General features: G+C 71.8%; 49 protein-coding genes and 1 pseudogene (1 of these 50 cut by a window edge). 18 read left to right on the top strand and 32 right to left on the bottom strand.

Annotation, left to right across the window (positions count from 1 at the left end; genetic code table 11):
- From ACZ7HQ_RS37875 to ACZ7HQ_RS37945, 15 genes are all read right to left on the bottom strand, one after another.
- Positions 1-284: flavodoxin-dependent (E)-4-hydroxy-3-methylbut-2-enyl-diphosphate synthase (locus tag ACZ7HQ_RS37875; RefSeq protein WP_470999927.1), on the bottom strand; the 284-nt coding region annotated here is incomplete at its 3' end.
- A gap of 4 nt (positions 285-288) precedes the next feature.
- Positions 289-1,311, bottom strand: coding sequence for an adenosyl-hopene transferase HpnH (gene hpnH / locus ACZ7HQ_RS37880; RefSeq protein ID WP_470999929.1), 1,023 nt, complete (start codon positions 1,309-1,311; stop codon positions 289-291).
- A 5-nt stretch (positions 1,312-1,316) separates the two neighbouring features.
- Positions 1,317-1,961, bottom strand: coding sequence for a phosphorylase family protein (locus tag ACZ7HQ_RS37885; protein ID WP_470999931.1), 645 nt, complete (start codon positions 1,959-1,961; stop codon positions 1,317-1,319).
- A 1-nt stretch (position 1,962) separates the two neighbouring features.
- A complete protein-coding gene (shc, locus tag ACZ7HQ_RS37890; RefSeq protein WP_470999933.1) occupies positions 1,963-3,987 on the bottom strand; it encodes a squalene--hopene cyclase in 2,025 nt (674 codons plus the stop codon).
- Positions 3,988-4,105: 118 nt separating this feature from the next.
- Positions 4,106-5,242 carry a polyprenyl synthetase family protein gene (locus ACZ7HQ_RS37895; protein ID WP_470999935.1) on the bottom strand — a complete coding sequence of 379 codons (1,137 nt, stop codon included), beginning with the start codon at positions 5,240-5,242 and terminating at the stop codon, positions 4,106-4,108.
- Positions 5,242-6,675 carry a hydroxysqualene dehydroxylase HpnE gene (gene hpnE / locus ACZ7HQ_RS37900; protein WP_470999937.1) on the bottom strand — a complete coding sequence of 478 codons (1,434 nt, stop codon included), beginning with the start codon at positions 6,673-6,675 and terminating at the stop codon, positions 5,242-5,244. Before hpnE ends, ACZ7HQ_RS37895 begins: the two co-directional genes overlap by 1 nt.
- Positions 6,676-6,868: 193 nt before the next feature.
- Entirely contained in the window at positions 6,869-7,831 is a 963-nt protein-coding gene (gene hpnD, locus ACZ7HQ_RS37905) for a presqualene diphosphate synthase HpnD (protein WP_470999939.1), read from the bottom strand.
- Entirely contained in the window at positions 7,828-8,724 is an 897-nt protein-coding gene (gene hpnC, locus ACZ7HQ_RS37910; RefSeq protein WP_470999941.1) for a squalene synthase HpnC, read from the bottom strand. Before hpnC ends, hpnD begins: the two co-directional genes overlap by 4 nt.
- A 360-nt stretch (positions 8,725-9,084) precedes the next feature.
- Positions 9,085-9,831: an ABC transporter ATP-binding protein gene (locus ACZ7HQ_RS37915; protein WP_471000043.1), complete on the bottom strand. Its 747-nt coding sequence runs from the start codon at positions 9,829-9,831 to the stop codon at positions 9,085-9,087.
- Between the two features lie 79 nt (positions 9,832-9,910).
- Positions 9,911-10,840, bottom strand: a complete 930-nt coding sequence (locus ACZ7HQ_RS37920; protein WP_470999943.1) for an ABC transporter permease — start codon at positions 10,838-10,840, stop codon at positions 9,911-9,913.
- Between the two features lie 92 nt (positions 10,841-10,932).
- On the bottom strand, positions 10,933-11,805 hold the full coding sequence (locus tag ACZ7HQ_RS37925) for a glycosyltransferase family 2 protein (RefSeq protein WP_471000045.1): 873 nt from the start codon (positions 11,803-11,805) through the stop codon (positions 10,933-10,935).
- A gap of 5 nt (positions 11,806-11,810) precedes the next feature.
- Positions 11,811-12,590: a CDP-alcohol phosphatidyltransferase family protein gene (locus ACZ7HQ_RS37930; protein ID WP_470999945.1), complete on the bottom strand. Its 780-nt coding sequence runs from the start codon at positions 12,588-12,590 to the stop codon at positions 11,811-11,813.
- Entirely contained in the window at positions 12,568-13,629 is a 1,062-nt protein-coding gene (locus ACZ7HQ_RS37935; RefSeq protein ID WP_470999947.1) for an iron-containing alcohol dehydrogenase family protein, read from the bottom strand. Before ACZ7HQ_RS37935 ends, ACZ7HQ_RS37930 begins: the two co-directional genes overlap by 23 nt.
- A complete protein-coding gene (locus ACZ7HQ_RS37940; protein ID WP_470999949.1) occupies positions 13,617-14,369 on the bottom strand; it encodes a phosphocholine cytidylyltransferase family protein in 753 nt (250 codons plus the stop codon). Before ACZ7HQ_RS37940 ends, ACZ7HQ_RS37935 begins: the two co-directional genes overlap by 13 nt.
- Positions 14,366-16,144: a DUF5941 domain-containing protein gene (locus ACZ7HQ_RS37945; RefSeq protein ID WP_470999951.1), complete on the bottom strand. Its 1,779-nt coding sequence runs from the start codon at positions 16,142-16,144 to the stop codon at positions 14,366-14,368. Before ACZ7HQ_RS37945 ends, ACZ7HQ_RS37940 begins: the two co-directional genes overlap by 4 nt.
- 379 nt (positions 16,145-16,523) lie before the next feature.
- Between ACZ7HQ_RS37945 and galE the strand changes: the two genes are divergently transcribed.
- The 3 genes from galE to idi all read left to right on the top strand — a co-directional run bounded on the left by galE (position 16,524) and on the right by idi (position 19,392).
- Positions 16,524-17,495 (top strand): UDP-glucose 4-epimerase GalE, encoded by a 972-nt coding sequence (gene galE / locus ACZ7HQ_RS37950; protein ID WP_470999953.1) that lies wholly within the window; start codon positions 16,524-16,526, stop codon positions 17,493-17,495.
- A gap of 153 nt (positions 17,496-17,648) precedes the next feature.
- Complete coding sequence (locus ACZ7HQ_RS37955) at positions 17,649-18,590, top strand: cation diffusion facilitator family transporter (protein ID WP_470999955.1); 942 nt, start codon at positions 17,649-17,651, stop codon at positions 18,588-18,590.
- A 208-nt stretch (positions 18,591-18,798) separates the two neighbouring features.
- Positions 18,799-19,392 (top strand): isopentenyl-diphosphate Delta-isomerase, encoded by a 594-nt coding sequence (gene idi / locus ACZ7HQ_RS37960; protein ID WP_470999957.1) that lies wholly within the window; start codon positions 18,799-18,801, stop codon positions 19,390-19,392.
- Between the two features lie 229 nt (positions 19,393-19,621).
- Here the strand turns inward: idi and ACZ7HQ_RS37965 are convergent, their stop codons facing one another.
- The gene (locus tag ACZ7HQ_RS37965; RefSeq protein WP_471000047.1) at positions 19,622-20,110 is read right to left on the bottom strand and encodes an ATP-binding protein; all 489 of its coding nucleotides are present in this window, start codon (positions 20,108-20,110) and stop codon (positions 19,622-19,624) included.
- A gap of 204 nt (positions 20,111-20,314) precedes the next feature.
- Positions 20,315-20,890 carry an HdeD family acid-resistance protein gene (locus ACZ7HQ_RS37970; protein ID WP_470999959.1) on the bottom strand — a complete coding sequence of 192 codons (576 nt, stop codon included), beginning with the start codon at positions 20,888-20,890 and terminating at the stop codon, positions 20,315-20,317.
- Positions 20,891-21,012: 122 nt separating this feature from the next.
- On the opposite strand from ACZ7HQ_RS37970, the gene ACZ7HQ_RS37975 reads away from it, so the two are divergent.
- On the top strand, positions 21,013-21,768 hold the full coding sequence (locus ACZ7HQ_RS37975) for an enoyl-CoA hydratase/isomerase family protein (protein WP_470999961.1): 756 nt from the start codon (positions 21,013-21,015) through the stop codon (positions 21,766-21,768).
- Here the strand turns inward: ACZ7HQ_RS37975 and ACZ7HQ_RS37980 are convergent.
- Both ACZ7HQ_RS37980 and ACZ7HQ_RS37985 read right to left on the bottom strand, forming a co-directional pair.
- Positions 21,740-22,390, bottom strand: coding sequence for a DJ-1/PfpI family protein (locus ACZ7HQ_RS37980; RefSeq protein WP_470999963.1), 651 nt, complete (start codon positions 22,388-22,390; stop codon positions 21,740-21,742). The genes ACZ7HQ_RS37975 and ACZ7HQ_RS37980 overlap by 29 nt on opposite strands.
- 12 nt (positions 22,391-22,402) lie before the next feature.
- The gene (locus tag ACZ7HQ_RS37985) at positions 22,403-23,362 is read right to left on the bottom strand and encodes a GlxA family transcriptional regulator (protein ID WP_470999965.1); all 960 of its coding nucleotides are present in this window, start codon (positions 23,360-23,362) and stop codon (positions 22,403-22,405) included.
- A 186-nt stretch (positions 23,363-23,548) separates the two neighbouring features.
- Between ACZ7HQ_RS37985 and ACZ7HQ_RS37990 the strand changes: the two genes are divergently transcribed.
- The 3 genes from ACZ7HQ_RS37990 to ACZ7HQ_RS38000 all read left to right on the top strand — a co-directional run bounded on the left by ACZ7HQ_RS37990 (position 23,549) and on the right by ACZ7HQ_RS38000 (position 27,471).
- Positions 23,549-25,936 carry a Tex family protein gene (locus tag ACZ7HQ_RS37990; protein WP_470999967.1) on the top strand — a complete coding sequence of 796 codons (2,388 nt, stop codon included), beginning with the start codon at positions 23,549-23,551 and terminating at the stop codon, positions 25,934-25,936.
- Between the two features lie 73 nt (positions 25,937-26,009).
- Positions 26,010-26,585, top strand: coding sequence for a DinB family protein (locus ACZ7HQ_RS37995; protein WP_470999969.1), 576 nt, complete (start codon positions 26,010-26,012; stop codon positions 26,583-26,585).
- A 97-nt stretch (positions 26,586-26,682) separates the two neighbouring features.
- Positions 26,683-27,471 carry a calcium-binding protein gene (locus ACZ7HQ_RS38000; protein ID WP_470999971.1) on the top strand — a complete coding sequence of 263 codons (789 nt, stop codon included), beginning with the start codon at positions 26,683-26,685 and terminating at the stop codon, positions 27,469-27,471.
- An 11-nt stretch (positions 27,472-27,482) separates the two neighbouring features.
- Here ACZ7HQ_RS38000 and ACZ7HQ_RS38005 read toward each other — a convergent pair whose 3' ends face one another.
- The gene (locus ACZ7HQ_RS38005; protein WP_470999973.1) at positions 27,483-29,123 is read right to left on the bottom strand and encodes an ABC-F family ATP-binding cassette domain-containing protein; all 1,641 of its coding nucleotides are present in this window, start codon (positions 29,121-29,123) and stop codon (positions 27,483-27,485) included.
- Positions 29,124-29,158: 35 nt separating this feature from the next.
- Entirely contained in the window at positions 29,159-30,190 is a 1,032-nt protein-coding gene (locus ACZ7HQ_RS38010; protein WP_470999975.1) for an oxidoreductase, read from the bottom strand.
- 101 nt (positions 30,191-30,291) lie between these two features.
- Between ACZ7HQ_RS38010 and ACZ7HQ_RS38015 the strand changes: the two are divergent.
- Positions 30,292-31,206: pseudogene (locus tag ACZ7HQ_RS38015) on the top strand (FAD-dependent oxidoreductase).
- 51 nt (positions 31,207-31,257) lie between these two features.
- Here ACZ7HQ_RS38015 and ACZ7HQ_RS38020 read toward each other — a convergent pair.
- Positions 31,258-33,213, bottom strand: a complete 1,956-nt coding sequence (locus ACZ7HQ_RS38020) for a Xaa-Pro dipeptidyl-peptidase (protein WP_470999977.1) — start codon at positions 33,211-33,213, stop codon at positions 31,258-31,260.
- 186 nt (positions 33,214-33,399) lie between these two features.
- Here ACZ7HQ_RS38020 and ACZ7HQ_RS38025 point away from each other — a divergent pair, with 186 nt between their 5' ends.
- A complete protein-coding gene (locus ACZ7HQ_RS38025; RefSeq protein WP_470999979.1) occupies positions 33,400-34,893 on the top strand; it encodes a M1 family metallopeptidase in 1,494 nt (497 codons plus the stop codon).
- A 160-nt stretch (positions 34,894-35,053) separates the two neighbouring features.
- On the opposite strand, the gene ACZ7HQ_RS38030 is transcribed toward ACZ7HQ_RS38025, so the two are convergent.
- Positions 35,054-36,529: an amino acid permease gene (locus ACZ7HQ_RS38030; protein WP_470999981.1), complete on the bottom strand. Its 1,476-nt coding sequence runs from the start codon at positions 36,527-36,529 to the stop codon at positions 35,054-35,056.
- A 236-nt stretch (positions 36,530-36,765) separates the two neighbouring features.
- On the opposite strand from ACZ7HQ_RS38030, the gene ACZ7HQ_RS38035 reads away from it, so the two are divergent.
- Positions 36,766-37,473 (top strand): MerR family transcriptional regulator, encoded by a 708-nt coding sequence (locus tag ACZ7HQ_RS38035; RefSeq protein WP_470999983.1) that lies wholly within the window; start codon positions 36,766-36,768, stop codon positions 37,471-37,473.
- Here ACZ7HQ_RS38035 and ACZ7HQ_RS38040 read toward each other — a convergent pair.
- Genes ACZ7HQ_RS38040 through ACZ7HQ_RS38050 form a run of 3 tightly spaced genes read right to left on the bottom strand, consistent with a single transcriptional unit; the run spans position 37,459 to position 42,102 of the window.
- Positions 37,459-39,642: a 3-hydroxyacyl-CoA dehydrogenase NAD-binding domain-containing protein gene (locus ACZ7HQ_RS38040; RefSeq protein ID WP_470999985.1), complete on the bottom strand. Its 2,184-nt coding sequence runs from the start codon at positions 39,640-39,642 to the stop codon at positions 37,459-37,461. The genes ACZ7HQ_RS38035 and ACZ7HQ_RS38040 overlap by 15 nt on opposite strands.
- A 41-nt stretch (positions 39,643-39,683) precedes the next feature.
- On the bottom strand, positions 39,684-40,898 hold the full coding sequence (locus ACZ7HQ_RS38045) for an acetyl-CoA C-acetyltransferase (protein ID WP_470999987.1): 1,215 nt from the start codon (positions 40,896-40,898) through the stop codon (positions 39,684-39,686).
- 43 nt (positions 40,899-40,941) lie between these two features.
- Complete coding sequence (locus ACZ7HQ_RS38050; protein WP_470999989.1) at positions 40,942-42,102, bottom strand: CaiB/BaiF CoA transferase family protein; 1,161 nt, start codon at positions 42,100-42,102, stop codon at positions 40,942-40,944.
- A gap of 308 nt (positions 42,103-42,410) precedes the next feature.
- Between ACZ7HQ_RS38050 and ACZ7HQ_RS38055 the strand changes: the two genes are divergently transcribed.
- The gene (locus tag ACZ7HQ_RS38055; protein WP_470999991.1) at positions 42,411-43,658 is read left to right on the top strand and encodes a saccharopine dehydrogenase family protein; all 1,248 of its coding nucleotides are present in this window, start codon (positions 42,411-42,413) and stop codon (positions 43,656-43,658) included.
- A 76-nt stretch (positions 43,659-43,734) separates the two neighbouring features.
- Here ACZ7HQ_RS38055 and ACZ7HQ_RS38060 read toward each other — a convergent pair whose 3' ends face one another.
- Complete coding sequence (locus ACZ7HQ_RS38060; protein WP_470999993.1) at positions 43,735-44,466, bottom strand: endonuclease V; 732 nt, start codon at positions 44,464-44,466, stop codon at positions 43,735-43,737.
- A gap of 61 nt (positions 44,467-44,527) precedes the next feature.
- Here ACZ7HQ_RS38060 and ACZ7HQ_RS38065 point away from each other — a divergent pair, with 61 nt between their 5' ends.
- Positions 44,528-44,824, top strand: coding sequence for a YciI family protein (locus ACZ7HQ_RS38065; RefSeq protein WP_470999995.1), 297 nt, complete (start codon positions 44,528-44,530; stop codon positions 44,822-44,824).
- 10 nt (positions 44,825-44,834) lie between these two features.
- On the opposite strand, the gene ACZ7HQ_RS38070 is transcribed toward ACZ7HQ_RS38065, so the two are convergent.
- Positions 44,835-45,173: a plasmid stabilization protein gene (locus ACZ7HQ_RS38070; protein ID WP_470999997.1), complete on the bottom strand. Its 339-nt coding sequence runs from the start codon at positions 45,171-45,173 to the stop codon at positions 44,835-44,837.
- 93 nt (positions 45,174-45,266) lie between these two features.
- The gene (locus ACZ7HQ_RS38075; protein WP_470999999.1) at positions 45,267-46,370 is read right to left on the bottom strand and encodes a WD40/YVTN/BNR-like repeat-containing protein; all 1,104 of its coding nucleotides are present in this window, start codon (positions 46,368-46,370) and stop codon (positions 45,267-45,269) included.
- A 213-nt stretch (positions 46,371-46,583) separates the two neighbouring features.
- Here ACZ7HQ_RS38075 and ssgD point away from each other — a divergent pair, with 213 nt between their 5' ends.
- The 5 genes from ssgD (at position 46,584) to ACZ7HQ_RS38100 (ending at position 53,338) form a co-directional block, all read left to right on the top strand.
- Positions 46,584-47,000, top strand: a complete 417-nt coding sequence (gene ssgD / locus ACZ7HQ_RS38080; RefSeq protein ID WP_471000001.1) for a spore wall synthesis regulator SsgD — start codon at positions 46,584-46,586, stop codon at positions 46,998-47,000.
- Positions 47,001-47,290: 290 nt separating this feature from the next.
- Complete coding sequence (locus tag ACZ7HQ_RS38085; RefSeq protein WP_471000003.1) at positions 47,291-48,916, top strand: ABC-F family ATP-binding cassette domain-containing protein; 1,626 nt, start codon at positions 47,291-47,293, stop codon at positions 48,914-48,916.
- Positions 48,917-48,926: 10 nt separating this feature from the next.
- Positions 48,927-51,194 (top strand): ATP-binding cassette domain-containing protein, encoded by a 2,268-nt coding sequence (locus ACZ7HQ_RS38090; protein ID WP_471000005.1) that lies wholly within the window; start codon positions 48,927-48,929, stop codon positions 51,192-51,194.
- Positions 51,195-51,327: 133 nt separating this feature from the next.
- On the top strand, positions 51,328-52,104 hold the full coding sequence (gene ddaH / locus ACZ7HQ_RS38095) for a dimethylargininase (RefSeq protein WP_471000007.1): 777 nt from the start codon (positions 51,328-51,330) through the stop codon (positions 52,102-52,104).
- Between the two features lie 259 nt (positions 52,105-52,363).
- A complete protein-coding gene (locus ACZ7HQ_RS38100) occupies positions 52,364-53,338 on the top strand; it encodes an acyl-ACP desaturase (RefSeq protein WP_471000009.1) in 975 nt (324 codons plus the stop codon).
- A 78-nt stretch (positions 53,339-53,416) separates the two neighbouring features.
- Here ACZ7HQ_RS38100 and ACZ7HQ_RS38105 read toward each other — a convergent pair whose 3' ends face one another.
- Positions 53,417-53,662 (bottom strand): WhiB family transcriptional regulator, encoded by a 246-nt coding sequence (locus tag ACZ7HQ_RS38105; RefSeq protein ID WP_471000011.1) that lies wholly within the window; start codon positions 53,660-53,662, stop codon positions 53,417-53,419.
- A 268-nt stretch (positions 53,663-53,930) separates the two neighbouring features.
- Here ACZ7HQ_RS38105 and ACZ7HQ_RS38110 point away from each other — a divergent pair, with 268 nt between their 5' ends.
- Entirely contained in the window at positions 53,931-54,722 is a 792-nt protein-coding gene (locus ACZ7HQ_RS38110) for a VOC family protein (RefSeq protein ID WP_471000049.1), read from the top strand.
- Between the two features lie 35 nt (positions 54,723-54,757).
- On the opposite strand, the gene ACZ7HQ_RS38115 is transcribed toward ACZ7HQ_RS38110, so the two are convergent.
- Positions 54,758-55,834, bottom strand: a complete 1,077-nt coding sequence (locus tag ACZ7HQ_RS38115; protein ID WP_471000013.1) for a LacI family DNA-binding transcriptional regulator — start codon at positions 55,832-55,834, stop codon at positions 54,758-54,760.
- A 111-nt stretch (positions 55,835-55,945) separates the two neighbouring features.
- Positions 55,946-56,452, bottom strand: the 3' end of a protein-coding gene (ligD, locus tag ACZ7HQ_RS38120) for a non-homologous end-joining DNA ligase (protein ID WP_471000015.1). The gene runs 513 nt beyond the window's last position; the window shows 507 of its 1,020 coding nt (coding positions 514-1,020); its start codon lies beyond the right edge, outside the window — the gene reads right to left on this strand; its stop codon occupies positions 55,946-55,948.

The following is a 56,452-nucleotide window of genomic DNA, read 5'->3' on the forward strand; positions in this document are numbered from 1 at the left end:
GCGATCACCGGGATCTGGGACTTCTTCGCGATGGTCGCGAGGGCGTCGGCGTCGTCCTGGGTGGGGCAGGCGACGCGGACGATCTGGCAGCCGGACGCGGTGAGTTCCGCGATCTGCTGCAGGGTGGCGCCGATGTCCGACGTGCGGGTCGTCGTCATCGACTGCACCGACACCGGGGCCCCGCCTCCGACTGCCACCGGCCCGACGTGGATCCGCCGCGACTGCCGCCGCGGTGCGACCGGCCGGGCCGGCACCTCGGGAACACCCAAGGGGACGGCGGTCATCGCGTCACTCCCGGTTTCCGGAGACGGTCTCGCGCATGGCCCGCAGCGACTCCTTCAGGGAGCCCATGGTGGCGAGGACGGCGGTGGGCTCGTAGCCGCAGTGCGCCATGCAGTTGGCGCAGCGCGGGTCCTTGCCGCGGCCGTACTTGTCCCAGTCGGTCTTCTCGATGAGTTCGCGGTACGTCGGCACGTACCCGTCGCTCATCAGGTAGCAGGGGCGCTGCCAGCCGAAGAGCGAGTAGTTCGGGATCGCCCACGCGGTGCACGGGAAGTCGACCTTGCCCTCGAGGAAGTCCAGGAAGAGCGGGGAGTGGTTGAGCCGCCACTTCTTGCGGTTGCCGCCCGCGAAGGCCTTCTTGAACAGCTCCCGGGTCTGCTCCACACCGAGGAAGTGCTCCTGGTCGGGGGCCTTCTCGTAGGCGTACGCGGGCGAGATCATCATCTCGTCGACCTGGAGGTCGTCGTTGAGGAAGTTGAGCACCTCGATGATCGTCTGCGGGGTGTCGGTGTTGAAGAACGTGGAGTTGGTGGTCACCCGGAAACCGCGCCGCTTGGCCTCCTTGATGGCCTCCACCGCCTCGTCGAACACACCCTCCTTCGCCACGGACTCGTCGTGCCGCTCCCGCAGCCCGTCGATGTGCACCGCGAAGGCGAAGTAGGGAGAGGGCTTGAATTTGTCGATCTTCTTACGCAACAGCATCGCGTTGGTGCACAGGAAGACGTACTTCCGCTTGGCCACCAACTGGCGCACGATCTCGTCGATCTGAGGATGCATCAGGGGTTCGCCGCCGGCGATGGAGACCATCGGCGCACCGGACTCCAGCACCGCGCCCACGGCCTGGGCGACCGGCATGCGCTGCTTGAGCACACCCGCCGGGTGCTGGATCTTGCCGCAGCCCTCGCACTTGAGGTTGCAGGCGAAGAGCGGTTCGAGCTCGACGATCAGCGGAAACTTGTCCCGCCTGCGGAGCTTCTGTTCAGCCAGGTATGTAGCGACCTTGATGGACTGACGCAACGGCATGGCCATCTGGCTCACCTCCGGGGGAGCAGCAAGGAACGGTGCCATTCGAAAAATGCGGGAAGAACGGAACGAAGAACGCGGAAAGCCGATATTCCACCGCGCACCGTCCCGATCCGGACGAGTTCATGTTCGGGAGCGTCCACGACCACCCGTACGGCCGCAACCGGCCGCTCACCGATGCGGACGGCGCTCAGCAGCGTCGCCGCCGACTCCATGTCGACCGCGATCGCGCCGGTCGCGAGCAGCTGGGACCGCTCGGGACCGCGTACGACGTGGTCGGAGCCGGTGAGCGGGCCGGTGTGGACGGTGCGTCCGGGCAGCAGACGCGCGAGTTCCTTGACGAGCAGTTCGGTGCCCACGCAGGCGACGGTGCCGCGCGGGTCACGGGTCTCCTCGGCGACCACCAGGTCGCCGGGGTGCATACCGGGGGCGAGCCCGGCGCAGAATCCGGTGGCCAGCACCGCGGCCTCGGTGAGGGCGTCTTCGGCCAGGCACCGGATGACGGACCGTTCCGCCGCACGGGGGCCCATGCCCGTGCGCACGAAGCTGACCGGCCCGCCGGCACCGCCGCCCTGGTCGCCGGTGCGCAGGGCGAGGTGCTCGATGCCGAGGGCGCAGGCGATCAGCAGCGGGGCCGGGACGGGCTGGGTGCTCACCTCAGCTCACCCGGGCCCCGGACAGCGGTTTCCTGGTGAGCAGGCCCCGCTCGAAGGGGTCGCCGTGCAGGTACCGGCCGAGCGCGGTGAGCGGGAAGACCTGCCGGTAGAGGTGGTAGTTGATGGAGAAGTCCCAGGGGAAGCCGGTACCGGTGAAGTACGGCTCGTCCCAGGTGCCGTCCTCCCGCTGGGTGCCGGCCAGCCACTGGATGCCGCGTTCGACGGCCTTGGAGTCCTTCTCCCCCGCCGCGAGCAGCGCCATCAGCGCCCACGCGGTCTGCGAGGCGGTCGAGGCGCCCCGGCCGCTCCATTCCCTGACGTACTTGTAGGAGCGCAGGTCCTCGCCCCAGCCGCCGTCGTCGTTCTGGACGCCCTCCAGCCAGGCCACGGCCCGCCGGATCGCGGGGTGCGAGCCGGGCAGCCCCGCCGCGGTGAGCGCCGGTACGACGGACCCCGTGCCGTAGACGTAGTTGACGCCCCAGCGGCCGAACCACGAACCGTCCGGCTCCTGTTCGGCCAGCAGCCAGTCGATGCCCCGGCGGGCCCGCGGGTCGTGCGCGAGTCCCTCGGCGGCGAGCATCTCCACGACGTGCGCGGTGACGTCCGCGGACGGCGGGTCGATGACCTCGCCGAAGTCGCAGAACGGCAGCCGGTTGGGGAACGCGCTGGTGTTGTCGACGTCGAAGGCGCCCCATGCGCCGTTCCTCGACTGCATCCCGAGGTTCCAGCGCACCGCGCGCCCGATGGCCTTGTCCACGCGCTCGGGGTCGTGGTGCCGGACCCGCCGCAGCGCGAGGGCGACCTCGGCGGTGTCGTCGATGTCCGGGTAGTTGTCGTTGTGGAACTCGAACGCCCAGCCGCCCGGCGGGAGTCCGGGCCGCTTCACAGCCCAGTCGCCGGGCCGGACGATCTCCTCGCCGAGCATCCAGTCGGCCGCCTTGACCAGCTGGGGGTGGTCGACGGGGAGCCCCGCGTCGACGAGCGCGATGGTGGCGAGGCAGGTGTCCCACACCGGGGACTGGCAGGCCTCGATCATCCGGGCGCCGTCCTCGCGCCACACGGCGAAACGGTCCAGCGAGGCGAGGCCCTCGCGCATCACCGGATGCTGGAGGTCGTAGCCGAGCAGGTGCAGGGCGATGACCGAGTACACGGCCGGAGGCTGGATGCCGCCCCAGCAGCCGTCGTTCTCCTGCCGCTCGATGATCCAGCGGGCGGCGGCGTTCATCGCGGCCTTGCGGAGTCTCTTCGGGGCGACCTTGCGGAACTGGTGCAGCGCCTTGTCCAGTCGCTGGAAGGCACCGTCCCAACTGGCCACCGGGGCGAGCGGCTTCGCCGGGTTCGGGTGGGCCGGGTCGGTGTGCAGCTCGTCCAGCGGGAAGGGGGCGGGGCGCACGGGGCGCACGGCCGAGACGACGGTCAGCGGCACGATGGTCTGCCGGGCCCAGCACCCGAAGTCGTAGATGTTGAGCGGCATCCAGGTGGGGAACCAGATGAGTTCCGGCGGGAGTTCGGGCAGGTCCTCCCACTTCCACCAGCCGAAAAGGGCGAGCCAGATCCGGGTGAAGACCCGGGCGGCGGCGATACCGCCGCGCTCGCGGATCCAGGCGGATGCCTTCGCCATGTGCGCCTCGTCGGGCGCGTCACCGGCCAGACGCAGGGCGACGTACGCCTCGATGGTGGTGGACAGCTCGCCGGGCCCGCCGTAGAAGGTGGCCCAGGTGCCGTCCTCGCGCTGCTCGCCGCGGATGAACCTGGCGGCGGCCCGCGTGGTGTGCTCGTCGCGGATTCCCAGGAACTGGCGGAGCAGCAGGTCCTCGGCGTCCATGGTGACGTTGGTCTCCAGGTCGCCCTTCCACCAGCCCTGGGCGTCCTGCCGCGCGAGCAGGAAGTCGGTGGCGCGCCGGGCGGCGCGAGCGGCGGCTTCTTGTACCCCGGCCGTCTCGGGGGTGGTGAGGGTGGTGTCGCTGGCCGCGGCAGCTCGGGACGGCACAGTCGCCCCGGTGCTTCCGTCGGTCGTCGCTGTCATGGCTTCCCCTTCGTGCAGTCGTGCGAGTCGTGCTGCTGTGGGTCCGCCGTCGGCCGGTGTCCGCACCATCCTGCGGCACCGGCCGGCGACTACGCGAGGTGTGTTCGACCGATAGGGATCATCTCTTTCGTACGACGACGAAGTCGGCGAGCGCCGTGAAGGAGTCACGCACCCGCGCGGGCATGTCGACGGCGTCGAGGGCCTCGATGGCGACGGTGTGCTGGCGGCGCGCTTCCTCGGCCGTCCAGGCGCGGCCGCCGGCCTCCTCGATGAGGGCCGCGCGGGCCGCGAACTCCTCCTCGGAGAAGTTCTCGAAATCGCTGCTCTTGGCGTCCGCGGCGAGGATCTCGCCGAGCCGCTCGGAGGCGGGGCCGCCGGCCGCGAGCGCGGCGACGACCGGCAGCGACTTCTTGCGCTGGCGCAGGTCGCTCCAGGTCTGCTTGCCGGTGGCCTCCGGGTCGCCCCAGATGCCGAGCAGGTCGTCGACGGCCTGGAAGGCGAGGCCGAGGTGGTAGCCGTACTTCTCCAGCGCGTCGGCGGTGGCGTCGTCCGCGCCGCCGAGAACCGCGCCGATGGAGCTGGAGGCGGCGAGCAGCGCGCCGGTCTTGTTGCCCTCCATCTCCAGGCACTCCTCGACGCTGACCCGGTCGCGGTGCTCGTAGGAGATGTCCTGCGCCTGACCGTCGATCAGGGCGCGGGTGGCGGTGGTCAGCCGGCGGGTGGCACGGCCGGCCTCCACCGTGCCGAGCTCCAGCAGGATCTCGTTGGCGAGGGCGAACAGGGCGTCGCCGACCAGGATGGCCTGGGCGGGGCCGTGCACCTTCCAGACGGTGTCGCGGTGCCGGCGCTGCTCGTCGCCGTCCATCAGGTCGTCGTGCAGCAGCGAGAAGTTGTGGACGAGTTCGACGGCCACGGCACCGGGGATGCCCACCTCCGGCGCGGCGCCGGTGACCTCGGCGGAGAGCACGGCGAGCGCGGGACGCACGGCCTTGCCGCCGTCGCCGTCGGCCGGGTTGCCGGCTGCGTCGATCCAGCCGAAGTGGTAGGCGGCGACGGTGTCCATGGGAGACGCCAGCCGGTCGACGGCCGCACGCAGGACCGGTGTGGCCAGGGTCCGCCCGCGCTCCAGGAGCGCGGTCACGTCCACCGCGGTCTCCCGAGCGGGCGTCGAGGCCGGGGGAACAGTGGGCACAGTCTCTCCTCTTGTTGCGGTGCCGGGGGTGCGGGGGCCTGCCGGGCCGTGCTGATCGAGCATCAGGCCGCCTCCTCGAACTCGAAGAGGTGGCGGGGGCGGGGCCGGCCCAGGGCGCTCAGCGCGGCATCGGCCGCGCTCACTCCACTGCGGACCGCACTCTCCATGGTCGCGGGCCACCCGGTGGCGGTCCACGCTCCGGCCAGGTACAGGCCGGGGGCCTTGGTGCGGGCGCCGGGCCGCAGCCGCCCGACGCCCGGGGTGGGGGCGAACGTGGCCGTGCGCTCCCGGGTCACGAAGAAGTCCGACACCACGGCGCCGCGGGTACCCGGGATCAGCCGCTCCAGCTCGGGCAGGTAGCGCTCGCGCAGTTCGGCGACCGGCAGGTCGATGTCCGTCTGCGCGGCCGACTGGGAGAGCGCGAGGTACTGGCCCTCGGCGAGGCCGGAGGCGTCCGTGCGGTCGAAGACCCACTGCACGGGGGTGCCGAGGGCCGCGAAGAAGGGGCGCGCGAGCACTTTGCGGTCGTAGACGACATGGACGTTGAGGATCGGCGCGGTGCCGATCCCCAGCAGCCGCTCGGGCGCGTCGAGGGCCCCGGGCGGCAGCAGGTCGTGGGCCTCGCGCTGGGGTACGGCGAGGACGACCGCGTCGGTTTCGATGCGCTCGCCGGGAACCTGAACGCTCCAGGCGCCGTTCTCGTTGGTAGAGACGGAGGTGACGCGTGTACGGACCTCGGTACGGACGCCCGCGGAGTCGAGCGCCTTGCGGGCCAGCCGGTCGTGCAGTTCGCCCAGCGGCACGTGGGCCCAGCCGATGTCGGCCGCGCCCGGGTCGGACAGCAGACCGGTCTTGAACACCATCGCGGCGAGCCCCAGCGAGGCGTCGCCCGCGACCGCGTTGAGGGTGGCGACCCCGACCAGGTCCCACAGGGCCTCGACGGCGCGCGCCGACTGGCCGTGCGTGGCCAGCCAGCTGCCGAAGTCCTGGGTGTCCAGGGCCGGATCGGCGAGGTCGAGCCCCTTCAGCGCGAGCGCGGCCCGCCCGACCGCGGCGCGCTCGGCGAGCGAGAGGTGCGGATAGGTGGCCAGGCTGCGCCCCAGGTGGAGGGGGACGGGCAGCGGGTCGCGCCGCAGCCGGCCGAGCCGTCTGCCCTCGGGCTTGGCGACGTCCACGACGGGCACGTCCAGGCGGTCCTGCAGCGGTGCCAGCGCCGTGCCCCGGATCCTCTCCAGGAACCAGCGGTAGGCGGTGCAGCAGCGCAGGTAGACGTGCTGGCCGTTGTCGACGGTCAGTTCGCCGCGCTGGAAGGAGAAGGCGAGCCCGCCCAGCCTGGGCCTGCCTTCGAGCAGGGTGACACGGACGCCCGCGTCGGCGAGCGCGAGCGCCGCGGTGATCCCGGCGAGCCCGCCGCCGACCACGACGGCGCGGCGGCCTGCGGCGCCTTCCGGCTCCGCGGTGCCGTGCGCCGGTGCGGGGCGGGAGCCGTCGCTCATGGTGCGTCCTTCCGTGCGAGCGCTCCGCGGGCCGTGCCGTGACGGGCCGTCGGTCGTCTGCGGGCCCGTCGTGGCTGATCGCGCGGTTCCCCGCGCCTGTCCGGGCCGCCTGCACGGTCGGCCGTCGCTGTCAGGGACGCCACGTCGCTGCCGAGGGTTGCCTCGCCCGTGTCTCCTCGTTCGGTGAGGTCCATCAGGCGCGCCTCCTGGCGGACCGCGGGGAGACGTGGCGGGTCACATGCCGGGTATCCAGGCCGGACAGGCCGCGTACGGCGACGTAGGCCTTCTCGCGCCCGGGCAGCGAGACCCGGCCGCGCAGCACGGCCTCCGGCTCGCGCTCGATGCGGTCCAGCAGCCGGCGGTAGATGCCGGCCATGGCGGCCACGCAGGCGCCGCTGCGCCGGTCGAGCATGGGGAGCAGCCGGTAGCCCTCGGCGAAAAGGGCGCGGGCCCGCCGCACTTCGAAGTGCACGAGGCCCGCGAAGTCGGAGCCCTCCGGTGGCGTCGGCCCGTCGAAACCGGCCGAGCAGCCGAACTTGGCGAGGTCGTCGGAGGGCAGGTAGGTACGGCCGCCGGCCGCGTCCTCGCGGACGTCCCTGAGGATGTTGGTGAGCTGCAGGGCGAGGCCGAGCGTGTCGGCGTACTCGGACGCGCGCTCGGCGCCGCGCGCTCCCGGTTCGGTGCCGAACACGCCGAGCGAGAGACGGCCGATGGCACCGGCGACACACCGGCAGTAGGCCTTCAGGTCGTCCCAGGTCTCGTAGGTCTCGCCGCGCACGTCCATCTGGACGCCGTCGATCAGTTCGTCGAGGCCGCCGAGCGGGATCGGGAAAGCGCGTGCCGCGTGGGCGAGGGCGACGGCGACCGGGTCGGTGTCGTCCTCCTCCACCCCGCCCTCCCGGACCCGGGCGAGCAGCGCCCTGGTGTCCTCGAGCCGCTTCAGCTTCACCTCGCCGGCCAGGTCGCCGTCGCCGATGTCGTCCACGCGCCGGGAGAACGCGTACAGCGCCGACATGGCGCGGCGCTTGGGCGTGGGCAGCAAGCGGATGCCGTAGGCGAAGTTGCGGGCCTGCTGCCCGGTGACGGCCTCGCAGTAGCTGTAGGCGGCGAGTACCGGTGCGGACACGTGCGACGGAGAATCCACGGTCCGGATCACCCCTCTCCTCGCAGGATCACGCCCGCCTCACGCAGCAACTGGACCTTGCCGGATCGGGGCGGGCCGGGAAGTACGTCGTATTCGGCGGCGGCGATCGCGCCGATCGCCGCCCTTCCCCCCGCCACGAACCCTGCGAGCAGCAGCTTCAGTCTGCCGTGGACGCTACCCACCAGGGGGGCGCCTTCATTCAACAGATCGCGGGCGCGTTGTGCTTCGTATGCAACCAGGGTGCGCACCGATGCGCTCGCGGTTTTCGCGGAGAGATCCGTTTCCTGGACGTGAAAGCGCTTCATGTCCGCGGCCGGGAGGTAGATCCGGTCGCGGCCGAGGTCCTCGGCGACGTCCTGGAGGTGTTCCACGATCTGCAGCGCGGTACAGATCGCGTCGGACAGCCGGATCCGCTCGGGGCTCGAGGTGCCGGTGACGGCGAGGACGAGGCGGCCGACGGGGTTGGCGGACAGTTCGCAGTAGGCGAGGAGGTCGTCGTAGGTCTCGTAGCGGGTGACGAGCTGGTCCTGGCGGTTGGCGGCGATCAGGCCGAGGAAGGGCTCGGGGGTGAGGGAGCGGCGGCGGACGGTGGGCTGCAGCCGGCGCAGCAGCGGATGGCGCGGGGTGCCGTCGAAGACCCGGCGCAGGTCGGCCTCGAACGCGTCCAGGAGGACCAGGCGGTCCTCGGCCTCGGCCGGCGACACGCCGAGCATCCGGGCGTCGGCTCCGCCCGGGGCGAGATCGCCGTCGCCGATGTCGTCGACCAGGCGTGCGAAGCCGTAGACGGCCATGAGGTCGTCGCGCCACGCCCGGGGCAGGAAGAAGGGCGCCACGGGAAAGTTCTCGCTCGTGGCCTTGCCCAGGGTGGCGCGCTCCAGGTCCGGCGCCGTCTCGGTGGCCGTCATCGGGCGCTGCCCGCGGCGGGGACGGCACATGCTGCGTTGAGCTGGGGAGTTTCCGTAGCCATTGCCGTCACATCTCCCGTTCTACACTGCCGACCCAATACACACTATTTCGGACACGCCGCCCGGCAATTAGCGGGGGCGCCCCGGCGCAGGGTGTCGCGCATTATCGCCCCACTTGCCGCTTTCCGGCACTGGTACAGCTTACGTTGTACAACGCAGCGAGGTCCGTCGGGGTGTCCTGCGCATCACAACAACACACCGATTGGTTCCAAGATTCCTTACCGCAGCCGGAGTTGACGGTTCCTTTACAGACGCGGGACCCCGCCGGACGGTTTCCGGCAGGGCCCTGTCCGAAACGGACTACTTGCCCGTGAACTTCTCGTACTCCTTCAAAACCTCTTCGGTCGGTCCGTCCATACGCAGCTCCCCTCGCTCCAGCCACAGGACGCGGTTGCAGGTGTCGCGGATCGACTTGTTGTTGTGGCTGACGAGAAAGACCGTTCCAGCCTCCTTGCGCAGTTCCCGGATGCGGTCCTCGGAGCGCTTCTGGAACTTGCGGTCACCGGTGGCGAGCGCCTCGTCGATCATGAGGACGTCGTGGTCCTTCGCGGCGGCGATGGAGAACCGCAGCCGGGCCGCCATGCCCGAGGAGTACGTGCGCATCGGCAGGGTGATGAAGTCGCCCTTCTCGTTGATGCCGGAGAAGTCGACGATGTCCTGGTAGCGCTCCTTGATCTGCTCCCGGGACATCCCCATCGCGAGACCGCCCAGGATGACGTTCCGCTCGCCGGTCAGGTCGTTCATCAGGGCCGCGTTGACGCCGAGCAGCGACGGCTGGCCGTCGGTGTAGACCCTGCCCTTCTCGGCGGGGAGCAGGCCGGCGATGGCGCGCAGCAGCGTGGACTTGCCGGAGCCGTTGGAGCCGATCAGACCGATGGCCTCGCCGCGGTAGGCGACGAAGGAGACCCCGCGCACGGCGTGCACCTTGCGTACCCCGCGTGCGTCGTCGGAGCCTCGCTTCAGGATCCGGCTCAGCGCGGCCGTGGCACTGCCCTTGCCGGTCCTGGCGCCGTTGACCCGGTAGACGATGTGCAGGTCGTCCGCGATGACGGTGGGGCGGCGCTCCCCGGCGTACTGCTCGGTGTTCTGTCCGGTGCTCTGCTCGGTGTTCCGCTCGGTGTTCTGCTCAGCCACGGCCGTACCTCTCCTCCGCCTTCCAGAAGTACACGAAGCCGCCGGCGAAGACGACCACGGCCCAGAACAGTGCGATGACCCACACGTGCGGCGGCAGGTTCGAGGCGCCGTAGCCGTCGATCAGCGCGTAGCGCATCAGGTCCATGTAGACCGCGGCCGGGTTGACCTGCAGCAGCCGGACCGCGATCTCGGAGCGGCCCTCCATCATCTTGTTGATGGAGAACATGACGCCGGAGGTGTACATCCAGGTGCGCAGGACGAACGGCATCAGCTGGGCCATGTCCGGCGTCTTGGCGCCCATGCGGGCCACGATCAGCGCGAGCCCGGTGTTGAAGAGGAACTGCAGCACCAGGACCGGCACGATCAGCAGCCAGGACGCGCTCGGGTAGCTGCCGAAGCCGATCGCCACGACGAACATCACGATCATCGAGAACAGCAGCTGCTGGAGCTGCTGCAGCGAGAAGGAGACGGGCAGCGAGGCGCGCGGGAAGTGCAGGGCGCGTACCAGCCCCAGATTGCCGGAGATCGCGCGGACGCCCGACATGACCGAGCTCTGCGTGAAGGTGAACACGAACACACCCGTGACCAGGAACGGGATGTACACGTTCTGGGGCAGACCGCGGCTCGCGTGCAGGATCACGCCGAAGATGAAGTAGTACACGCCCGCGTTGAGCAGCGGTGTCACCACCTGCCAGAGCTGGCCGAGCTTGGCCTGGCTGTACTGCGCCGTCAGCTTCGCCTGGGAGAAGGCGAGGATGAAGTGGCGCCGCCCCCACAGCTGGCGGACGTACTCGGGCAGCGAGGGCCGGGCGCCGCTCACGGCGAGCCCGTACTTGGCGGCGAGCTGCGCCGCCGTCAGTCCCTCGTCGGGCGACGGTATCGCGCTCACCGCGACACCGCCGTCATGCGTTGTGTGACTCACGAGTGGAAATCCGGACTCTCTCGGGTAAGAACTTGCTCTCTTCAGGTAAGAGAAGCTTCTCAGATCGCCGGAGTACGGCCCAGCCGGGTCGGTCAGATCACGGGAGGACGACCCAGCCGGGTGAGCCGCCACACCGTGCGCCAGCGCATCGGGCGGCGGGGGCCGCACGGGGTGGTCCAGCCCTCCTTGAAGCCGCCGAACCAGGCCTTCAGGGCCGGTCCGGAGGGGCGGCGCAGCAAGGTGAGCAGCAGCCAGACGCCGAGGTAGACGGGGACCAGGGGCGCGGGGAGGTTGCGGCGGGCCAGCCACACGCGGTTGCGGGCGACCATGCGGTGGTAGACCGCGTGCCGCGAGGGCGCGGTCGTCGGGTGGTACAGCACCATGTCGGACCGGTAGTCGATCATCCAGCCGGCGTCGAGGGCCCGCCAGGCCAGGTCGGTCTCCTCGTGGGCGTAGAAGAACTCGTCCGGCAGCCCGCCGACCTCCGCGAACACCCGGGTGCGTACGGCGTTGGCGCCGCCGAGGAAGGTGGTGACCCTCGAGGAGCGCATCGGGTCGGAGGCGCGCAGCCGGGGCACGTGGCGGCGCTGGGTCTCGCCGGTCTCGGGGTCGGCGATACGGAAGCTGATGATGCCGAGCTCGGGGTCGGCCTCGAACGCCTCACGGCACAACTGCGCGGTGTCGTGCCGGGCGAGCAGGCCGTCGTCGTCGAGGAAGAGCAATATGTCGACATCGCGGCCGCTGGGCCCGAAGGCCTCCGTGCCGACGTTGCGGCCGCCGGGGATGCCCAGGTTCTCGGGCAGCTCGACGGTCCGTACGCCCTCGGGAACGTCCGGGACGGGCGAGCCGTTGCCGACGACGACCACCTCCACCCGGTCGCCGTCCTGTTTGGCCACCGAGTCCAGCAGGACTCGCAGCTCCTCGGGCCGGTTGCCCATCGTGATGATGACGGCGCCGACCTTCATGGCACTCACTTCAGCCTGCTCGAGGCGAGGATGGACACCAGGTGCAGCAGCGTCTGCAGCAGGGCGATGCCGGCCAGCACCGCGACACCCAGCCGGGAGAAGAACAGGTCGCCCCGCACCTGGTCGGCGACCGCCAGGACGAGGATCAGCAGGGACGCCTCGATGCCGAGGATCAGCCGGTGGAACTTCAGCGCGGCGGCGGCCCGGCGGGCCAGCGCCATGCCGGAGGTGCGCATCTCGGCGGCCGCCTCCTTGACCGGGGGCTTGCCGGCCTGGTGGCGGGCGACTCCGACCAGGTCGGTCTCGGCCTTGATGAGGATGGCGCCGAGCGCGGCCAGCGTGCCGAGGAAGGCCCACAGCCAGTCGATACGGCCGCCGCCCCACAGGTCGGCGGCGCGCAGCCCGAAGCCCACGAGCACGGCGGCGTCGGTGAGGTAGGCGCCGACCCGGTCCAGGTAGACCCCGTTCAGCGAGTACTGCTTCTTCCAGCGCGCGATCTCGCCATCGACGCAGTCCAGCAGCAGGTACATCTGGACGCACACCATGCCGAGCACGGCGCCCCAGATCCCCGGCACCAGGAGTGCCGGGGCCGCGAGCACGCCGAAGACGGTCATCAGGTACGTGAGCTGGTTGGGCGTGACCCTGGTGCCCACCAGGTAGCGGTCGACCCGCAGGGACACCTCACGCATGTAGAGGCGTCCCATCCAGTGCTCACCGCTGCGCCGGTCCTTCACCCCCGCGGGGTGGACGACCGGACGGAGTTCAGCTACCGATGGCCTTGACATAGTCGGCGTAGATGTCCTTGATCTGGTTCGTCTTGAGGTCGAGGTGTTCGAGGATCGTGTAGCGGCCGGGCCTGGTCTCGGGAGCGAACTCCACGGCGCGGACGAACTCGTCCACGGTGAAGCCGATCTCCTCCGGCAGCACCGGAAGCCCGTGCCGGCGCAGCACCTCGGCCGTGTGGACCGACTCCTCGTGCGCCCCGCGCAGGTACGTCGCGAAGGCCGCGCCGAGTCCGCACTGCTCGCCGTGGGCGGCCGCCCGTTTGGGGAACAGCAGGTCGAAGGCGTGGTTGATCTCGTGGCAGGAGCCGGAGGACGGGCGGGAGTCACCGGAGATCGACATCGAGATGCCGCTGAGGACCAGTGCCTCGGCGAGCACCTGGAGGAAGTCGTTGTCGCCGATGCCGCCGGGGTGCCTGAGCACCGCCTCCCCGGCCTGGCGGGCCATGGCGGCGGCGAGACCGTCGATCTTCTCGCCGTTGACACGGTTGGACAGCTCCCAGTCCGCGACCGCGTTGATGTTGGAGATGGCGTCGCCGATACCGGCCCGGACGAAGCGGGCCGGGGCCTCGCGGATCACGTCCAGGTCGATGACGACCGCGATCGGGTTCGGCACACCGTAGGAGCCGCGGCCCGCGTCGTTGTCGAGGGTCGCGACCGGCGAGCACAGGCCGTCGTGCGCGAGGTTCGTCGGCACGGCGACCAGGGGCAGGCCGATGCGCGCCGCGGCGAACTTGGCGCAGTCGATGATCTTGCCACCGCCGAGGCCGACGACGGCGTCGTAGTGGCCGGACTTCATCTCGCCGGCCAGCCGGATGGCGTCGTCGAGGGTGCCGCCGCCGACCTCGTACCAGCTGGCGCCGGGCAGCGAGGGGGCGATGCGCTCGCGCAGCTTCGAGCCGGAGCCGCCGCTGACGGCGACGGCGAGCCGGCCGGACTGCGCGATGCGCTCGTCGGCGAGGACACAGGCCAGGTCGTCCAGGGCGCCCGGGCGGATGTCCACGACGACCGGCGAGGGAATCAGCCGGGTCAGTAGTGGCACGCGATCCCCCGTCCCTTGGCGAGGTCCTCGTGGTTGTCGATCTCGACCCACTTGACGTCGCCGATCGGTGCCACGTCGATCCGGAAGCCGCGGTCGACCAGCTCCTGGTACCCGTGCTCGTAGAACTGCTGCGGGTCGGTCTCCCAGACCGTCTTCAGCGCGTCGGCCAGCTCGGGGGCGGCGTCGCCCTCGATCAGGGTCACGCCGATGTACTCGCCGGTCGCCTCGGCCGGGTCCATCAGCTTGGTGATCCTCGTCATGCCCTTCTCGGGGTCGACGACGACCTTCATCTCCTCGTCGGCCAGGTCCTTGACGGTGTCCAGGGCCAGGATGATGCGGCGGCCCTCGCCACGCGCGGCGAGCAGCGTCTTCTCGACGGAGACGGGGTGGACGGTGTCGCCGTTGGCGAGGATCACGCCGTCCTTGAGGGCGTCACGGCCGCACCACAGGGAGTAGGCGTTGTTCCACTCCTCGGCCTTGTCGTTGTCGATGAGGGTGAGCTTGAGGCCGTACTTCTGCTCCAGGGCCGCCTTGCGCTCGTACACGGCCTCCTTGCGGTAGCCGACGATGATCGCGACCTCGGTCAGCCCGATCTCGGCGAAGTTGCCGAGGGTCAGGTCGAGCACCGTGATCGAGTCCTCTATGCCCGCGGGCCCCACCGGCACCAGCGCCTTGGGCAGGGTGTCGGTGTAGGGGCGCAGACGCCGTCCGGCGCCGGCCGCCAGCACGAGGCCGATCATGCGGGTTCTCCTTCGTCGTGTACGGCGGGCGCCCCAGCGGACACCCAGAAGCGGATGCTCTCGACGAGCACCACGAGGGCGACGGCCACGGCGAGGACCGTGAGCGCGGTCGTGAACTGCGAGGCGGTGAGCACCGCGGCCAGGACGGTGACGAGCAGCGTCCGCCCCTCCTGCCCCCCGATGGCACGCACCAGCCAGGCCGGGGGCGCTCCGGCGTTGCCGCGGATGCGGTACACCGTGTCGTAGTGATGGTAGGCGACGGCGGCCACCAGGCCGAAAGCCGCGGGGAGGGCGCCGTTCACCCCGGCTTTACCGGCGAGGACGAGGACGGTGCCGTACTCGGCGGCGCGGAAGAGCGGCGGGATCAGCCAGTCGAGAGCGCCCTTGAGGGGGCGGCACAGCGCCCAGCCGGAGGTGGCGGCGTAGACGGCGGCACCGACGACGGGGTCCCCGGCGAAGAGGCTCAGGGCAAGGACGGCCACACCCGCGAGCGCCACCGGGAGCGGGGCGCTGGGGAGGTTGCGCGTGAGGCGGATCACGAGGGCGGAGACGGGGCCGTTGTCGGCCAGGTCCACCAGCGCCTGCGCCGCCCGGTCCGTCCGCTGCGCCCTCCGCGTCACCGAGCGCAGCACGCGACCGGCCGTGGTGTACGTCGCCGCGAAGGCGCAGCCGATGAGCAGGACGTAGAAGGTGATGCGGGGGGTCGTGGCCGCCGTCAGGATCGCGATCATCGCCCAGCGCTCGCCGATGGGCAGCACGATCATCCGCCGCAGCCACACCGTCCAGCCGACGCTGTCCAGCTTGTCGGAGAGGGCGGCGGTGGGGCTGGTGTTGGCGGTGGCGTCGTGGTTGGCCTCGTTGAAGGAGAAGTCGACCACGTGCCGGCAGGTCTGCAGGATCATCGCGCCGAGGGCGAGGGCCCACACGTCGTCGCCACCCCGGGCCGCCCCGAGGGCGAGGCCGGCGTAGTAGGCGTACTCCTTGGCCCGGTCGAAGGTCGCGTCGAGCCAGGCGCCGAGCGTGGAGTACTTCAGGGCGTAGCGGGCGAGCTGGCCGTCGGTGCAGTCCAGCACGAAGGAGGCGATCAGCAGCACGCCGGCCGCGACGAAGCCGCCGCGGGTGCCGGTCGCCGCGCAGCCCGCCGCGATCAGGGCGGTGAACAGCGAGGCGGTCGTGACCTGGTTCGGGGTCAGGCCGCGGCGGGCGCACCAGCGGGCGATGTAGCGCGAGTACGGGCTGATGAAGAAGGTGGTGAAGAACCCGTCGCGGGACTTCACGGCCGACTTCAGGCGTACGGCCTCGTCGTCGACGGCGGCGACGGCCTGCCGCGCCTCGTTGCGCGCCTGCGGGTCGGCGGGGACGGCGGCGACCAGGCTGCCCAGCTCGGGCTGGTGCACCTCGCAGCCGTCGGTGTCGAGGGCGGCGACGATCCGGTCGGCGAGGCTGTCCACGGCCAGCGCGGTGCCGCCGCCGGCCGAGGTCTCGCGGGCCAGGGCCCGGGTCACCGCCTGCCGGGCGGCCGGCTGGGCGGTGACCGCACCGGGGATCGCGGAGAGCGGGAAGCGCGGGTCGGTCAGGCCGAGGCGCAGCGCGTGCGGGTGTCCGACGAAGCGGGCGTCGACGAGGGCCACGCGGTCGGCGGCCGGAGCGGCGGCCAGCAGCGCCTCGGTCTCGGCGGCGTCCGCTGCCACCCGGACGTCGAAGCCGAGCGACCGCAGATCGTTCTCGAGCAACGATCCGGGGACCGGCTGACCGGTGACGATGGCGGTCGGCAACCGAACTCACTCCCTGGGTGCCGGCGCGCGGGCGCCGGTCTCTCACGTGGTGGGGCGCCCTGCCTGTGGCACCCGGGCGGCATGTCGGCAGAGGCTATCGGATGGGCGGGAGACCGTGTTCACCGGCCGTTCACGGCCCGGCCCACGGGGGCTGCCCCGGCCTTTGCCGCGATCATCATCGGTGATCCGGGGGCCGGCCCACAAACCCGTGGACGCAGACCCGGGCGAAGCGCCCCGAAGGGGCGCGGGGAACCGCGCGGCCGGCCACCCGCGCCCCGGACCCGGCACCCGGCACCCGGCACCCGGCACCCCGCCTCGGGCATCGCCCTCTCCCCCGGCACCCGCACCACCGGGACGGCTCCGCATAGGGTGGACGACCATGACGTGGCTGATCACCGGCGGAGCCGGATACATCGGGGCGCACGTGGCACGGGCCATGGCCGGCGCCGGGGAGAGCGTCGTGGCGCTGGACGACCTGTCGGCCGCGGTGCCCGAGCGGCTCCCGGCCGAGGTCCCGCTGGTCGCGGGTTCGACGCTCGACGGGGACCTGCTCAAGCGGGTCTTCGCGGAGTACGGGGTCACGGGCGTCGTCCACCTCGCCGCGCGCAAGCAGGTCGCCGAGTCGGTGGCCCAGCCCACCCGCTACTACCGGGAGAACGTCGGCGGCCTCGCCACCCTGCTGGACGCGGTCGCCGAGGCGGGGATCGACCGCCTGCTGTTCTCCTCGTCGGCGGCGGTGTACGGCAACCCGGACGTGGACCTGATCACCGAGGACACCGCGTGCGCGCCGGTGAACCCCTACGGCGAGACCAAGCTGGCCGGGGAGTGGCTGGTGCGGGCGGCCGGAAGGGCACACGGAATCTCCACGGTCTGTCTGCGCTATTTCAACGTGGCGGGCGCGGCGGCGCCGGAGCTTGCGGACACGGGCGTGTTCAACATCGTGCCGATGGTGTTCGACCGGCTCACCCGTGACGAGGCGCCGAGGATCTTCGGCGACGACTACCCCACGCCGGACGGCACCTGCATCCGGGACTACATCCATGTCGCCGACCTCGCCGAGGCCCACCTCGCGGCGGCCCGGCGGCTCGCCGGCCAAGACCTGTCCGGAGATCTGACGCTGAACATCGGGCGGGGCGAGGGTGTCTCGGTGCGCGAGCTGGTCTCCCTCATCGGGGAGGTCACCGGGGACCGCCGGGAACCGGTGGTGCAGGGGCGCCGGCCCGGGGACGCGCCCCGTGCGGTCGCCTCGGCCGAGCGGGCCGCCGGGCAGCTGGGCTGGCGGGCCCGGCGCGGGGTGCGCGAGATGGTGGAGTCGGCCTGGCAGGGCTGGCAGCTGCACCACGGCAGGTGAGGCGTGCCGTGGCGGGGAGGCGTACCCGCCCTGACCTGCGGAACGTTTTAGCAGGTCAGGGCACATGACAACGGTGTTCAGTGCCGCGTTGCCCGATACCCCCCACCCGTAGTTCACTGGGCCCTGCCGGACGGCTACGGAAGGGCGGTTCTCATGGGGGCAGGGCACGACCACGGGCACGCGCACACGCATGCGCCGGCCACGGGTACGGCCGCGGCCGCGTACCGGGGCCGGCTGCGGATCGCACTGGGGATCACGCTCACGATCATGGTCGTGGAGATCGTCGGCGGTCTGGTCGCGGACTCGCTCGCGCTGATCGCGGACGCGGCCCACATGGCGACCGACGCGGTGGGCCTCGGCATGGCCCTGCTGGCGATCCACTTCGCCAACCGCCCGGCGAGCACCAACCGCACCTTCGGTTACGCCCGCGCCGAGATCCTCGCCGCCCTGGCCAACTGCCTGCTGCTGCTCGGTGTCGGCGGATACGTCCTGTACGAGGCGGCCCAGCGCTTCGTGACGCCCGCACAGACCCGTGGCGACCTGATGGTCGTGTTCGGACTCATCGGCCTGGTCGCGAACAGCATCTCGCTGACTCTCCTGATGCGCGGGCAGAAGGAGAGCCTGAACGTGCGCGGGGCCTTCCTGGAGGTCGCCGCGGACGCGCTGGGCTCGCTGGCGGTGCTGATCTCCGCTGCGGTGATCCTGACCACCGGATGGCAGGGCGCCGACCCGGTGGCCTCGCTGGTCATCGGCCTGATGATCGTGCCGAGGACGCTGAAGCTGCTGCGCGAGACGCTGGACGTGCTGCTGGAGGCGGCCCCGAAGAACGTCGACATGGCCGAGGTGCGGGCGCACATCCTGGCGCTGGACGGCGTGGAGGACGTGCACGATCTGCACGCCTGGACGATCACCTCCGGCATGCCGGTGCTGTCGGCCCACGTGGTGGTCCGCTCGGACGTACTCAGCGCCATCGGCCACGAGAAGCTGCTGCACGAGCTGCAGGGCTGCCTCGGCGACCACTTCGACGTGGAGCACTGCACCTTCCAGCTGGAGCCGGTCGGGCACGCGGAGCACGAGGCACGGCTGTGCCACTGACGGCACGGGGCAGGCGGACCCGAACCGACGGGGTGCGAACGTGAGTTCGACACCCGCCCCGGACGGTTCCGTGATCGCCTGACCGGGCACGATGATCTACCGGGTCCCACTTCCGGTGTCGCCACGCGCGCGGACGTGCCGGGAAGTGCCGGGAGTGCCGGATTCGTACGGCAGACTTGGGGTGCGAAGACCGAGGCGAAGGATGGGTATGCCGATCACACCTGCCACCGCGACGCACAGCTCGTCGAATGGCACCGCAGAGGCGATTTTGCTGGAACTGGTCGACGAGAAGGGTGTGACGATCGGCACGGCGGAGAAGCTCGCCGCCCACCAGCCGCCGGGACAGCTGCACCGCGCGTTCTCGGTGTTCCTCTTCGACGAACAGGGCCGGCTGCTGCTCCAGCAGCGGGCGCTCGGCAAATACCACTCCCCCGGCGTGTGGTCCAACACCTGCTGCGGCCACCCGTACCCGGGCGAGTCGCCGTTCGCCGCCGCGGCCCGGCGCACGTTCGAGGAACTGGGCGTGTCCCCCTCGCTGCTGGCGGAGGCGGGCACGGTCCGCTACAACCACCCGGACCCCGCCTCGGGCCTGGTCGAGCAGGAGTACAACCATCTGTTCGTGGGCCTGGTGCAGGCGCCGCTCGCGGTGGACCCGGAGGAGGTCGGGGACACGGCCTTCGTGACGGCGGCCGAGCTGGCGGCGCGGCACGCCTGCGATCCGTTCTCGGCCTGGTTCATGACCGTCCTGGACGCGGCCCGTCCGGCGATCAGGGAACTGACGGGCCCGTCCGCCGGCTGGTGAGCGGCTCCGCGGCACGGGCCTGAGCGGCTGCTACGGCAGCGCTGCGGGCGTGAGCGGCTCCATGGGCAACGCCGCGAGCGTGACAGCTGTTCCGGGGGCGTCACCCGCTTGAGTGAATCTGCGGCGGCGTTGCGGAGCGTCGGCGGCACCTGCAGCGGCGTCACCGAATGAGCGGCTCCGCGGCACGGGCTCGGGTCGGCTCTGCGGCGGCGCGGGGCCCGAGCCGCTCCTACGGCAGCGCCGTCGGCTTGAACGGCAGGGCGGCCCAGATCACCTTGCCGCCGCTCGCGGTGTGCTCCACGTCGACCATGCCGCCCGCCTCCCGCGCCACCTCGCGGACCAGCAGCAGGCCCCGGCCGCCGGTCTGGCCGTGGTCGGCCTCCAGCGCGGTCGGACGGTAGGGGTGGTTGTCCTCCACGGACACCCGCACCCACTCGGCTCCGACGGCGACCTCCACGGCCAGCATCGGCGACAGCAGCGCCGCGTGCCGCACCGCGTTGGTGACCAGCTCGGAGACGATCAGCAGCAGGCCGTACTCCAGCTCGTCGGAGACCGGCACGCCCTGGCGCAGCAGCAGGTCCCGTACCGCGTGCCGGGCCTGCGGGACCGAGGCGTCCACCGCGGCGGCGGTGAACCGCCAGACGCCCTCGTACGGCAGTGGATCGGGCGGCCGTACGGCCTCTGGGCGCGGGCCGTCCCCGCGCCCGTGGTTGTCCATCGTCCGGTCGCCACCCTCGCGCTCGATTGTCACCACACGTCGAGTGTTGGTAACGATCCGCCGCGGACCTCGTACCTGAACACAAGTCAGCAGGTATCGAGCGGTTCCTGACCGAGTGAGTATGACACCGTCACCTGTGGGACCTGTTCCTGTCGCCCGGACGTCGGTTCCCGAACTAATCAGCTCGTACGGGTTTGAGTGCCGCTACTCCGAGACGAGCCCGACGACACGGCGCCCGCCGTAGCCGGTGGCCACGAGGCCGAGGCCGTCGAAGAGCAGGGCGAGCGAGAAGAAGGCGCCGATGACGTACTGGCTGCTGCTCGGCCAGTGGCCGAGGACCAGGATCCCGAGCAGCAGGTCGAAGACGCCGAGGAGCAGCGTCCAGCCGAACTGCGGACCACGCACGATCACGCTGCCGACCAGCCGGAAGAGGCCCGCGGTGAGGAACAGCAGCGCGGCGAACATGGTGAGGGCGGCGGCCGCCGCGTGCGGCAGCCGGATGACGATGACGCCGGCCGCGATGTTCAGGGCGGCGACGATGACGCCGAGCCAGAAGAAGCTCGTGCCCCGGGCCTGGACCGCGTGCAGGAGGCCGACAATCCCGCCGATCAGCAGCAGCCAGCCGAACAGCAGCATCGAGGTGAGCGTGGCGACGCCGGTGTAGACGAGTCCGACGAGCCCGGCGAGCACGAGGATCACGCCGAGTGCGGCGAGCCAGCCGAAACCGTGGCGCAACTTCGCCACCTTGTCCTTGGGCTTGTGGGTGCCGACTCTCATCATCACCGCCTCCTAGGTCACCTCCGTTTGTCACCCTCCTTCCTTGTTTGTCCCCGCTGGACGGGATTCGGTAACGCCGGGGTGAGGCCCTCCTGGGAAGCCGGCCCCCCGATACCATCCGGCGCATGGAGCCCCAGCTGTCGCACCGTGTCGAAGGCGCGGTCGCCACCGTCGTCATCAGCAACCCGGCCAAGCGCAACGCCATGACCGCCGCGATGTGGCGGGCACTGCCGCCGCTGCTGGACGACCTGGCGGCCGACCCCGGCGTACGGGCCCTGGTGCTCACCGGCGCGGGCGGGACCTTCTGCGCGGGCGCGGACATCTCCACGCTCCAGGGGTCACCGGACGAGGCCCAGGGACTCGCCGTGGCGGCCGAGGAGGCGCTCGCCGCCTTCCCCAAGCCGGCCCTCGCCGCGGTGCGCGGGCACTGTGTGGGGGGCGGGGCGCAGCTCGCGGCGGCCTGCGATCTGCGGCTGGCCCAGGAGGGCGCCCTGTTCGGGGTGACACCGGCGCGGCTCGGCATCGTCTATCCGGCCTCCTCGACCCGCCGGCTGGTGTCGCTGGTGGGTCCGGCCACCGCCAAGTACCTGCTGTTCACGGCCGAGCTGATCGACACCGGGCGGGCGCTCGGCACCGGGCTCGTGGACGAGGTGCTGCCGGAGGGCGAACTGGACAAGCGGGTGGCGGAGTTGACGCGGGTCCTGGTCTCCCGCTCACAGCTGACCCAGGCCGCCGCGAAGGAGTTCGCGAACGGCAGGACCGACCGGGACGCCCACTGGGCGGCCCGGGCACGCGGCAGCGACGACACGGCGGAGGGCGTCGCCGCGTTCCTGGAGCGCCGGCAGCCGCGGTTCACGTGGAGCGTGTCCGCGTCCGGCTGAAGCGGCTGCCCGCCCGCAGTTCCTCGACGAGGTGCCCGGGTGCCTTGTCGGGGGAACCGGCGTCGTAGGGCGGCTGGGGGTCGTACTCCGTCAGCAGCTGGACGGCCTGGGCGTGTTCGTCGCCCGCGATCCGGCCGGTCAGGGTGAGCGCCATGTCGATGCCGGAGGAGACCCCGGCGGCGGTGACGTACTTTCCGTCGGTCACGACCCGTTCGCCCGTCGGTTGCGCGCCGTACTCCCTCAGCAGGTCCAGTGCGGCCCAGTGGCTGGTCGCCCGGCGGTCGCGCAGCAGTCCCGCGGCCGCGAGCAGCAGCGAGCCCGAGCAGACCGAGGTCGTCCACGTACTCGTCGCGTCCGCCGCGCGCAGCCAGCGCAGCAGGGCCGGGTTCTCCAGCTGGGCCGTGGTGCCGGGGCCGCCCGAGACCACCAGCAGGTCGGGGCACGGCACCTCGTCGAGGGCCTTGTCGGCGGTGACGGCGAGAAAGCCGGTGTCGGTGCGTACGGGGCCGGGCCGCTCGGCGACGAAGGTGAGGTCCGCGTCCGGGAGCCGGCTGAGGATCTCGTAGGGCCCGACGACGTCCAGGGCGGTGAAGCGGTCATAGACGACCAGGGCGATCTGCATGGGTTCGTCCCTTCAGCGGGTGGTGGCGGGCCGGAACCGGCGCCGGTACTCGGCCGGGGCCGTTCCGAGGGCCTTGACGAAGGCGCGGCGCATGGCCTCGGGGGTGCCGTAGCCGCTCGCGCGGGCGACCTCCTCGACGCCGTCGCCGGTGTCCTCCAGCAGGCGGCGGGCGTGTTCCAGGCGGACCCGGTCGACGTAGCGGCCGGGGGTCATGCCGGTCTCGTCGCGGAAGGCGCGCGCGAAGTGGCGTGGTGACAGCCGGGCCATGGTGGCGAGCGACTCGACCGTGAGGTCGCCGGCCGGGTGCTCGGTGATCCACCGCTGGACCTCGCGCAGCGGTGCGCGCCGCGCGGTCTGGGCGGCGAGCTGGGCGCTGAACTGCGCCTGGTTGCCGGGCCGGCGCAGAAAGACCACCAGGTGCCGGGCGACGGCGAGGGCGACGTCCCGGTCCAGGTCCTCCTCGACCAGGGCGAGGGCCAGGTCGATGCCGGCGGTCACGCCGGCCGAGGTGGCGATGTGCCCGTCCCGGACGTAGATGGGCTCCGGGTCCACGGCGAGAGCAGGGTGGTCACGGGCGAGCGTGCCGCAGTGGGCCCAGTGGGTGGTCACGCGTCGCCCGTCGAGAAGCCCGGCGGCGGCGAGCAGGACGGCGCCCGTGCACACCGAGACGAGCCGCGGGGCGCGCGGTCCCTCGGTGCGCAGCCACTCGGTCAGCCGCGGGTCGGGCGCGCGGGTGCCCTCGCCGCCGGGGACCAGCAGGGTGTGCGGCGCGGGGGCCGCGGTGAGCGCCTCGTCCGGTACGAGGGTCAGGCCGGCGGAGCTGCGCACCGGGCCGCCGTCCAGAGAGGCCGTACGGATCCGGTAGGTGCCCGGCGTGTGCCTCTCGGCGCCGGCGAACACCTCGAGCGGACCGGTGACGTCGAGGCTCTGGACGCCGTCGAAGAGGACGAAGAGGACGGTGCGCTGCGCCATGCCGTCGATTCTTCGCCCCCAGGAGGGTGGCTGCAATGACGCGTTTCCCACCTTTTCTGCCATGGCCGTGCCGGGAACGACGCGGCCGGGCGCCGGCTTGCCGCCACGCGCCGCCCTGCTGCCCGGTTGTCGGTGTCACCTGCCACAATTGCCGCGCAACCTCAGTGGAGAAGGCGGTACGGGATCGTGACGACACCCGGATCCATCGAAGCAGGATCCATCGAAGGCAGGATCGCCGAGGAACTCGGCGTACGGGAGCGGCAGGTGAGGGCCGCGGTGGAACTGCTCGACGGCGGTTCGACGGTGCCCTTCATCGCCCGCTACCGCAAGGAAGCGACCGAGATGCTCGACGACGCGCAGCTGCGCACGGTCGAGGAGCGGCTGCGCTATCTGCGGGAGCTGGAGGAGCGGCGGACCGCGATCCTGGAGTCGGTGCGCGAGCAGGGCAAGCTCACCGACGAGCTGGAGGCGCGTATCCGCGGCGCCGAGACCAAGGCGCGGCTGGAGGACGTCTACCTCCCGTACAAGCCCAAGCGGCGCACCAAGGCGCAGATCGCCCGCGAGGCGGGCCTGGAGCCACTGGCGGAGGGCCTGCTGGGCGACCCGACGGTGGATCCGCTGGCGGCGGCTGCCGCGTTCGTGGACGCCGACAAGGGCGTCGCCGACCCGCAGGCCGCCCTGGAGGGCGCCCGGGCCATCCTGACCGAGCGGTTCTCGGAGGACGCCGACCTGATCGGTGAGCTGCGCGAGCGCATGTGGGTGCGCGGGCGGCTGGCCGCGAAGGTGCGGGAGGGCAAGGAGGAGGCGGGCGCGAAGTTCGCCGACTACTTCGACTTCGCCGAGCCGTTCACCGAGCTGCCTTCCCACCGCGTCCTGGCGATGCTGCGCGGCGAGAAGGAGGAGGTCCTCGACGTCGTCCTGGAGCCGGAGGAGCCCACGGACGGGCCTTCGTCCTACGAGGGCATCGTCGCGCACCGGTTCGGGATCGCCGACCGGGGCCGCCCGGCCGACAAGTGGCTGACGGACACGGTCCGCTGGGCCTGGCGCACCCGGCTCCTCGTCCACCTCGGCATCGACCTGCGCCTCAGGCTGCGCACGGCCGCCGAGGACGAGGCGGTGAACGTCTTCGCCGCGAACCTGCGCGACCTGCTGCTGGCCGCCCCGGCCGGCACCCGCGCGACGCTGGGTCTGGACCCCGGTTTCCGTACGGGCGTGAAGGTCGCCGTGGTCGACGCGACCGGCAAGGTCGTCGCCACGGACGTCATCTACCCGCACGTTCCGGCCAACAAGTGGGACGAGGCCCTCGCCAAGCTGGCCCGGCTCGCCAGGGAGCACGCGGTCGAGCTGGTCGCGATCGGCAACGGCACGGCCTCCCGCGAGACCGACAAACTCGCCGGTGAACTGATCACGAAGCACCCGGAGTTGAAGCTCACCAAGGTGATGGTGTCCGAGGCGGGCGCGTCGGTGTACTCGGCCTCGCAGTACGCCTCGCAGGAGCTGCCGGACATGGACGTGTCGCTGCGCGGCGCGGTCTCCATCGCGCGGCGGCTGCAGGACCCGCTGGCCGAGCTGGTGAAGATCGACCCGAAGTCCATCGGCGTCGGCCAGTACCAGCACGACCTGTCCGAGGTGAAGCTGTCCCGCTCGCTGGACGCGGTGGTCGAGGACTGTGTGAACGGCGTCGGCGTGGACGTCAACACGGCGTCCGTGCCACTGCTCTCGCGGGTGTCGGGCATCTCCTCCGGTCTCGCCGAGAACATCGTGGCGCACCGGGACACCAACGGCCCCTTCAAGTCGCGCGCGGAGCTGAAGAAGGTGGCGCGGCTCGGGCCGAAGGCGTACGAGCAGTGCGCGGGCTTCCTGCGCATCCGCGGCGGGGACCCGCTGGACGCCTCCAGCGTGCACCCCGAGGCCTACCCGGTGGTGCGCCGCATGGTGAAGACCACGGGCCAGGAGGTGGCCTCCCTGATCGGCAACACGGGCGTGCTGCGCTCGCTGAAGCCCGCCGACTTCGTGGACGACACCTTCGGTCTGCCGACGGTGACGGACATCCTCAAGGAGCTGGAGAAGCCGGGGCGCGACCCGCGTCCCGCCTTCAAGACGGCCACCTTCAAGGAGGGCGTGGAGAAGATCTCCGACCTGTCCACCGGGATGGTCCTGGAGGGCGTGGTGACGAACGTGGCGGCCTTCGGCGCGTTCGTGGACGTCGGCGTCCACCAGGACGGCCTGGTGCACGTCTCGGCCATGTCGAAGACCTTCGTCAAGGATCCGCGGGACGTCGTCAAGCCGGGTGACATCGTCAAGGTGAAGGTCCTCGACGTGGACATCCCGCGCAAGCGGATCGCGCTGACCCTGCGCCTGGACGACGAGGCCGCGCCGCAGGGGCAGGGCGGTGGCCGCCAGCAGCGCGGGGGCGGTCCCCGCCCGCCGCAGCAGCGGCAGGGCGGCGGACAGGGCCGGCGCGAGGGCCGTGGCGGCGGTGACCGGGGCGGACGGCAGGCCCCGCCGCCCGCCAACGGCGCCATGGCCGACGCGCTGCGGCGAGCCGGGCTGCTGGACCCGAAGAAGCGCTGACCGACGGGGCCCGGGCCCTGCCCGGGCCCCGAAACCGCGTGACCTGAGATCACGCGCTTGCCAGACTCACCCCATGACCGTCACGGATCCCAAGCGCGACCTCCAGGTGTATCTGCAGGACGCCCGCGATGTCCTCCTGTGGAAGCTGGAGGGCCTGTCCGAGTACGACGTCCGGCGCCCCCTGACCCCGACGGGGACCAATCTGCTGGGGCTGGTCAAGCACCTCACCGGCGCGGAGGCCCTGTACTTCGGCGCGACCTACGGCCAGCCCTTCGACGGAACGCCCCTGTGGATCACCGGGGACGCGGAACCCAACGCCGATCTGTGGGCCCGCCCGGACGAGAGCCGGGAGGACGTCGTCGGCCGGTACCGCGCGGCCTGTGCGCACTCCGACGAGACCATCGCCTCACTCCCGCTGGACGCGGTCGGACGGATACCCGGGGGCGAGGGCAGAGAGGTCACACTGCACCGCGGTCTGACCCACATGATCGCCGAGACCCATCGGCACGCCGGACACGCGGACATCGTACGGGAGTTGATCGACGGGGCGACGGGTCAGCGGCCGGACGGCACCAACATGGCCCCCGGGGACCGGGCCGCCTGGGCGGCGCACCGGGAGCGGGTGCAGCGTGCGGCCGAGCAGGCCTGAGGGAAAAAGCTGTTGGGAGACCGGTCGGATCACTACCATTCGATCGGTTTCGCCTTCTGCCCGGTTCCGGGCGCACAACTCATCCTTATGGGGACACATGTTCAGACGTTCCGCCGTTGCGGCCCTGTCGGGCGCGCTGGCACTGTCGGCCCTCACCGTGACGGGCGCCCGGGCCGACTCCGGGGACGGAGACACCCAGGTCCTCCTGGCCGTGGTCAACGGCGGCGAGCCGGTCGTGCTCGGCGCCATGACGAAGAAGACGGTCACCCTCAGCATCAGCGCGACCGACGACTCGGGAATCAAGGACGTCCACGGCTTCCTCTACCACGGCTCGTTCGACAACCCCGACGGCTCCGCCGGGCCCGGTTCCGACACTCCGCTGACCTGCACCCCGGTCGCCGGAAGCACCACCACCTCCACCTGCACCGCCGCCGTCACCATCGACCCGAACGCTATGCTCATCAACGCCAACGCCGGTACCTGGCACATCTGGACGTCCGTGGACGCCAACGACTTCGACTACGTCGACAAGGAGAGCGCGGGCACCTTCCTGATGAAGCGTGCCGCCAGGCTGACCGCCGACGCCTCCCCCGAACCGGTGGCCGCGGGTGCCACGATCACCGTGAAGGGCGCCCTGACCCGCGCCGACTGGGGCAAGGGCGGCACCTACAGCGGCTACGCGGGCCAGTCGGTGAAGCTGCAGTTCCGCAAGGCCGGCACCACGACGTACAGCACCGTGAAGACGGTGACCAGCGGCACCTCGGGCGCCCTCAAGACCACCGCGACGGCCACCGCGGACGGCTACTGGCGCTGGAGCTTCGCCGGGACGAGCACGACCGGCCCGGCCAACGCCTCCGGCGACTACGTCGACGTCACCACGGGCTGACCCGGCGAGCGCTACCGCTCGGTCATCTTGCCGTCCGCCACCTCCAGCCGCCGGGTCACCCGGACCGCTTCCAGCATGCGGCGGTCATGGGTGACCAGGAGCAGCGTGCCCTCGTAGGAGTCGAGGGCGGACTCCAGCTGTTCGATGGCGGGCAGGTCGAGGTGGTTCGTCGGCTCGTCCAGGACCAGGAGATTGACGCCCCGGCCCTGGAGGAGGGCCAGGGCGGCGCGGGTGCGTTCGCCCGGGGAGAGGGTCGCGGCCGGGCGGAGCACATGGTCCGCCTTCAGGCCGAACTTGGCGAGCAGGGTGCGGACCTCGGCGGGCTCCGTGTCGGGGACGGCCGCGGTGAACGCGTCCAGCAGCGTCTCGGGCCCGTGGAACAGCTTGCGGGCCTGGTCGACCTCGCCGACCAGGACGCCCGAGCCGAGCGCGGCGTGTCCGGCGTCGAGCGGGACGCGGCCCAGCAGCGCGCCGAGCAACGTCGACTTGCCGGCGCCGTTGGCCCCGGTGACCGCGACCCGGTCCGCCCAGTCGATCTGCAGGGACACCGGTCCGAAGGTGAAGCCGCCGCGCCGGACCTCGGCGTCCCTGAGGGTCGCCACCACCGCGCCGGAGCGCGGGGCGGCCGCGATCTCCATGCGCAGCTCCCACTCCTTGCGCGGCTCCTCGACCACGTCGAGGCGCTCGATCATGCGCTGGGTCTGCCGGGCCTTGGCGGCCTGCTTCTCGCTGGCCTCGCTGCGGAACTTGCGGCCGATCTTGTCGTTGTCGCTGCCGGCCTTGCGCCGCGCGTTCTTGACGCCCTTGTCCATCCAGGAGCGCTGCATCTGCGCCCGGTCCTGGAGGGCGGCCTTCTTGTCGGCGTACTCCTCGAACTCCTCACGGGCGTGCCGGCGGGCGACCTCGCGTTCCTCCAGGTAGGCCTCGTAGCCGCCGCCGTAGAGGTTGATCTGCCGCTGGGCGAGGTCGAGTTCGAGGACCTTGGTGACCGTACGGGTGAGGAACTCGCGGTCGTGGCTGACGACGACCGTGCCGGCGCGCAGGCCGGTGACGAAGCGCTCCAGGCGCTCCAGGCCGTCGAGGTCGAGGTCGTTGGTGGGCTCGTCCAGGAGGAAGACGTCGTAGCGCGACAGCAGGAGCGAGGCGAGGCCGGCGCGGGCCGCCTGGCCGCCGGACAGGGAGGTCATCGGCTGGTCCAGGCCGACGGCGAGACCGAGGGAGTCGGCGATTTCCTCCGCGCGCTCCTCCAGATCGGCGCCGCCGAGGCCGAGCCAGCGCTCCAGGGCGGTCGCATAGGCGTCGTCGGCGCCGGGCGCGCCGTCGACGAGCGCCTGGGTCGCCTCGTCCATCACCCGCTGGGCGTCGGCGACACCCGTGCGACGGGCCAGGAACTCCCGGACGGTCTCCCCCGGCCTGCGCTCGGGTTCCTGCGGCAGATGGCCCACGGTCGCGCTCGGCGGTGAGAGCCGCAGCTCACCGTGCTCGGGCCGGGTCAGGCCGGCGAGCAGCTTCAGCAGGGTGGACTTGCCCGCGCCGTTGGCGCCGACGAGACCGATCACGTCGCCGGGCGCGACGACGAGGTCCAGGCCGGAGAAGAGGGAACGGTCACCGTGGCCGGCGGCGAGGTTCTTGGCGACGAGGGTGGCAGTCATCAGGAGGCCGATCCTAACGGGCCCGGCACCGCGCCTCAGCCCCCTTTCCCGCCGGTGACCGGTGCCGTGAGCACGCCTCCCGGTGTGCGGGCGACGATGAAGGCCTCGCCCTTGACCGCCTTCGGATCCAGCGGCACCCGGTGCCGGCCGGGTTCCAGGACGCCGTCGAACACCTCGCGGCTGTGGGTGCGGTGGAGCCGGTCGAGGCGGTGGGCGGTGATCCGCACCCGGCATGCCGAGGTCACCTCGACGTCGGCGGTGTCCCCGGCGGCGGTCAGCCCGGCGAGCCGGCGCTGCGGGAGCGGGGTCGGGTCCAGGGCGTGCTCGATCCGGGCGACGAGCAGTGGCACGATCGGGGCCGGCCCGTCCACGCGGGCGACGTCGACCCCTGCCTGCTCGAAGGCCCGCAGGACGGCGGCCCGTTCGGCCTCGCCGACCGCGCGGCCGAAGGCGACCGCGCCGTAACCGCGCAGTTCCTCGGCGGGGACGGCCCGGGCGTCCTGGGTGATGTCGGCGCCGATGCCGATGGTGCGCAGCGCGGCGGCCAGCCTGGCCAGCACCGCGACCCGGGCGCCGATCAGCAGCACCCGCCGGCGGGGCGCGGCGGGATCCTTTGCCAGGGCGCCGAGGGCCGCGCGGTACTCGGCGCCGTGGAAGCGGAACGGGCCTATGCCGTGGTAGCCGTTGAGCTCCAGGTCGGCGTGCTCGTCCGTCTGCCAGGCGAAGTCCCGCCAGACGTAGTCCTCCCCCTCGCGCTCGATGACGGCGGTGACCGCTCCGCAGGCCAGGTCCGCGCACTCGGGGCAGCCGTAGATCACGAACCGGCCCTCCGGGAGCGGCGGTTCGGCCTCCAGCAGCAGGGCGCGCACCTGCGCGGTGAAGATGGCGGGCGGGACGTCCGAGGCCAGCGGGGAGACGGCGTCGAGATCGGACAGCCGGAACAGCAGCGGTCGGCCGTCGACGACGAAGTCCACGAAGTCGCGGTGCACCTGGTAGCCGCCGTCGGCGAGCACACCGCCGGCGCGGATCGCCGGTGTCAGGCCGAAGGTCGCGTATGCGGCAGACATGCTGTGAGTATTCCCACCCCGGCACGGATGTGAGCGCGGCATGACACAGTCGGCCGGACTGGTCCTATCGTCCTGGCGTGGACAGCGAGCCGAGTGACGAAGTGATCGTGGTCGGGAGCGGGGTCGCCGGCCTGACGACGGCCGTGGTGCTGGCCGAGTCCGGGCGGCGGGTACGGGTGTGAGCGCGGGAGCCCGCCGAGCGTACGACCTCGGCGGTCGCCGGCGGCCTGTGGTGGCCGTACCGCATCGAACCCGAGCGGTTGGCCGGTGCCTGGGCGCTGGAGTCCCTCACCGTGTACGAGGAGCTGGCGGGGCGGCCCGAGGAGACGGGCGTACGCCTGGTCGACGGCGTACACCGCGGGGCCCGGCTGGACGAACTGGGCGCGTGGGCGGGCCGGGTGGCGGGGCTGCGGGCCGTGGCCGAGGGGCTGGCGGCGCGGCTGCCGGTGATCGACATGCCGGTGCACCTGGCGTGGCTGCGGGAACGGCTCGCCGAGGCAGGCGGTGTGGTGGAGCTGCGTGAGGTGTCCGGCCTCGCCGCCGTACCGGCACCGGTCGTGGTCAACTGCACGGGCCTGGGCGCGCGTTCGCTGGTGCCGGACCCGGCGGTGCGTCCGGTGCGCGGGCAGCTGGTTCTCGTGGAGAACCCGGGGATCACCACCTGGTTCACCATGGCCGAGCACGCCGGTGACACCTCCACGTACGTCATCCCGCAGCCGGACGGGCTGCTGCTGGGCGGTACGGCGGAGGAGGACGACTGGTCCCTGGAGCCGGACCCCGCCACCGCCGCGGCGATCCTCGCCCGGTGCGCGGCGGTCCGGCCGGAGATCGCGCGGGCCCGGGTGCTCGGCCACCGGGTGGGCCTGCGCCCGGCCCGGGACGCGGTACGACTGGAACGGCAGCCGTTGCCCGACGGCCGCGTCCTGGTCCACAACTACGGCCACGGCGGGGCCGGGGTCACCGTGGCGTGGGGGTGTGCCCGGGAGGCGGCCGGGTTGGCGTTCCCGGCCGCCTGAACGGGGCGTACCCGGGGTCGCCCACCCGGCGGACGCCCCGCCCCGCTGCGCCTATCCCGGGATGTGCCCGGCCGCGCGCGGTGACCGGACGCCGTTCAGGACCCCCGGCGCGGGAGCCGTGGCCGTGCCGGACGTGGCCCGGGCGAACGCCGGTGCGCCGCCGACCAGGGGCAGGCTCGCCGTCGTGCCCGACAGGGACACCGTGACGGCCGGCCGGGTGGCCGGCGGGTCGATGAGGTCCTTGTCCGTGCCCGCGATGATCAGGGCCAGCCGGTGTCCCTGGGGGACGACGTGATCGGTGGCCGCGAGACGCAGGGTCATCGTGTACGCCTTGCCCGGGGTGAGCGGGACGCCCTTGGCGAGGGAGGCGTAGTGGCCGAGGTCGGCCCAGCCGCGGCTGACCACGGTGTAGTCGACCTTGGCCGTCTTGGCCTTCGTCTCCTTGAAGCAGGCGCTGTCGCCGGCCGTGCTCGCGCCCCAGCAGGTGCGCTCGGTGAGCGTGGTGATGCCCTCGTGGCTGTCGGCGTAGTCACGGATGGTGTCCGGGCCGAGGTCGACCAGGACGGCGGAGAGGTGGGCCGAGGTGGTGGTCGGTGTCGCGGTCACCGTCACCGTGGACGAGCCGGACAGGCGCAGGTCATGGGTGAGCTGTGCGGTGAGGAAGCCGGTCTTCTCGGCCGTGGGCGTGGTCAGGTGCGCGGCCCAGTCGGTCTCGCTCAGCTTCGGGTCGTCGGTGAAGGTCTCGGTGCCGGTCGCGGGGCGCAGGCCGAGCGTGCCGACGCCGGCGGCGGGGCCGGGGGCCGGGTGCAGGACGGTGGCGCGGGTGGACTGCGGGGGCCAGACACGGGAGGTGACCCACTGGCCGGGGTGGCGTTCGACGTCGGCCATCGGCGCACGGTCGATGCCGTTGTCGTAGCCGAGGAGTTCGTGGTCGAACCAGCGGTGCAGGGTGTCGACCCAGGCGCCGCGCCGGTAGTCGAAGGGGTCGACGTGCCCGGTCTGGGACAGCCAGATCTTCCGGTGCACGCCGTGCTGCGCGAGGGCGTCCCACCACTGGCCGAAGTGCTTGGTGCGGACGTTGAGGTCCTGCATGCCGTGCACCAGCAACACGCTGGCGCGCACCTTGGCCGCGTCCTTGACGTAGTCCCGCTCGGTCCACAGCCCGGTCCATTCGCCGCTGCGCGGGCTGCCGTCGGCGAGTTTCCTCTGCACGGCCGCGCAGTGGGCGTGTGCCGCGTCGCTCTCGACGTAGCCGGCCAGGCCGTCGGGGCCGCCGTCGTACAGCGGGGCGCCCTGCGCGAAGTAGTAGTCGTACCAGGAGGAGATGCCGCTGATCGGGACGATCGTCCGCAGACCCTTGACACCGGTGGCGGCGACGCCGTTGGCGATCGTGGCGTCCCAGCTCTTGCCGATCATGCCGGTCCTGCCGTTGGTCCAGGTGGCGTTGACGGTCTGCGCCCCGGTCCGGGTGGTGTACGCCTTGGCACGGCCGTTCAGCCAGTCGATGACGGCCTTCGCGGACTGGATGTCGGAGCGGCCGCCGACGTCGACGCAGCCGTCGGAGCGGTTGGTGCCGGCGAGGTCGACGCCGACGAAGGCGTAGCCGCGGGGCACGAAGTAGTTGTCGTAGAAGAGCGGCATCTGGACGACGTGGCCCTGTGCGTCGTACGTCTTGACCTGGCTTTCGTTGCCGCGTCCGCAGCAGGAGTAGTAGGGGCTCGCGTCCATGATGACGGGCACCTTGCGGCCCTGGCGGGCGGGTTCGGCGGGGCGGACGACGTCGGCCGCGACGCGGTCGGTCCTCCCGTCGCCGTCGCCGTCGAGGCCGGTGTCCACCCACACGGACTCGCGGATGGCGTGGGCGTAGGAGTAGACGGGCCGGCTCTCGCGGGGTGCGGCCTGCGCGGCGGCTGGAGTGAGGAACGCGGCCGCCAGGGTGGCGACGACCGCCGTGGCGAGCGCTCTCCAGATCGTGGAGCGCGTGCGAATGAGGGTGCGAATCGGCATGCGCGGACGGTACTCCGGTGAACTGCCGTACAGAAGAGCGCTTCAGGGCGACGCGCGGGCCCGTGACGGCCGAATGGCGATCGTGTGACAGCGGGGGCCATGGACAGGTCAGGGGCCACGGGGACTGAATAGGCTCCGAACAGAGATCTCCGAACGGACCTCATGTACCGACGACTTGGAGCTGACGTGCACCGCAGAATCATCGCGCCGGGCGCACTGGCGGCGGCCTCCCTCCTGCTGGCGATCCCGGCATCGGCCGCGAGCTACTCCCCGGGCGCGCCGGGCATCGGCGACCCGTACTACCCGTACTACGGCAACGGCGGCTACGACGTCTCGCACTACGACCTGAGGCTGCAGTACCAGCCGACGACGGACGAGTTGCAGGGCACGGCGACGATCCTGGCGAGGACCACGCAGGACCTGTCCAGCTTCGACCTGGACTTCCTGCTGGATGTGAGCGAGGTACGGGTCAACGGCGCCAAGGCCGCGTTCACGCACTCCCAGCAGCACGAACTGGTCGTCACGCCGAAGACGCCGCTGGCCAAGGGCACGCCGGTCACGGTCGTGGTCCGCTACAGTGGGGTGCCGTCCACGAAGACCGCCTACGGGTTCAACGCCTGGCACCGCACGCCGGACGGCGCGGTCGCCGCCGACGAGCCCGAGGCCGCCTGGTGGTGGTTCCCGAGCAACGACCACCCGAGCGACAAGGCCACCTACGACGTGTCGGTGGCGGTGCCGGACGGCACCCAGGCCATCTCCAACGGCACGCTGCAGTCGACCGGTTCGAAGCTGGGCTGGACCCGCTACAGCTGGCGGCAGAACAAGCCGCAGGCGACCTATCTGGCCACACTCGCCGTCGGCAGGTTCGACATCACGACCGGTACCTCCGACGGCGGTGTGCCGGTCGTCAACGCCTACAGCAAGGACCTCGGTGACAACGACGGGGCCGCGCGGGCGAGTGTGGAGCGCACCGGCGAGCTGGTCGACTGGCTGAGCGGCTACTTCGGGCCGTATCCGTTCAGCTCGGCCGGCGGGTACGTGCCGAACACCACCACCGGGTACGCGCTGGAGACCCAGGGCCGCGTCTACTACAGCCCGAAGCAGTTCGCGAAGGGCGCCAACAGCTCGGTGGTCGTGCACGAGCTGGCCCACCAGTGGTACGGCGACGACGTGTCGCTGAAGGGCTGGAAGGACATCTGGCTCAACGAGGGCTTCGCGACGTACGCGCAGTGGCTGTGGTCCGAGCACGAGGGCGAGGGCACCACGCAGCAGCTCGCCGACTACGTGTACGCCTCCCATCCGGCCGACGACGCGTTCTGGACGGTCAAGCCGGGTGACCCGGGCCCGGACAACCAGTTCGACGCCGCCGTCTACGACCGGGGCGCCCTCGCCATCCAGGCGCTGCGCAAGGAGGTCGGCGACGACGCGTTCTTCCGCATCCTGAAGGGCTGGCCGCAGGAGCACGCCTACGGCAACGCCTCGGTGGCCGACTTCCAGAAGTACGCCGAGCAGGTGTCCGGCAAGCCCCTCGCGGCGCTTTTCGACACCTGGCTGTTCCAGCCGTCGAAGCCGGCCGCGTCCGCGGCGCGCGCCGCGTCCCTGGCGAAGGCGGACACGACGGCGGCCCGGCCGAAGTCCTGGAAGTGGATCGAGTCGGCGCACGGCGGCCACGGGCGCTGACCGCGCGTCGGGGCGCTCTGCGCGGCCGGGCCGGCCTCGGGCTGCAGTGCCCGGGGACCGGTCCGGCCGTCCGCTTCGACCGCTCGTCCCGGCCTGACGGCTCCGCCCGGGAGGCCGGGGCCGTGCAGGCTTCGGGCGGCTTGCCAGCGGCTCTGATCTGCTACTTCGCGGGGTCCGACAGCTCTGCCAGGGCCTTGTCCGTGTTCGCGGACACCCGGCGGCGCACGCCGAACCAGCCGGCGACCAGCATGAGGGCGATCACCGGGATCAGCAGGATGGTCTTGCGGCCGACGTCGGGGTCGTTCCACATCATGCCGAGACAGACCAGCAGGAAGACGATCGTGGCGATCTCGGTGACCGGGCTGAACTTCAGCTGGAAGTGCGGCCGGGTCACCAGGCCCTCACGGGCACGGCGGACGAAGACCATGTGGCAGACCATGATGATCACCCAGGTGCTGATGATGCCGAGGGAGGCGACGTTCAGCACGATCTCGAAGGCCTGGCTCGGCACGAGGTAGTTCAGGCCGACACCGAGCACGCAGACCGCGCAGGTCAGCAGGATGCCGCCGTAGGGCACCTGGCTGCGGCTCATCCTGGCGGTGAACTTCGGGGCGGAGCCCGCCATGGCCATCGAGCGCAGGATGCGGCCGGTGGAGTACAGACCCGAGTTCAGCGAGGACATGGCGGCGGTCAGCACGACGAGGTTCATCACGTCACCGGCCGCCGGGACGCCGATCTTGGACAGGACGGTCACGAACGGGCTCTGACCGGCGGAGTACACCGAGCCGGGGAGCAGCAGAGCGAGCAGGACGACCGAGCCGACGTAGAAGAGGCCGACGCGCCACATGATCGAGTTCACCGCGCGCGGGACGACCTTCTCCGGCTCGGCGGTCTCGCCGGCGGCCACGCCGACCAGCTCCAGCGCGGCGTAGGCGAAGATCACGCCCTGCATGACCAGGACGACCGGCATCATGCCGTGCGGGAAGATGCCGCCGTGATCGGTGATCACGCTCAGGCCGGGGGTGTGGCCGCCGACCTTGTGCTGGGTGGCGAGCAGGAAAATGCTGACCAGCATGAAGCCGACGATGGTGGCGACCTTGATGATCGCGAACCAGAACTCCATCTCGCCGAAGATCTTCACCGAGATCAGGTTCACGGCCAGGACCACCGCGAGGGCGATCAGCGCCAGCACCCACTGCGGGATCGAGGTGAAGAAGCTCCAGTAGTGCGTGTAGAGCGCGATCGCGGTGATGTCGGCGATGCCGGTGGTCGACCAGTTCAGGAAGTACATCCAGCCGGCGACGTAGGCGCCCTTCTCGCCGAGGAACTCGCGTGCGTACGACACGAAGGAGCCGGAGGACGGACGGTACAGGACCAGTTCGCCCAGGGCGCGTACGACGAAGAAGGCGAAGACGCCGCAGACCAGATAGGCCAGGGCGAGCGCCGGGCCGGCGTTGTGCAGCCGGCCGCCGGCTCCCAGGAGGAGCCCGGTGCCGATGGCGCCGCCGATGGCGATCATGTTGATGTGGCGGGCCTTGAGGTCCTTGCTGTAACCGGCGTCGCCCGCGTCCGCGGGCGTCGCGGCCGTCTGGGCAGGGGCTATGGCCTGTGCCGAATCCACGGCGTCCTTGCTCACGGGTGGTACCACTTTCCTGGTGCGCCCGGTCCTCGTGGGCCCGGGGGTCGTGCAGGGTTCGGCCCGCACCATCCCGATGTGTTGCGGCACAGACCAAGGCAGCAGCTTCCCAGAAGGAACCGGCGGTAGTCGGTGGCCCATGTCACAGAGCGTTGCTTCTCACATGATCTACGCGGGGTTCACCCGGCGTTCACCATGGGTTTCACACCATCGGTGAGACAGCGATACTGCTGCACATGACGACCGATGCCGGGCAGACGCCCCTCACCATCGACGAGCTGGCCGCCCGGGCGGGCGTCACGGTCCGCACCGTGCGCTTCTACGGCAGCAAGGGACTGCTGCCGCCGCCGGTGATCGGCCCGCGCCGGGTGGGGCACTACGGGCCGGACCACGTGGCCCGGCTGGCCCTCATCGAGGAGTTGCAGCAGCAGGGCATGACCCTGTCGGCGATCGAGCGGTACCTGAAGCAGCTGCCGGACGATCTCACCCCGCACGACCTGGCCATTCACCGGGCGGTGGTCGCGTCCTGGGCGCCGGACGCGGTGGACACGGTGTCGCGGCGGGAACTGGAACGGCGGGCGGGACGGCCGCTCACCACCGAGGACGTGGAGCGGCTGGCGGCGATGAACGTCGTCACGGAGGTGGACGGTGACACCTTCCGTGTCGATGCCGGCCTGCTCCGGCTCGGAGTGCAGCTGCTCGACGTGCCGCTGTCGCAGGAGGTGATCCTCGCGGCGCGCAAGGTGCTCATCGAGCACTCGCGCGCCGCGGCCCACGAACTCTCCCGGCTCTTCCGCGGCGAGGTGGCGGAGCGTGACGCCCGGGACGTGAAGTCCCTGTCGGCGCACATGCACCCCTTGGTGGTCCAGGCGCTGCTGACCACCTTCCAGCGCTCGCTGCGGGAAAAGCTGAGCGAGTGGGTCACCGGGTCAGGCGCGGGCTGAGTCGGTGAACCGCTCCCCCTTCTCGGCCTTCTCCACCAGCAGGGCGGGCGGGGTGAACCGCTCGCCGTAGGCCTCGGCGAGCTCCCGCGCGCGGGCCACGAAACCGGGCAGGCCGCCCTCGTAGCCGTTGACGTACTGCAGCACTCCTCCGGTCCAGCCCGGGAAGCCGATGCCGAGGACGGAGCCGATGTTGGCGTCGGCGACCGAGGTCAGGACGCCCTCCTCGAGGAGCCGCACGGTGTCGAGCGCCTCGGCGAAGAGCATCCGCTCCTGCATGTCCCGGAACGGGATCCGGTGCCCCGGCTTCGTGAAGTGCTCACGCAGGCCCGGCCAGAGTCCGGCCCGCTTGCCGTCCTCGGTGTAGTCGTAGAAACCGGCGCCGCCGCTGCGGCCCGGGCGGCCGAACTCGTCCACCATGCGGTCGATGACCGCCTCGGCCGGATGCGCCGTCCAGGTGCCGCCCGCCTCCTCCACGGCCCGCTTCGTCTCGTTCCGGATCTTGCGCGGCAGGGTGAGGGTCAGCTCGTCCATGAGGGAGAGGACCTTGGCCGGGTAGCCGGCCTGGGCGGCGGCCTGCTCCACGGAGGCGGGCTCGATGCCCTCGCCGACCATCGCGACGCCCTCGTTGATGAAGTGGCCGATCACCCGCGAGGTGAAGAAGCCGCGCGAGTCGTTGACGACGATCGGCGTCTTGTTGATCTGCCGGACCAGGTCGAAGGCCCGGGCCAGCGCCTCGTCGCCGGTGCGCTCGCCCTTGATGATCTCCACCAGCGGCATCTTGTCGACCGGCGAGAAGAAGTGCAGCCCGATGAAGTCGGCCTGGCGCTCCACGCCCTCGGCGAGGGTGGTGATGGGCAGGGTGGAGGTGTTGGAGCACAGCAGCGCGTCGGGGGCGACGACGGACTCGATCTCCTGGAACACCTTGTGCTTGAGGCTGGTGTCCTCGAACACGGCCTCGATGACCGCGTCGCAGCCCGCGAGGTCCAAGGCGTCGGCGGTGGGGGTGATCCGGGCGAGCAGCGCGTCCGCCTTCTCCTGGCTGGTACGGCCCCTGGTGACGGCCTTGGCGCACAGCTTCTCGGAGTAGGCCTTGCCCTTGACGGCCGCTTCCAGGGAGACGTCCTTGAGGACGACCTCGATGCCGGCGCGGGCGCACGAGTAGGCGATGCCGGCGCCCATCATGCCGGCGCCGAGGACGGCGACCCTGCGGACCTGGCGGGGCTCGATGCCCTTGGGGCGGTTGGCGCCGGAGTTGACGGCCTGGAGGTCGAAGAAGAACGCCTGGATCATGTTCTTCGAGGTCTGTCCGGCGGCCAGCTCCACGAAGTAGCGGGCCTCGATGACCTGGGCGGTCTCGAAGTCGACCTGGGCGCCCTCGACGGCCGCGGCGAGGATGTTGCGCGGGGCCGGGTAGGGCGCGCCGTTCGTCTGCTTGCGCAGGGTGGCAGGGAAGGCCGGCAGGTTGGCCGCGAACCTCGGGTTGGCGGGCGTGCCGCCGGGGATCTTGTAGCCGGGCTTGTCCCAGGGCTGCTGCGACTCGGGGTTGGCGTCGATGAAGGCGCGTGCCCTGGCGAGGAGTTCGTCCCGCGTGGCGGCGACCTCGTGGACGAGACCGTTCTCCTGGGCGCGCCGCGCGTTGTACTGCTGGCCCTGCAGGAGCACCTTCAGCAGCGCGTCGGCGATGCCCAGCAGCCGTACCGTACGGACGACTCCGCCGCCTCCGGGCAGCAGGCCGAGGGTGACCTCGGGGCAGCCGATCTTCGTGCCGGAGGTGTCGAGGGCGACCCGGTGGTGGCAGGCGAGGGCCAGTTCGAAACCGCCGCCGAGGGCCGCGCCGTTGATCGCGGCGACGACCGGCTTGCCGAGGGTCTCGATGCGGCGCAGGTTCCGCTTGATGGCGAGACCGCCGTCGAACAGGTCCTGCGCGGTCTCGGGTGTGACCCGGATCAGGTCGCGCAGGTCGCCGCCCGCGAAGAAGGTCTTCTTGGCGGAGGTGAAGATGATGCCGCGGACGGACTCCTTCTCGGCCTCCAGCCGGTCGGTGATCGCGGCGAGGGAGTCGCGGAACGCCTGGTTCATGGTGTTCGCGGACTGGTCGGGGTCGTCCAGGACGAGGGTGACGACACCGGTGTCGTCCTGCTCCCAGCGGATGGTCGTGCTCTCGGTCATGACAGTCGTCTCCGTTGAAGTCTGGTGAGTCCGCGGGGAGTTCAGATGCGCTCGACGATGGTGGCGATGCCCATGCCGCCGCCGACGCACAGGGTGGCGAGGCCGTAACGCTTGTCCTGGCGCTCCAGTTCGTCGATGAGCGTGCCGAGGATCATCGCGCCGGTCGCGCCGAGCGGGTGGCCGAGGGCGATGGCACCGCCGTTGACGTTGACCTTGTCCAGGGACAGGCCCATGTCCTTGACGAAGCGCAGCACGACCGCGGCGAACGCCTCGTTGATCTCGACGAGGTCGATGTCGTCGATGGTGAGGCCGGCCTTCGCCAGGGCCTTGCGGGTGGCGGGGGCGGGACCGGTGAGCATGATGGTCGGTTCGGAGCCGGAGACGGCCGCGGAGACGATCCGCGCGCGCGGTGTGAGGCCGTGACGCTCGCCGACCTCCCGGGATCCGATCGCGACGAGGGAGGCGCCGTCGACGATGCCGGAGGAGTTGCCCGCGTGGTGGACGTGGTCGATCTTCTCCACCCAGTGGTACTTCTGCAGCGCGACGGCGTCGAAGCCGCCGAGGTCGCCGATGTCCGCGAACGACGGCTTGAGCTTCGCGAGGGAGTCGGCGGTGGTACCGGGGCGCGGGTGTTCGTCGTGGTCGAGGACGACCAGTCCGCTGCGGTCCTTCACCGGGACGACCGAGCGGGCGAAGCGGCCCTCCTTCCAGGCCGTGACGGCGCGCTCCTGGGACAGGGCGGCGTACTCGTCCACGTCACGGCGGGAGAAGCCCTCGATGGTGGCGATCAGGTCGGCGCCGATGCCCTGCGGCACGAAGTTGACGGCGAGGTTGGTCATCGGGTCGTTGAACCAGGCGCCGCCGTCGGAGGCCATCGGGACGCGGGACATGGACTCCACGCCGCCCGCGAGCACCAGGTCCTCCCAGCCCGAGCGGACCTTGGCGGCGGCCAGGTTGACGGCTTCCAGGCCCGAGGCACAGAAGCGGTTCTCCTGCACGCCCGCGACCGTGTCCGGCAGTCCGGCGGCGATCGCGGCGATCCGGGCGATGTCGGAGCCCTGGTCGCCGACCGGTCCGACGACACCGAGCACGATGTCGTCGACGGCGGCCGGGTCGAGACCGGGGAAGCGGTCGCGGATCTCGTGGATGAGTCCGACCACCAGGTCGATGGGCTTGGTGCCGTGCAGGGCGCCGTTCGCCTTGCCGCGGCCGCGCGGGGTGCGGATCGCGTCGTACACGTACGCTTCGGTGCTCACTGATGTGCCTTTCGGGAGGGTGGGCCGGGCGGGGTGAGCCGGGTCAGTCGGGGTCGGTGACCGGGTCGTCGTTCACGGGTGCGGGGGTCCCCCAGTCCCGCGCCACCGCCTCCGTGTCGGCGCCCGGCAGGGCGGGGCCGGTACGGACGCGCGTGGGCGTGGCGGAGAAACGGGGGGCGGGGGCGGGCTGGGTGATGCCGGCGTGGTCGGTGAAGGTGCCGCGGGCGGCGAGGTGCGGGTGGTGCGGGGCCTCGCGCAGGGACAGCACGGGGGCCACGCAGGCGTCCGTTCCCTCGAAGACCGCCGTCCACTCGTCCCGGCTCCGGGACCTGAAGCGGGCGGCGACCCGCTCGCGCAGCTCGCCCCAGCGGGTCCAGTCCTTGCGGGCCCCCGCCAGGTCGTCCAGGCCGAGCAGGCGCAGGAACTCCTCGTAGAACCGCTCCTCCAGGGCGCCGACCGCCATGTATCTGCCGTCGGATGTCTCGTAGGTTCCGTAGTAGGGGCAGCCGCCGTCGAGGAGGTTGGCGGCGCGCCGGTCCTGCCAGCCGCCGGCCGCGAGCATGCCGTGGATCATCGCGGACAGATGGGCCGTGCCGTCGACGATGGCGGCGTCGACGACCTGTCCGGTGCCGGTCACGCGCGCGTGGTGGAGGGCGGCGAGCACGCCGACCACCAGATACAGGGCGCCGCCCGCGTAGTCCCCGAGCAGGTTGGCGGGGAGGGCCGGGGGTTCGTCCGGGCGGCCGATCATGCCGAGGGTGCCGGTCAGCGCGATGTAGGCCACGTCGTGTCCCGCGCGGTCGGCGAGGGGGCCGTGCTGGCCCCAGCCGGTCATGCGGCCGTAGACCAGGCGGGGGTTACGGGCGTGGCACTCCTCGGGGCCGACGCCGAGCCGCTCGGCGACGCCCGGTCGGTAGCCCTCGATGAGGATGTCGGCGCGCTCGGCGAGGTCCAGCACGCGCGCGGGGCCGTCCGGTGCCTTCAGGTCGACCAGGGTCGAGCGCTTGTTGCGGTTGGTCACGTCGTGGGCGGGGTCGATCGCGAGGCCGGGGCCGCCCGGCCGGTCCACCCTGACCACGTCGGCGCCCAGGTCCGCCAGGAGCATGGCGGCGAACGGGCCCGGCCCGATGCCGGCCAGCTCGAGCACGCGCACCCCGGACAGCGGACCGCTGCCCGGCGTCGCCGGCGTCCCTGCCGTCGTCATGCGTCCAGCCCCCTGAGCGTGTGTGACACAACTGATGTAACACCGGTGATGCTAAGAACGCGTTCCACCGGACACAAGACCCAACGAGCAAGCGCTTAGCCAAGTGCCCGGCCCCGCGTGGATCACCCGGGAGAGTGAGAGGGAGGCGCCGCGGCCGCGGGGGCGCCGCACTCGCGTACTTTCTCCCGCTTCCTCAGGGCGTTCCTGGCTGCGGCCACCGCTGCCTCCGGGCTGGTCGTCGTCGCTGGCTCCCCTCACGCTAGCCTCAGCCACCGACAGCGGCGCGGGCTGCGGGACCAAGGGGTGTCATGAGCAGGCTGAACAGGACGGACCGTCCCTACGACCTCGTGCTCTTCGGAGCCACCGGCTTCGTCGGCACCCTCACGGCGGAGTATCTCGCCGCGCACGCCCCCGAGGACCTGCGCTGGGCGGTGGCCGGTCGGGACGAGGGGAAGCTTAAGCGGCTGCGCGAGCGCCTGCCCGGCGGCGCCGACGTCGGCGTGCTCCGCGCCGACGTGACCGAACCGGCCGGCCTGCGCGCTCTCGCCGAGCACGCGCGCGTGGTGGCCACGACCGTCGGCCCGTACGTCCTGCACGGTGAGGAACTGGTCGCCGCCTGCGCCGACACCGGGACCGACTACCTGGACCTGACGGGCGAGCCGGAGTTCGTGGACCTGATGTACGTCCGCCACGACACACGCGCGCGGGAGACGGGCGCGCGCCTCGTGCACGCCTGCGGCTTCGACTCCGTACCGCACGACCTCGGCGTGTACTTCACGGTCCGGCAGCTGCCGGAAGGGGTGCCGCTGACCGTGGACGGCTATGTGACCGCCGACGCGGCCTTCTCCGGCGGCACCCTGGCCTCGGCGCTGAACCAGTTCGCCCGCGGCCGGCAGCTGCTGGCCGCCGCGCGCGAACGCGGCCGGCACGAGCCCCGGCTCATGGGCCGCCGGGTCTCGGCCCCCACGGGTGCTCCTCGGTTCGCCAAGGAGGTCGGCGCCTGGGCGCTGCCGCTGCCGACCGTGGACCCGCAGATCGTGCGCCGTTCGGCGAAGGCGCTCGAGCGGTACGGACCCGACTTCCGCTACCGGCACTACGCGGCAGTGCGGCACCTCCCGGTGGCCCTGGGCGGGGTCGCCGCGGTCGGAGCGGTGCTGGCGGCCGCCCAACTGCCGCCCGCACGGCGTTGGCTGTCGGGCCGGCTGCAGCCGGGGGACGGGCCGAGCGCGCAACGGCGGGCGAGGAGCCGGTTCGCGGTGCGCTTCGTCGGCGAGGGCGGCGGGCGGCGCGTGTTCACGGAGGTCGCGGGCGGCGACCCCGGCTACGACGAGACGGCGAAGATGTTCGCCGAGGCGGCCCTGTGCCTGGCCTTCGACGACCTTCCGCCGACGGCCGGGCAGGTCACCACGGCGCAGGCGATGGGCGACGCCCTGACCGAGCGGCTGCGCACCGCGGGCATCACCTTCCGGGTGGCGGCCGCCGGTCCCGCCACCCCGGCCCCCGTTCGAGAGTCGTTCACGACGTCGGAGGAGCCGAGGGAAGCGGGCGAGGCATGAGCTTCGTGCTCGACGTGACCGTGGACGAGGCGGCGTCGGGGCACGACCGCGCCGGGGGACCGGGGCGCATCCTGCGCTACGCCTGGCGGGTCGTGGTCTCCTGAGCGCCGCTACCCCCGGCCTGTGCCGCCTCGCGAAGCGCACGGCGGCACAGGGCGTCCGCCCGGCGCGTGGTCTCCGGCAGCCGGTAGCGCGGGGTCAGAGCCAGCGTGTGGGCCACGGCGTTGTCCAGGCTCACGCGGTGACCGACGGAGACGAACACCGGTTTGACGCCGTCCCGGGTGCGCAGCGCGCGCCCGACCTCCTCGGCCCCCGCGCGCAGCGGGGCGGAGGAGCCCCGCCGCGTACCGGGATCGTCGTACGTGAAGGTGAACGGGTTCTTGGCGACACCGATGACCGGCAGGCCGGTGAGCACGCCCAGGTGGCTCGCGAGCCCGAAGCGGCGTGGGTGGGCCAGCCCGTAGCCGTCGCAGACGACCAGACCGGGCGGGCAGGGCAGCTCGTCCAGGGCGGCCCGGACGGCCGGGATCTCGCGGAAGGCCAGCAGCCCCGGCACGTACGGGAAGCAGACCCGGCCGACGGCGGTCGCCTCGGCCACCACCTCCAGGGTGGCGGCGTCCAGCACGACGGCCGCCGCGGCGACGAGGTCGAGTACGTCGTCGTAGGCGACGTCGACCCCCGTGACCCGGCCGGTGCCCGGCTCCGGGCCGCTCTCGTCGAGCACCACCCGGCCGCGCAGCCCGTCCTGTACCGCGCGGGCCTCTTCCTCGGTCGCGGGCCAGCCCGCGGGTACGCCTACGGTCGTCATGGTGACGCCGACTCTACGGGGCCCACGGCGCCGGCCGGCTCCGAGGGGTAGGCTCGCGATCATGTTCGTCCTGGAACTGACCTACACCGCACCGCTCGACGCCGTGGACGCGCTCGTCGCCGGCCACGTCGCCTGGCTGCAGGAGCAGTACGAGAAGGGCTTCTTCCTGGCCTCCGGGCGCAAGCACCCCGACGACGGCGGGGTCATCATCGCCGTCGCCGAGGACCGCGCCCGGATCGAGGACATCGTCGCGGGCGACCCGTTCACCGTCGGCGGGGTGGGCACCTACCGGATCACGGAGTTCATCGCCACGAAGACCGTTCCGGAGCTCGCCCGCCACCGGCAGACACCGGACTGACCGGCTCCCCTCATCCCTTCTTGGCGTTCAGCGCGCGCTGCAGCTGGTCCTTGTTCATGTTCGAACGGCCTTCGATGCCGCGCTGCTTCGCCTCGTTGTACAGCTGATCGCGGGTCGGCCCCTGGGAGCCGGTCCGGTTGCCGGACCGCTGGCCGCCGCGCCTGCTGGACGACATGTCCTGCGTCGAGCTGCGGCTCGCGGTCTTGGACTCGCCGGAGCGTGCGCGTTCCTTGTTCACCGTCCGCGCGGCGATCTCCTTGGCGCGTCCCTCACTCTCACCCCGGTCCTTCGCGCTCTCCTTGATGTGCTCGTACTGGCGCTCGCGCTTGGGGCTGGAACCGGCAGGCATGATCGCTCCCTTCCTCTGCGGCGGGCCCGTCGGACGGGCCCTGCGTCGGGCCTTTGCGGCAGGGAACGAGTACCCGGGTTCCGGACACTTAGCTCAGCGTTCCAGCCGTGCCACCCTCCCCCGCTCACCGGCCGCCCAGCAGCTCAGGTCGGACGTGCACGCCACGGTGTCGTACGAGCCGGTGTCGATCGTCCGCCAGGTGCGGCCCGCGTCGGTCGTGAGGTCGGTGCCGGTGGGTCCGACGGCGAGCGCCACGGTGCGGCTGCGGGGCAGCCAGGCGGCCCCGGAGCGGTAGCCGGGCGGCGGTGTGGCGGCCGGGGTCCAGGTGCGGCCGCCGTCCGCGGTGACCGCGGCGGACTGCGGCGAGGTCTGGTCGGGGCGGTAGTCGCCGCCGACGGCGAGGCCGCGGTCGCGGTCACGGAAGGCGAGCGCGAAGACGCCCTTCGCGGGATCGCCGGCCGGGACCGGTGTGTCGGCGGCCGTCCAGGTCAGTCCGCGGTCCGCGGAGTGCAGCACGCGCGCGTGGGCGCCGCCCCCGGTGGCCAGCCAGACGTCCTTCGGACCGGAGGTGGCCAGACACTGGCCGCTCGCGGCGAAGCCGGCCTCGCCGTCCAGGGCGGCCGGCATGCCCTCGGCGGGCAGCACCCGCCAGGAGCGGCCGCCGTCGCTCGTGGACAGGATGCGGAACCTCCCGTCCACGGGGTCGCTCATCGCGAGTCCGTGCCGCCGGTCGAAGAAGGCCAGGCAGTCGTAGAACGCCTTCGGGTCGGTGTTGCGGAAGGACTCGGTCCAGGTCGCTCCGCCGTCGGTGGTGCGGTACACCCGGGAGGCCTCGCCCTCACCGATGGCCAGCACCACCGCGTGCCGCGCGTCGGCCGCCTCGACGTCCCGGAACTGCAGGTCTGCCGCACCCGGCGGGGAGACGTTCCGCCAGCTCGCCCCGCCGTCCGTGGTGCGCAGCACCGTGCCGCCCGTGCCGGCCAGCCAGGCGGTGTGCCGGTCCACGGCCGCGAGGCCCCGGAAGCGGACCTGCGGGGTGCCCGGGTCCTTCGGCGCCCAGTGCGGGCTGCCCTGCCCGAGCGGCCCGGCCTCGGCCGCCGGAACGGTCAGCGCGGCCAGCGCCGCCCCGCACGCCACCCACGTCGCCACCAGCCTGCTCGTGCGTCCTCTGCGTCGCGTGCTGCCCAAGCGCCTCATGGCGGGCGAAGCTAGCCCACCGGCCCGGCGCCGTCCAGAGGACAACTTCCCTCCATCGCAGGCGAAAACGCCCGGCGCCCCCTCCCCGTGCATGAACGCGGTGACCGAGGTCACTCGGTCTCCGTGTGCACGGATCGGCCGGATCCGACGTCTCTTCCAGTGCCGGGTCCCGCACACCCGGCAGTAGTCCAGCCGTCACGAGGGAGCAAGGCGTTGTCCACCGTCATCGAGCAGCCCGTAGAGGCACGTCTCGTCGCCGCCGCACCGCGCATGCCGAGTATTCCCGCGGCGCTGCGCTACGACCGGCGCGACCCGTTCGCCGTCGTCATGACCTTCCCGGCCCCGGCCACCCTGGAAGGGGTCGACGTGTGCTGGACCTTCTCCCGCGAACTGCTCGCCGCCGGACTGCTGGGGCCCGAGGGCCACGGGGACGTCCGGGTGCGGCCGTACGGCTACGACCGCACCGTGCTGGAGTTCCACGCTCCCGAGGGCACCGCGATCGTGCATGTGCGCTCGGGTGAGATCCGGCGCTTCCTGGAGGCGGCCAACACCCTCGTGCCCGTCGGCCTGGAGCACCTCCAGCTCGACCTGGACCACGGCCTGGCCGAACTGATGCGGGACGCCTGCTGAGCGCTACGCGCGCGTGAAGCCCGTAATCCCGTTGACAGCCACCAACCCCCCTCGTACGGTGTACATCGGTCCTGTTGCCGTCGATTGGAGAAGGACGTTGCTCGTCTGAGGTCCTGAGGCACCGCGTCGCACCGGTGAGGTGTGCGCGGCGTACGACCTCGGCGTCCGAGCCGTCCTTTGGCACAGGCCTTTTTTCATGGCCTCTTCGTGCCCCACGACCCTTCGGTTCCCGCCTCGCGGTGTCTCGACATGCGCTCACCCGACCGCACGACACCCCTTGCGAGGCCCTCATGTCATCTTCCCTCACCGGTACGTCCCTGTCCTTCGCCTGGCCCGACGGCACCGCCGTCCTCGACGGCCTGGACATCGCCTTCGGGCCTGGCCGGACCGGGCTCGTCGGCGTCAACGGATCAGGGAAGTCAACCCTGTTGAAGCTGCTCGCCGGTGAACTCACCCCGGTCGACGGCACCGTCAAGGCGGCAGGCGAGATCGGCTACCTCCCGCAGAACGTCACCCTCGACACCGCACTCCGCGTCGACGAGGCCCTCGGCATCGCCGAGCGGCGGGCCGCGCTGCACGCCATCGAGGCGGGCGACGCCGCCGAGGAGCACTTCGAGACGCTCGGCGACGACTGGGACGTCGAGGAACGCGCCCTCGTCACCCTCGGCGAGCTCGGTCTCGGCCAGATCGGCCTGGACCGCACCGTCGGCGAGGTCTCCGGGGGCGAGTCGGTGCTGCTGCGGCTGGCCGCGCTGCTGCTGCGCCGCCCGGACGTGCTGCTGCTGGACGAGCCCACCAACAACCTCGACCTGTACGCGCGCCGCCGGCTGTACCAGGCCGTCGCCGCGTGGCCCGGTGTCCTGGTCGTGGTCAGCCACGACCGGGAACTGCTCGACCTGGTCGACCAGATCGCGGAGCTGCGCTCCGGGGAGGTCACCTGGTACGGCGGCAACTTCTCGGCCTACGAGGAAGCGCTCGCCGTCGAGCAGGAGGCCGCCGAGCGGATGCTGCGCGTGGCCGAGGCCGACGTGCGCAAACAGAAACGCGAACTGGCCGACGCCCAGGTCAAGCTGGCCCGCCGCAAGCGGTACGGGCAGAAGATGTGGGACTCCAAGCGCGAACCGAAGATCGTCATGGGTGCGCGCAAACGCGCCGCCCAGGAGTCGGCGGGCAAGCACCGCATCATGCACGAGGAGAGGCTCGCCGAGGCCAGGGAGCGCCTGGACGACGCGGTGGAGGCGGTACGGGACGACGACGAGATCCGCGTCGACCTGCCGTACACCGCCGTGCCGCCCGGGCGGCAGGTACTCACCCTGGAGAACCTGGCGATGGCCCACGGGGCGCGGATCGAGGGGATCCTCGATCTGCGCGGTCCGGAGCGGATCGCGCTGGTCGGCCGGAACGGTTCCGGCAAGACCACGCTGCTGCGGACGGTCGCCGGTGAGCTGGCGCCGGTGGCCGGCGAGGCGCGGGCCCATGTCCCGCTGCGCTTCCTGCCCCAGCGGCTGGACGTGCTGGACGACGCGCTGACGGTCGCCGAGAACGTGGCCCGGTTCGCGCCGGGCACCACGAACAACCGGGTCCGGGCCCGCCTGGCCCGCTTCCTGTTCCGGGGCGCGCGGGCCGACCAGCAGGCGGCCACCCTGTCGGGCGGAGAGCGGTTCCGGGCGGCCCTGGCCGCGCTGATGCTCGCCGAGCCGGCACCCCAGCTGCTGCTGCTCGACGAGCCGACCAACAACCTCGACATGGCGAGCGTGCGGCAGCTGACCTCGGCCCTGGAGTCGTACCAGGGCGCGCTGCTCGTGGCCAGCCACGACCTGCCGTTCCTCGAGTCCATCGGGATCACCCGCTGGCTGCTGATGGAGGAGGGAGAACTGAAGGAAATCACGCCGGAGGATGTCGGGTATCCCGCCTAGCGTCGGCGGCATGCCCGAATTCATCACTCTCACCGGAGCCAGGGAGAACAACCTCAAGGACGTCGATCTCCGCATCCCGAAAGGCCGGCTGACCGTGTTCACCGGCGTTTCGGGATCGGGCAAGTCCTCGCTCGTCTTCGACACGATCGCCGTCGAGTCGCAGCGCCAGCTGAACGAGACCTACCCCTCGTTCGTGCGCAACCGGCTGCCCCGCTTCGAGCGCCCGCACATCGAGTCGCTGGCGGACCTCTCGCCCGCGGTGGTGGTCGACCAGCGGCCGGTCGGCGGCCATTCCCGCTCGACGGTCGGCACGATGACCGACATCCAGGCGGTGCTGCGGGTGCTGTTCTCCCGGTACGGCACCCCGAGCGCCGGACCGGCCACGGCCTACTCGTTCAACGACCCGTCGGGAATGTGCCCCGAGTGCGACGGGCTGGGGCGTACCGTACGGCCCGACTGGGACCGCATCCTCGATGCGGCAAGGTCCCTGGCCGACGGGGCGGTCCGGTTCCCGCCGTTCGCCGCGGGCACCTGGCACGGCCAGACGTACACGAACACCACCCGCCTCGACGTGCACAAGCCGGTCGGCGCGTTCACCGCCGACGAGCGGGCGTTCCTCCTGCGCGGGCACGGCGCGCGGGTCCGCGTCGGCAACACGGGCGGCTCGCGGGACATCGACTACGAGGGGCTCGCCGACCGGTTCGAACGGCTCTACCTCAAACGCGACCTGTCCACGCTCGGCCGGCGCACCCGCGAGCTCGTCCGGGAGTACCTGACCGAGGACGTCTGCCCGGTCTGCCGCGGGGCCCGGCTGAACGCGGCCGCACTCGCCACGCGCGTGTGCGGGCTGTCCCTCGCCGACTGCGCCCGGATGCAGGTCACCGACCTCATCGCCGTACTGCGGCAGATCGACGACCCGGTGGCGGCGCCCGTCGCCCGCGCCGCCGTGGACGGCCTGGAGCGCATCGAGGCGATCGGGCTGGGCTATCTCAGCCTGGACCGGGAGACCTCGACGTTGTCCGGCGGGGAGGGCCAGCGGCTGAAGACCGTACGCCATCTCGGCTCCAGCCTGAGCGGACTGACGTACGTCTTCGACGAACCCAGCGCGGGACTGCACCCGCGCGACGTGGGCCGCCTGGGCGAGCTGCTGCTGCGGCTGCGCGACCGGGGCAACACGGTGCTGGTCGTGGAGCACGACCCCGATCTCATCGCCCTGGCCGACCACGTCGTCGACATGGGGCCGGGGGCGGGCGCCGGGGGCGGACAGGTCGTCTTCGAGGGCACGCCCGGCGCGCTGGCCGCGTCCGGCACCCTCACCGGCCGGTGTCTGCGCCGCCGTGCCGGGGTGAAGCGCCGGGTGCGGCGGGCGACGGGCGGCCTGTGCGTGAAGGGCGCGAACCGGCACAACCTGCGCGAGGTCACGGTGGAGTTCCCGACGGGCGTGCTGACCGTGGTGACCGGGGTGGCCGGCTCGGGCAAGAGCACACTGGCCGGGGAACTGACCACCACCCACCCCGGCGCCGTGGTCGTCGACCAGTCGGCCATCGGGGTCTCCGGGCGCTCCACACCGGCCACCCACCTCGGGATCATGGACACCGTACGCAGGCTCTTCGCCCGCTCGACGGGGACGTCCGCGGCGCTGTTCAGCTTCAACTCGGCCGGGGCGTGCGGCGCCTGCGAGGGCCGGGGGGTCGTCGTCACCGACCTCGCGTTCATGGATCCGGTGACGACCGTCTGCCCCGGCTGCGCGGGCCGGCGCTTCAAGGACGAGGTGCTGCGGCTCACCGTCCGCGGAGCCTCGATCGCGGACGTCCTCGACATGGGCCCGGAGCAGGCGCTGGACTTCTTCGGCGACCTCGGCGTCCCCGAGGAAGCCGTGCTGCGCCCGCTGCGGGCCCTGCGGGACGTCGGACTGACGCATCTGGCCCTCGGACGGCCGCTGTCCACGCTCTCCGGTGGCGAGCGGCAGCGCATCAAGCTCGCCGCCCGGCTGCACCGGACCGGCGCGGTGCACGTGCTGGACGAGCCGACCACGGGTCTGCACCTGGCCGACGTCGGTGCCCTGCTGGCGCTGCTCGACCGGCTGGTCGACGCGGGCAACACGGTCGTGGTGATCGAACACCATCTGGACGTCGTCCGGCACGCCGACTGGATCATCGACCTCGGGCCCGGTGCCGGCCGGGACGGCGGCGAGGTGGTCTTCGAAGGAACCCCGCGGCAGCTGCTCACGGCCGAGGGCTCGGCCACCGCGGAACATCTGCGCAGGACGACGGTGTGACGTCTCAGGAGGGGCACAGCCTGACAACGAGGGTTTTGTCCTGGCCGGGGCGGACTGCATGATGGCGGACCGGCACCGCAACCAGCGGCGCCACCACCGCCCCACCGACCCGCACCGATTCGAAAGGCCCCGCGTGCCCAGCAAGAAGGCCCTCGTCCGCCGCCCCGGCCCCCGCCTCGCCGAAGGCCTGGTGACGCACATCGAGCGGGAGAAGGTCGATGCCGGGCTCGCCGTCGAGCAGTGGGAGGCCTACGTCGAGGCCCTGCGCACGCACGGCTGGGAGACGATCGAGGTCGAACCGGCCGACGACTGCCCGGACTCGGTGTTCGTCGAGGACACCGTCGTCATGTACAAGAACGTGGCGTTGATCACCCGACCCGGCGCGGAGTCCCGGCGGGAGGAGACCGCCGGCGTGGAGGAGGCGGTGGCCCGCCTCGGCTGCTCGGTGAACTGGATATGGGAGCCGGGCACCCTGGACGGCGGTGACGTCCTGAAGGTCGGCGACACGGTCTACGTCGGGCGCGGCGGCCGCACCAACGCGGTCGGCGTGCAGCAGCTGCGGGCCGCCTTCGAACCGCTGGGCGCGCGCGTGGTCGCCGTCCCCGTGAGCAAGGTGCTGCACCTGAAGTCGGCGGTGACCGCGCTGCCCGACGGCACGGTGATCGGGCACATCCCGAAGGTCGACCGGCCGTCGCTGTTCCCCGGCTTCCTGTCGGTACCGGAGGAGTCCGGGTCGCACGTGGTGCTGCTCGGCGGGCACAAGCTGCTGATGGCGGCGAGCGCTCCGAGGACGGCGGAGCTGCTGACCGACCTCGGCCACGACGTGGTTACGGTGGACATCAGCGAGTTCGAGAAGCTCGAGGGCTGTGTGACCTGCCTCTCGGTACGACTGCGGGAGCTGTACGCCTGATCGGGTGATCCCGTCGCGCCCACGGCCCCCGGATCCATGGGTTCCGGGGCCGTCGGCGTATCCGGCGAGCACCGGAGAAAGCGGGCGGAACACGCCGCAGGGGCCCACTCCGGCCACGCTGATCAGCGATCTTTACGACAGCCTTAACCTACGGCTTCGTAACCTACGGATTCGTAGCCTACGATCTCGTAGGTTTCCGGCACCGCTCGCCGGACCGTACCAGTCTCTCCCCGTTGTTCGGCGTCCCCCTGGAGTTCCCGTGACGATGACTTCCCCTCACCTCGGCAGCCCGTCCGCATGGACCGACGCGCGGCTGCTGTTCGCGCTGGAGGAAGTGGTCGAGAAGGAGCTGCACCGGCATCTGAAGGTCGCCAAGGACTGGATGCCGCACGAGTACGTGCCGTGGGGCGACGGCCGTAACTTCCCGGGCCTGTTCGAGGACGGGGAGGCCTGGGACAAGGCCCAGTCGAAGGTGACGGAGATCGGCCGCATCGCCCTCGTGGTCAACCTGCTCACCGAGGACAACCTGCCGAGCTACCACCACGAGATCGCCTCGCTCTTCGGCCGCGACGGCGCCTGGGGCACCTGGGTGCACCGCTGGACGGCCGAGGAGGGCCGGCACGGCATCGTGATGCGTGACTACCTGCTCACCTCGCGCGCGGTGGACCCGGACAAGCTCGAACAGTTCCGTATGGCGCACATGAGCGAGGGCTTCGAGTCCGACAACCGGCACTCGATGCTGCACTCGATCGCCTACGTCGCCTTCCAGGAGCTGGCCACCCGCATCTCGCACCGCAACACCGGCCACCAGTCCGGCGATCCGGTCTGCGACCGCATGCTGGCCCGTATCGCGACCGACGAGAACCTGCACATGGTCTTCTACCGCAACCTGCTGAAGGCGGCCTTCGAACTGGCCCCCGACCTGACGATGCAGGCCGTGCGGGACGTGGTCGTCGACTTCCGGATGCCCGGGCACGGCATCCCCGGCTTCGAACGGGCGGCCGCGCAGATGGCCATCGGCGAGGTCTACAACCTGCGGATCCACCACGACGACGTGCTGCAGCCCGTGCTGCGCTTCCTGAAGGTCATGGAGATCGACGGCCTCGGCCCCGAGGGACGCCAGGCACAGGAGGAACTGGGCCTGTTCCTGGACGGCCTGGACACGGAGGCCGCCAAGTTCGACGAGAGGCTGGCCGCCCGCAAGGCCCGCATGGCGGCCCGCGCCGGGGCCTGACGACCGTCGCGGCCGGACCGGTGCGCGTCGGTGCGCGGTACCGGTGGGGCTGTCGTCCTGCGGTCGGTGGCCTTGCGGTCAGTGGGACGTGCGGCGGAGGGCGAGGCGTTCCTTCTCCGAGAGGCCGCCCCAGACACCGAAGCGCTCGTCGTTGGCCAGCGCGTAGTCCAGGCAGGCCGGGCGCAGCTCGCACATGGCGCAGATGCGCTTCGCCTCGCGCACCGAGCTGCCGGGCTCGGGGAAGAAGAAGTCCGGCCCGGTCTGCGCGCACAGGGCCTGCGCCTGCCAGGTGTCGTCGGCCGGATTGATCGTTTCGAAGTGCATGCCCAGGATCGTGCCGCGCGTCGAAAAACGTTCGATCAACGCCGGCTCAACGCCGCCGCCAGGGCCCCCGGCCGTCCCGATGATGCTCCTCGGGGCCGCACCGGCGCACGGCGGCGCGCGGAGCGTGCCGAAAACCCGGAGAACGTGCGTCATCACCCCGCGTGAGCGGAACCGGTCCGGCATGCCGCGGTGCTCCGGCGGCGATTGTCAGTGGGGGGTGCCAGACTCGGCAGTGCACAGGACGGGACCCCTTCCGAGGAGGGCGATGATGCTCACCACCCGTTTCGTCAACGGCGCACCGAACTGGCTCGACATCGGCGTGCCCGACATCGACGGTGCCGTCTCCTTCTACGGCGGTATCTTCGGCTGGCAGTTCCAGTCGGCGGGGCCGGACGCCGGGGGCTACGGCTTCTTCCAGCTGGACGGCAGGACCGTCGCTGGCGGTATGCAGTCCGGCCCCGAGCAGGGGCCGCCGGCCTGGACGGTGTACTTCCGGAGCGAGGACGCGCAGGAGACCGCCAAGGCCGCCGAACTGGCCCACGGCAGCGTGCTCGTGCAGCCGATGGACGTGATGGGACAGGGGCACATGGCGGTCCTCGCCGACCGGGCGGGCGTGCCGTTCGGCATCTGGCAGCCGGCGCAGACCAAGGGGGTCGACGTGGCGGACGAGCCGGGCGCCCTGTGCTGGGTCGAGCTGTACACCCCGGACATCGCGGCGGCCGCCGCCTTCTACCACCAGGTGCTCGGTCTGGAGACCTCCGCCGTGCCCTTCCCGGGCGGGACGTACACCTGTGTCAATCCGGCCGGCGGCGGGGAGGACACGATGTTCGGCGGGATCGTGCCGCTGGCCGAGGCCCCGGCCGAGGCCGAGGGCGGCCCGTACTGGCTGCCCTACTTCGAGGTCACGGACACCGACGCGGTGGTCGAGAAGGCGCAGCAGCTCGGCGGACGGGTGCGCATGCCGGCGACGACCATGGAGGGCGTGGGCCGCATGGCCAAGCTCAGCGACCCGTACGGCGCCCGCTTCGCGGTGATCAGAAGCGAGTCGCAGCAGAGCTGAGCGGATCGCCCGGCCGAGGCGCATCGGCGCGGCCGCTAGGCGGAGGCCCGGCGTATCAGCGTGGTCGTGAGGATCACACCGCCGGTGGGCGGCGGGTCCGCCGTGGCTCCGCTGCGGTCGCGGCCGTCGGCCAGATCACGCAGCAGCAGGCGGGCCATCAGGCGGCCCATCCCCTCGATGTCCTGACGGACCGTCGTCAGCGGCGGATCGGCCTCCTCGGCGACCGGCAGCATGTCGTCGAAGCCGATCACGGCCACGTCCTCGGGCACCCGCCGGCCGCTCGCGCGCAGCACACGCAGGGCACCGAGCGCGGTGAGGTCGTTGGCGGCGAACACGGCGTCCACCTCCGGGCAGCGGTCGAGGAGTTCACGCATGGCGCGTTCGCCGCCGGACGGGGTGAAGTCGCTCTCCACGACCAGCCGGGGATCGCTGCCGCCCGGCACCTCGCCCATGACGTCCCGGTAGCCGTCCAGCCGGTCCACCGCCGACGTCTGGTCCAGCGCACCGGTCAGGTGCGCGACGCGCCTGCGGCCGAGGCCCACGAGGTGCCGTACGGCCGCGCGTGCGCCGCCCCGGTTGTCGCAGTCGACGTACACCACGCCGGGCTCCGGGCCTCCGGCCGCACGGCTGTCGTCGCCCCAGCCGGGCCGTCCGCCGAACACGGTGGGCACGCCGGCGTCGTGGATGAGTCCGGGCAGCGGGTCGTCGAGGTGCAGCGAGAAGACCAGCGCGCCGTCGACGTGGCCTCCGGCGAGATACCGGGCCACGCGGGCGTGATCGTCACGGCCCTCGGTGAGCAGCAGCACCAGCTGGTTGTCGTGGGCGGTCAGTTCCTTGCTGATGCCGCGCAACTGCAGGGCGAAGAAGGGGTCGGTGAAGACCCGGGTCTCGGGCTCGGCGATGACGACCGCCACGGCGTCGTGCCGTTTGGTGACGAGGCTGCGCGCCGCCTGGTTGGGGACGTAGCCCAGCTCCGCCACGGCCTGCCGGACCCGCTCGGCCAGCCTCTCGCGCACCCCGTCGCCGCCGTTGACCACCCGGGACACGGTGGCCCGGGACACACCGGCCCGCTCAGCCACGGCCTCGAGCGTGGGACGCACTGCCTCGGTCACTTCGACACTCCTCATCGGCGGCTGCCGGTCAGGATAACCGCGTGGTGACGTCGGTGCCCGAGCGGCAACGGCGGCTTGCCGGTGGGGAGGCCGGTGGCAGCCCCGGCGCGCTCAGGACGTCTTCTCCGGACGGGCCCGGCTCGGCTGGACCCGCTTCGGTTCGCCGGGCATCTTCGGGTACTCCGGCGGATAGGGCAGGTCGCCCAGGCCGTGGTCGTGTTCGTCGCGGCGGGCCAGTTCCAGCAGGGCGTCCAGGGAGTAGGCGTGGCTGTCCATGTCGGCGTGCACGTCGCCGAGTTCGGCGAAGCGGGCCGGCATGGTGGCGAGGTCGAAGTCGGCGGGGTGGGCCACGCCGACCTCCTCCCAGCGCAGGGGGGCCGAGACGGGGGCGTTCGGGCGGGGGCGCACGGAGTAGGCGGAGGCGATGGTGCGGTCGCGGGCGGTCTGGTTGTAGTCGAGGAAGATACGGCGGCCCCGTTCCTCCTTCCACCACTTGATCGTCACCTGCTCGGGCATCCGGCGTTCCATCTCCCGGCCGACGGCGATCGCGGCGCGGCGCACCTGGGTGAAGGTCCAGCGGGGTTCGATGGGGACGAAGACGTGCAGGCCGCGGCCGCC

It is taken from the genome of Streptomyces sp. NPDC037290 (assembly GCF_055603245.1).

What these genes read in the sequence shown, in the direction of transcription:
- ACZ7HQ_RS38105 (WP_471000011.1), bottom strand. Translation starts at nt 53,662, where the DNA reads ATGCACTTCGAAACGATCAATCCGGCCGACGACACCTGGCAGGCGCAG.
- ACZ7HQ_RS38110 (WP_471000049.1), top strand. Translation starts at nt 53,931, where the DNA reads ATGCTCACCACCCGTTTCGTCAACGGCGCACCGAACTGGCTCGACATC.
- ACZ7HQ_RS38060 (WP_470999993.1), bottom strand. Translation starts at nt 44,466, where the DNA reads ATGACGACCGTAGGCGTACCCGCGGGCTGGCCCGCGACCGAGGAAGAG.
- ACZ7HQ_RS37995 (WP_470999969.1), top strand. Translation starts at nt 26,010, where the DNA reads ATGACCGTCACGGATCCCAAGCGCGACCTCCAGGTGTATCTGCAGGAC.
- hpnC (WP_470999941.1), bottom strand. Translation starts at nt 8,724, where the DNA reads ATGACGGCCACCGAGACGGCGCCGGACCTGGAGCGCGCCACCCTGGGC.
- hpnE (WP_470999937.1), bottom strand. Translation starts at nt 6,675, where the DNA reads ATGAGCGACGGCTCCCGCCCCGCACCGGCGCACGGCACCGCGGAGCCG.
- ACZ7HQ_RS37930 (WP_470999945.1), bottom strand. Translation starts at nt 12,590, where the DNA reads ATGTCAAGGCCATCGGTAGCTGAACTCCGTCCGGTCGTCCACCCCGCG.
- ACZ7HQ_RS38050 (WP_470999989.1), bottom strand. Translation starts at nt 42,102, where the DNA reads ATGACGACGGCAGGGACGCCGGCGACGCCGGGCAGCGGTCCGCTGTCC.
- ACZ7HQ_RS38040 (WP_470999985.1), bottom strand. Translation starts at nt 39,642, where the DNA reads ATGACCGAGAGCACGACCATCCGCTGGGAGCAGGACGACACCGGTGTC.
- ACZ7HQ_RS38035 (WP_470999983.1), top strand. Translation starts at nt 36,766, where the DNA reads ATGACGACCGATGCCGGGCAGACGCCCCTCACCATCGACGAGCTGGCC.
- shc (WP_470999933.1), bottom strand. Translation starts at nt 3,987, where the DNA reads ATGACAGCGACGACCGACGGAAGCACCGGGGCGACTGTGCCGTCCCGA.
- ACZ7HQ_RS38020 (WP_470999977.1), bottom strand. Translation starts at nt 33,213, where the DNA reads ATGCCGATTCGCACCCTCATTCGCACGCGCTCCACGATCTGGAGAGCG.
- ACZ7HQ_RS38010 (WP_470999975.1), bottom strand. Translation starts at nt 30,190, where the DNA reads ATGTCTGCCGCATACGCGACCTTCGGCCTGACACCGGCGATCCGCGCC.
- ACZ7HQ_RS37895 (WP_470999935.1), bottom strand. Translation starts at nt 5,242, where the DNA reads ATGCTCGATCAGCACGGCCCGGCAGGCCCCCGCACCCCCGGCACCGCA.
- ACZ7HQ_RS38075 (WP_470999999.1), bottom strand. Translation starts at nt 46,370, where the DNA reads ATGAGGCGCTTGGGCAGCACGCGACGCAGAGGACGCACGAGCAGGCTG.
- ACZ7HQ_RS38055 (WP_470999991.1), top strand. Translation starts at nt 42,411, where the DNA reads ATGAGCAGGCTGAACAGGACGGACCGTCCCTACGACCTCGTGCTCTTC.
- ACZ7HQ_RS37940 (WP_470999949.1), bottom strand. Translation starts at nt 14,369, where the DNA reads ATGATCGGCCTCGTGCTGGCGGCCGGCGCCGGACGGCGTCTGCGCCCC.
- hpnH (WP_470999929.1), bottom strand. Translation starts at nt 1,311, where the DNA reads ATGGCCATGCCGTTGCGTCAGTCCATCAAGGTCGCTACATACCTGGCT.
- ACZ7HQ_RS38000 (WP_470999971.1), top strand. Translation starts at nt 26,683, where the DNA reads ATGTTCAGACGTTCCGCCGTTGCGGCCCTGTCGGGCGCGCTGGCACTG.
- ACZ7HQ_RS37925 (WP_471000045.1), bottom strand. Translation starts at nt 11,805, where the DNA reads ATGAAGGTCGGCGCCGTCATCATCACGATGGGCAACCGGCCCGAGGAG.
- ACZ7HQ_RS38065 (WP_470999995.1), top strand. Translation starts at nt 44,528, where the DNA reads ATGTTCGTCCTGGAACTGACCTACACCGCACCGCTCGACGCCGTGGAC.
- ACZ7HQ_RS37970 (WP_470999959.1), bottom strand. Translation starts at nt 20,890, where the DNA reads ATGATGAGAGTCGGCACCCACAAGCCCAAGGACAAGGTGGCGAAGTTG.
- ACZ7HQ_RS37955 (WP_470999955.1), top strand. Translation starts at nt 17,649, where the DNA reads ATGGGGGCAGGGCACGACCACGGGCACGCGCACACGCATGCGCCGGCC.
- ACZ7HQ_RS37985 (WP_470999965.1), bottom strand. Translation starts at nt 23,362, where the DNA reads ATGGCGCAGCGCACCGTCCTCTTCGTCCTCTTCGACGGCGTCCAGAGC.
- idi (WP_470999957.1), top strand. Translation starts at nt 18,799, where the DNA reads ATGCCGATCACACCTGCCACCGCGACGCACAGCTCGTCGAATGGCACC.
- ACZ7HQ_RS37965 (WP_471000047.1), bottom strand. Translation starts at nt 20,110, where the DNA reads ATGGACAACCACGGGCGCGGGGACGGCCCGCGCCCAGAGGCCGTACGG.
- ACZ7HQ_RS37975 (WP_470999961.1), top strand. Translation starts at nt 21,013, where the DNA reads ATGGAGCCCCAGCTGTCGCACCGTGTCGAAGGCGCGGTCGCCACCGTC.
- ACZ7HQ_RS38090 (WP_471000005.1), top strand. Translation starts at nt 48,927, where the DNA reads ATGCCCGAATTCATCACTCTCACCGGAGCCAGGGAGAACAACCTCAAG.
- ACZ7HQ_RS37980 (WP_470999963.1), bottom strand. Translation starts at nt 22,390, where the DNA reads ATGCAGATCGCCCTGGTCGTCTATGACCGCTTCACCGCCCTGGACGTC.
- ACZ7HQ_RS38085 (WP_471000003.1), top strand. Translation starts at nt 47,291, where the DNA reads ATGTCATCTTCCCTCACCGGTACGTCCCTGTCCTTCGCCTGGCCCGAC.
- ACZ7HQ_RS38005 (WP_470999973.1), bottom strand. Translation starts at nt 29,123, where the DNA reads ATGACTGCCACCCTCGTCGCCAAGAACCTCGCCGCCGGCCACGGTGAC.
- ACZ7HQ_RS38070 (WP_470999997.1), bottom strand. Translation starts at nt 45,173, where the DNA reads ATGCCTGCCGGTTCCAGCCCCAAGCGCGAGCGCCAGTACGAGCACATC.
- galE (WP_470999953.1), top strand. Translation starts at nt 16,524, where the DNA reads ATGACGTGGCTGATCACCGGCGGAGCCGGATACATCGGGGCGCACGTG.